Origin of the sequence: Paenibacillus sp. PastM-3, assembly GCF_029893965.1 — a bacterium.
Taxonomy (GTDB): Bacteria; Bacillota; Bacilli; order Paenibacillales; family Paenibacillaceae; genus Paenibacillus_AQ.
The window spans coordinates 115,344-173,014 of the sequence record NZ_JARXXP010000006.1 but is presented as its reverse complement, the minus strand read 5'-3'; the positions used below and the strand labels follow the sequence as shown (position 1 = coordinate 173,014).

The following is a 57,671-nucleotide window of genomic DNA, read 5'->3' as shown; positions in this document are numbered from 1 at the left end:
GTGCTGGGCCAATCCTTTATGCAGATCGCCTTATCAAACACCATTTCCCGCACGTTATCCAAGGAACAGACCGGGATCGGCATGGGACTGTTTTCCATGTTAAACTTTATTGCAGCGGCGGTATCTACGGCGACGATAGGTAAAATTCTGGATTTCGGCACCACAACGGTCCGGTTTAATCCGATTCCCCGGAATGGCGCCGCTTTTGTATATAGTAATATCTATTTAATACTGGCGTTGCTGGTGGCCGTCATGGCTATTTTGTATTTTGTACAATTCGGGCGCGGCTCTGACAAGGACTCAGCTGAACGGGCGGGAACTGCCAGACTATAATTATGAGGTGGAAAGAATGAGTGAAGGAAGCAACGCTGCTAAAAATACCGGAGACAAGCTGCTGCTGGCCGCGATTGATCTGATGGCTAGCAAGGGATATAAGGGAGTAACAACCCAGGAGATTGCCGCCGCCGCCGGGTTGAGCGAGAAGACACTGTTCCGCCATTTCGGAAGCAAGCAAAACCTGCTTGAGGCAGCCTTTGACCGGTTTCATTATGCGGAGGAAATGACCAGACTGTTTAATGAAAAGCTGGTGTGGGATCTGGAAACAGATCTGCTGCTAATCAGCCGGACCTACCATGAGATCATGAACCGCAACCGCAAAATGATTATGATCAGTGTAAAAGAGGCAGATCATCTGCCGGGCTTTCGTGAGCGTACCATTAAGCACCCCAAGCAATTCATTGAAATTCTGACCCGTTATTTTACGGAGATGACCGGTCAGGGCAAGCTGATTGAGTCCAACGCGGAGCTGCAGGCCTATTCCTTCATCTCTATGAATTACGGTGTATTCCTTAACAATTTGAATGCCGGTGAACATTTCCCTGGCCTGACACTGGAGGATTTCATCACGGAGAGTGTGGGGACGTTTACGAGGGGGCTGGCGCGGTAGGTTCATTGATTAAGCAGCACGAAGAGCAGGAAGACCGGTAACGGGGCTTCCTGCTCTTTTTGATGCCGCTGCCCAATCTCCATCATCCCTTAACCGAACCAAGCAGCACGCCTTTAACAAAAAACCTCTGCGCAAACGGGTACAGGATAATCATCGGCAGGGAAGCGATGACCATCGCAGCCAGCTCAATGGTGCGCGCGGTGACGGCCCCGACGCCGCCGGTATTGTTTAGCAGATTGGCTACTGCAAGATTTGTACCGTTGTTCATACTCATCATATTTTCAACTGCACGGTTAGACTGGATGAGCCGCAGAATTAAGTACTGCAGTGTCTGCAGATCGGTAGACTGCGTATAGTAGAGCGTCGCCCCGTAGTCATTCCAGATGTTAACGGCTGTGAACACAGACAATGCGGCCAGTACCGGTTTGGATAAGGGCAGGACAATCTGGAAAAAGATACGGTATTCGCTGGCCCCGTCCATTTTGGCGGATTCAAATAAGGCTTCCGGAATGCCCTTGTAATTAGCGTTGAAGATAATGACATTCCAGAATCCGCCGAACAGGACAGGAAGGATGTAGACCCAGTAGCTGTCATATAATCCAAGCCAGTTCATCAGCATATAGGAAGGAATCAGTCCGCCGCTGAAATACATGCTAATAAAGCCGATCGTAATGTAAAAGGCCTTGCGCCGCAGATAAGGGCGGGAAAAAGCATAAGCAAACATCGACGTGTAGAGAATGGATACAGCTGTGACAATCACGGTACGTGATGCTGTAATCCAGGCTGCATAGAGAATGCCCTGATCTGATAAGACTGCTTTCCAGCTGGCGAAGGTGAACTCCCGCGGCCATAAGAACACAGGGCCACGGAGTAAATCTCCCCCACTGTTAAAAGAACTTATGACCGAAAACCAGAACGGATACACGGTCATGATCATGAGCAGGATCATTATTGCAATGGTTAAACCGTTGAACAGCCGCTCTCCAGCATGGTTTCCGCCCACCATAACAGTATTCCTCCTTAGAACAATCCGGTTTTTGTTATTTTGTTGGATACCCAGTTTGAGCTCACCAGCAGGATCAGGGCAAAGACGGATTTCGTCAAGCCGATTGCGGTCGCTGATGAGAATTGGAAATTGAGCAGCCCCGTCTGGTAAACATACGTATCAATAACCTGGCTGGCAGGCAGATTTAGCGTATTTTGCAAAACATAAATCTGGGTGAAGTTGTTGTTCAGCATGCCGCTGACAGCGAAAATAATGAGCACCATCAGGGTCGGCAGAATGCCGGGAATGGTCACATGGAGCATCCGCTTAAACCGGCCCGCTCCGTCAATGGCGGCCGCCTCATGGAGGCTCTGGTCTACTCCGGCCATAGCCGCCAGGTATAGAATCGCACCCCAGCCGAGATCCTTCAGCAGCCCTGTGGCAATGGCCACACCCCAGAAATATTTCGGATCAGCCAGAAATTGCAGCGGCGAGTCAATGAAGCCCAGATACAGCAGCATATAGTTGACGATACCGTCGCTGTTCAGCAGCGTAATGAACAACCCGCCAAAAATAACCCAGGACAGAAAATGCGGTAAATAGGTAACGGTCTGGACAACTGCTTTGAAGCGGGAGCTGCGGATTTCATTCAGCAGCAGGGCAAAAAGCAGGGTACAAGGAATACTGACGGCGGCCCCAAGCAGGTTAATACCGAGTGTGTTGCGGATCATCGGCCAGAACTGGAAGTTGGTAAACAGTCTTTTGAAATGGGCCATGCCGTTCCAATCTGCGGTAAAGATCCCTTTGACGCCCATAACCGGCTCAAAGTCTTTAAAAGCCATTAGCAGCCCGAACAGCGGCGTGAAATCGAACAGGAAAATCAGGAACACAGCGGGGAGCAGCATCGTTTTCAGCTCCAGCTGAGTACGGAAATCGTAGCCAAGCCTGAAGGATTTTTGTTTGCGCACTGTTTTATCCTTTTTCTTGGCAGAAGTTAAGGGCTCAATCATTGCCATACCGGGTTCCTCCAATCCGGCTTGTGCCTGCAGCGGTCTGTCCAGCCGCAGGCTACAAGCCCCTTGTCATCGTGTAACTAACCTGATCAGGAATTTATGCCTTTGGCATGTACGCCGTATTCATCGCTTTTTTGCTGAATGTACTGGTTGCGCTCAGCATCGAGCTTTTCAATGCCCAGCTTCTTTAACTGCTCAATCAGTTCATTGTACAGCTGGTTAAACTCATCATCGGTTTTGGCCATCACGATCTTGGCAATCTGCGCTTCTTTGTAAGCCTTGATCTGCATTTCAAGATTGGCATTGTCGCTGCTCGCCGGGAAAAGATCGGCCGGCAGCTCCAGGGCGGAACTGTCATAAATATGAGTCTGTTCATCTTTACCGTAGGCTGCCTGCACCTTGTTGGCTGTCACAGCTTCTTTATCCGTTTCCTCTGTAGGAGGCTGCTGCACCGAATAGGAGAAGGTAGTGTGATGGAACGGCCAGATTGCGCTGACGGCTGTATTCATATAATCTGCGGCATCCTTCAGCCCTTTTTCGGTTTTGACCAGCAATCCTTTGTCGTCAAGAGTGTAATGCTCCCCTTCAAAGCCGTAGATATGCAGCATCATTCCTTCCTTGCTGGTCATATAGCTGAGCCATTTAGCGAGCTTCTCAGGGTATTTGGTATCTTTGGAGATCAGTGTTTTCATCCAGCCGCCGCCGGCGCGTTCGCTCTTGTCCAGTGTCGGGACTTTGCCGCTTGCAGCCAGGATAGGCCCTTGGGATTGCCAGTAATCGTTAAGCTGGAACGAGGTGTTGGCGGTATTTCCGATAAAGGTGAAGACCCGGCCGGAGGCGACATCGGCTTTGACTGCGGCATTGTCAACGGTCATCTGTCCCGGTTCAAAGTAACCGCTGCGCATCGACTGGTTCAGGAAAGACAAGGCGTCTTTCGTTTCGGGAGCAAGCAGCAGGTCTCTGTAGGTTCCGTCTTTATTGACAACCATCGCACCGAAGGTGTTCTGGAGGAACTTGAGTGTGCTGTCCTGGTACCCTTTGCCGTCAACCAGCAGCGTGATCACTGGTGCACCGTCTACTTTAAGGTTTTTGGCTTTATCGTAAGCGGCCAGCAGGCCCTCTTCGGTACGGATATCTTCAAGCGTCATACCGATCTGCTCCAGAATGTTTCCGTTGACCATAATGCCCAGATTGGAGGCGTAATCGATCAGGTCAACGTAGAATTCACCGGATGGGGGATAGACACTGCGGGCATCTGCCGAATTGATATGGCTCGGGTAGGAATAAAAGCCGCCGTCGCGCTCTTCGATGACTTCCTTAACGTCAGCAGGGAAATCTTTAAGAATGTGCGATTCCGGATCGTATTTGGTCAAGAACTCCTCCAGATCCCATACCTTTCCGGATTGAATCAGCTTCTTAACCATCACATCATTCGTAACCGTCAGAACGTCCGGGAAATCCTTGCCGGATACGAGCATCAGGTTCAGCTTCGTATCGCCGTCCTGGGCCGGAATGTTAAATTCAAAGCTCAAGCCTGTTGCTTCTGAAATCGCACCCTGCACCGACTTCGGGTCCGTATTCCAGGTGGCCGGCGGATTCCAGAAATCAATACTGGAGAACCAGACGGCCTGATCGAGCTTCCCGCTGTCCGCTCCGGCTGAATCAGGTGACGGTGAGGCGGCATTGCCTGCATTGCCTGCATTGCCGTTAGTAGAACCGGAGTTGCCGCATGCCGTCACCAGCAGTGATAGGGCTAATAAACCGCTTAGTGCCAATGGTTTCATTCTTTTCATTTCTCTTTAAACCTCCCCGTTTGTTGTAATGAGGCATAAGACAATTCTTATGCTAAACGTTCAGCCGTACAGGGCATAGGGCTGGAGTTTGCTGTTTTGGTGTTTTGTTCACAAATTGAATCCGCTTTCACAGCTTGCGGTATTTGCTTGGAGTTACACCGAAATGTTTTTTAAACAGCTTGTTGAAGTGAAAATAATCCTTGTAGCCCGTACGTTGTACGATCTCATGGACCGACAGCTCCGGGTCTGCAAGCAGCTGGCGGGCCAGCTGCAGACGCTTGGCTGCCACATATTCTGTATACGTTGAGCCGGTTTCCCTTTTGACAAGGGCGCTTGCATACCCGATGCTCAGGCGGAAGTTCCGGGCTACCTCGCTCAGCAGCAAATCCTCGGTAAAGCTCTCATTGATATAATCCAGCACCCGCTTCGCAAGCCCGCTCGGATTAACCGCCGGCTCTCCGGCTGCGTTTTCGAATCCGGATGCAAGGCGGGCGAACAGCTCTTCAAGGGTACAGTGCTGGCGGGCAATGTTCTCATAGGTTAACAGCTCAGGGCCTGAGTCCCAGGAAGAGCCGCAGTATTTGTAATACAGGCTGACAATCTGATTATAGACGAAGGCTGTCTGATCGGCCGGCAATAGACAGCTTCGGCAAACCGCGGCAATGGAGGCGGTATCTGCGGCAATGTCATCCATATTCCGTTCTTTAATGGACACCTCCAGCCGGAGCAGCGTTTTGCGCAGATCGGCGGGAGGCGAAGCGGGCTTGTAGCGCAGCACCTGTTCTGTCCGGTATAGGGCAGAACTGAACAGCGCAATATCAGCCTCCTGATGAAGGCGGGCCAGCGGGGTCTCCGGCAGGCCCTGGCTGCTGATACCTGTCCACTCGGCATATTGCAGATAATCTGAAATGTAGGTCAGGAGATCGAGAGGGTAGTTGTCCTCGTCGTACATGAGCAGAATGGACAGCTTATTGTGGCCAGTACGCATGCGGGCCTCCTGAATATGCCCGGCTGCTGCAGGGCTGGTCAAAGCCGGCCAGTCAGTGGAGGCTTCCGCAAACAGGCAGTTGATGAAGCGGAAGTGCGGGAAGCGGGTTGAAAGCTGCCTGTTCTCCATGAATCCGGCAATGGTGACCCTGTTATCCGGGTCGAGCAGCTCGAACAATTCATCAAGAAGCAAATCCAGCTCTCCTGCAGCAGGCTGCTTCCTGGCATCGATATACTCGCCTACCCGTTTGGCTGTGTCTTTAAGCTGGTCCTGCTCCACCTGCTTGAGCAGATAATCAAATGCACCGTAACGGATTGCCTGCTGGGCATAGCTGAAATCGGCATATCCGCTGATCAGCACAACCTGAGTGGAGAGACCGCTCTTCTGTATATGCTCCAGCAGCTCCAGGCCGTCCAGGCCGGGCATCCGGATATCTGAAATAACCAGTTCCGGCTGTTCCTGCAGGACACGCTGCCATGCGCTGACCCCGTCATAGGCTTCGCCGATGACCTGGAAGCCGAGACTCTCCCAATCTATCAGCTGTGAAATGCCGTAGGCAACCCAAGGCTCGTCATCAACGATCAATACTTTTCTCATCGTAATGCTCCTTTCGTCTCATTCAGGGAGATATGGACGGGAAAATCCAGCGTTACTACCGTCCCCTGCACCGGTCCGGCTTCAATCCGGAGTGCGGCCTGTTCACCATAAAACAGCTTGAGCCGCCGGAAGCTGTTAGCCAGGCCGATTCCGGAGTCCTGCGGTCCTGTACGGTAATCGCCGGTTAGCTCTGCCTGCCGCAGGAAGGACTGGAGCTGCTCCAGCTTGTCCTCCGGGAAACCGGCTCCGTCATCAGCGACAACGGCCCGGATGGCGTCCGGATGAATCAGGCTCAGCGTAACAGTAACCGTGCCGGGCTCGATTTTACGCTCAAGGCCATGGAAGACAGCGTTTTCAACCAAGGGCTGCAGCAGCAGCTTTAGTGTCCTCACCTCGTATAAGGCTTCCTCCACCTCAAAGGCGATCCTGATCTTTCCCCTGAACCGGAAGTCAATAATCCGGGCGTATTCGTGCAGGTGGGCGACCTCTTCCCGGATGGTCACGAAGTTGTCCCCCTTTACGGAGTATCTGAACAGTCTCGATAAGGATGCGGTGATCTCAGCAATATCGCCTGCCTTATGGTAAAGGGATAAGGCCCGGATACTTTCCAGCGTATTATACAGAAAATGAGGGTTGATCTGGTTACGGTAAGCGGTAATTTCCATCTGCTTGCGGTCCAGCTCGGATTCATACATTTTGCGCTGGACACTCTGTACGTCATTGCCCAGCTGTACAATGGAATCCAGCATGTGATTAATGCTTGTGCCGAGTACGCCGATTTCATTATGGTAGCTGTTGCTGAACCTGGCTTGCCCACCGCTGCGCGTATACGTATTTACGAAATCCAGCAGTGCGCGTATGGGCCGCAGCAGCTGGAAATAGAACAGCAGCAGAAACAGCAGGAACACCAGCGAAATAACAGCATAGGCAACGACGTTCAGCCGTTTGACCAGATCCAGCTCGGACAGCAGCTCTGCCCGGGGGATGTCACTGACAATCCTCCAGCCGTTGGCCAGTGTTTTATTGAGTACAATATACGATTTGCCGGAGGTGTGCTGATCTACATCTGCCAGCACGTGGGCATCGGGACCGTCAGAGCCGGTTATGATGCGGTCCCGGTCATCGGTCAGGAACAGGCGTGAATGTTCGGTCAGCTTGGATTTGCTCAAGACAGAGGTGAAGTTCTTGACGTCCATAAAAAATACGCACATGCCGCGGTAGTCTTTGAGCACTCTGTTATTCTGCAAATTATACACGGGTACCGAAATGGTATAGAAGGTCATGCCGGCCTGATCAGAAGCGCCCAGCTCATATTTGATTTCATCCACCGAACGCAGCTGGACGGGAGCGAACGGTTTACCGACACTGGTGGCGAGCTCCCCTTCCCGGTTATAGAGCTGAATCCCCATAACCTCCTCCTTCAGGGCAAGGGTGCTGGAGAATTCGGCAACGATTTCCGGATTCATCAGAATCTTTGTGAGCGGATCGTTGCTGCTTAAATAATTTTGCAGGATCGTGCTGTAAAGCAGGGAGTAAGAGATACCGTCCATGTCCTTAAAAAAATTGGCCAGTGTCTCCTCCACCTGCAGCACAATTTTGTCAGCCGAGTCCGCAACCTTCTTTTCCACCGTCCGCTCGGCAATTTTATTGGATACAGCGAAAGAAACAAGCACGATAATAAACGTCAGGCCGATTAAATAGATCAATTGCCTGAATAAGCCTGCATTGTGAAATGGATTGCGCATAGGTCCCCTCCCGGCGATTCTTGGACATATCATAACTTAAGCAGGAGATCGACGGAAGAGGGGAGAATCGGCAAGGCTTGCCGGAATTCTCCCGCTGCTAAAGTGACGGTTGAGGGGAACTCTCTACTTTTTTGACTTCCTGTTGCTCAGCAGTAAAGACAATGAATCCATATTTATGTGAATTCAGCCGCACTCTTGCTATAAGTCTGTTGCCAAAAACCCGGCTGTGGTTGTACATTACTACTGCGAGTATAGAAACCGAAAAGGAAGGTATCTACAGCTATGAAAGAATCCATTCAGGTATATAGAGCAACGGAGAACCACGTAAAAATCATTGGACGGACCCACTATTACAAGGATGTGCGGTGGCTGGCTCTCTCCGGCAGCGGTGTTGCATTCACCTTTTACGGCCGGAAAGCGGAAATTACATTGAAAGGGGATTCCATCGCCTCAACCGGCAATAATCTGGCCCGGATCGGCATCTATGTAAACGGCGTGAGGGTGATTGATGAGCAGATTAATCAGCCGCTTGTAACCTATACTGTGTTTGAAAGCGATACAGAGCAGGAGATTACGGTAACCGTCATCAAGCTGTCCGAAGCTGCAATGTCGACCGCAGGGATTCAGGCCATTAGAGTGGATGCTGCGGAAGGTATTAAGCCGGCCCCGGCTGGCATATATAAAATAGAATTCATCGGCGATTCCATTACCTGCGGCTATGGCGTGGATGATGAGGCCGGGACGCAAGCTTTTTCCACAGCTACTGAAGATGTTACCAAGGCTTATGCGTACCAGACCGCCCGGAAGCTTGAAGCAGACTACAGCATGGTATCTTATAGCGGATATGGCATCATCACAGGCTATACGGAAAATGATCAGAAGCTGACCACACATCTGCTTCCGGATTATTATGAACAGGTGGGTAAGTCCGAGGGCAGATTTGATAATACGCTGCTTCCCCAGGAGCTTACCTGGGATTTCAGCCGGTTTGTACCCGACCTGATTGTTATTAATCTGGGTACCAATGATGATTCCTATACCAAGGATGACACTGTGCGGCAAGCCGAGTATGCCCGGGAATATGCCGGATTTCTAGAAACAGTCCGGCGCTGTAATCCGCATGCGAAGATACTGTGTACGCTGGGAATCATGGGGGACAGGCTGTATCCTTATGTGGAGCAGGCGGTTAGCCGCTATACTGAGGAAACCGGCGACACCAATATTTCCTCTATGAAGTTTGATGTGCAGCAGGCGGCAGACGGTTATGCGTCAGACTTTCATCCGTCCCCGGTTACTCATCATAAAGCGGCCGGTAAACTGGCTGATCGTATTAAAGAGCTTATGCAGCGGGAATAACGGAAAAGAAGAGAGGCCTGCGGCAGCCGCAGGCCTCTTAAGGCAATAATCAGTTGAACATATCCTGGATAGTTGTTGAGGAACTGGCTAATGGTATGCTGCACCAGATTCACGTGGGCAATTTCCTCCAGGAATACGCCGCGCATGAGATCGCGGAACTGGAGGTCTTTGCCGCGGAAAGTGGCTGCTCCCTTTTAATTGAATGAAAAGTGTTGTAATAAAGCCTTACGCCTTCACGGCCTCCGGTCTTTTCACCTGAAGCGGCGGAGGGATCAGCCAGCCGTTTTTCTTGGTTAAATGCAGAACTTTTAGACCAAGGGCAGCTTTGGTGAGATGATACTTGGCAAACAATGCGCCGACATCCTCACGGATGGATATTCCCATTGCCTGGCTGCAGGCGACCAGTCCGGCCGCACTGTCTGCAGCCAGCATGGCTGCAATCTCCGGGTCTGTAAATCTTGCGCCGACCGGGATATCTTCAAGCTTGGCTTCAGGACGAAGCGGCATAACCGGCGCAGATGCCAGTCCCTGCTCGGCCAACAGCGAATCCAGTTCGCTGATTTCCAGCTCAGCCTGATCAATCATAGCCCCTAAGATTTTCTTCAATTCATGGTCGCCGGCATGATACATGCATGCCCGGTAAGCGGATAATGCGCCCTTGGCTACTGTCGAGGCTGTCCATACGCTAAATATCTCCCCGTAATGCATTGGCTCGTCTTTGGGGCTGCCGCCTAAAATTCCTGTCATGGATATGCTCCTTTGTCATTAAAGTGGAAGTGAAATGTGGAACAAAGATAGCATGCCCTGATTTTTACGGAATTTGCAGACTTCACTTTACGGAAACACTGGAAAAGAAAAGCTGCTTTACTCCTGAAGAGGAATAAAGCAGCCTGGTTGTGCAGTTTCTGCAGAGCTTAGTCTTTAAATAGTATTCTGAAGCTGAAGGGTTCAAGCTCCAGTGTGATCTCACCATTGTCTGCAGCGGCGGATTCTCCGGTGAAGGCATCCTTCCAGTTGCCCTCAAGTGCCTGTGCCAGGGTTGCCGGTTCCGGGGATGGATTCATCCAGACCGTGCAATGCTCTTCATTATTATAACGCTCGTAGACCAGCTGGCGTTCCTGCTGGTTGTTTTTCAGGAAGCCGAACTCTCCTGTACTCAGAACCGGATGGTCCTTGCGAAGCTGGATCAGCTGTTTGTAGGTTTGATACAGATCGCGGTCCTGCTCTTCTTCCTCCCAGATCATGCATTTACGGCAATCTGGATCTCCTTCGCCATCAAGGCCAATTTCATCCCCGTAATAAATACAAGGCGTTCCGATAAAAGTAAGCAGGAAGGCAACCGCCAGCTTGAGCCTATTTTTGTCACCGCCGAGCTGGGTAAGCAGCCGCGGAGTATCGTGGCTGGCCAAAAGATTGAACAGCACTTCATTGGCTTGCTGCGGATAACGCATCAGCAGGCCGCCGATATATTCCGAGAAGGTCTGTGCATCCATATCGTCGCTTTGCAGGAATTCAATCAGCCGGTCTGAGAGCGGATAATTCATGACGGAATCAAACTGGTCGCCATGCAGCCAGCGCAGGGAATCATTCCAGTTCTCGCCGATAATATAGGCGTCCGGGTTAATGGCCTTAATCCGGGTGCGGAATTCCTTCCAGAAATGATGGTCGATTTCATTGGCAACATCAAGCCGCCAGCCGTCCATGCCGAGTTCCTTGAGCCAATACTCGGCAATATTCAGCAGATATTCGCGCGTTTCCGGATTGGCTGTATTCAGCTTGGGCATCTCGGCGAAGAATCCGAAGGCATCGTAATTAGGTTTTCCTTCTTTGACCTGAACCGGGAATTCGTTGATATGGAACCAGTCCGCATATTTGGAATTCTCCCCGTGTTCGATAACATCCTTAAACTGGGGAGAATTGGAGCCGATATGGTTAAATACCGCATCAAGGACAATCCGGATTCCTTTGGCGTGGGCTTCATCAACCAGTTTTTTGAGCAGCTCCAAATCGCCGAAGTGAGGATCAACCTTCATATAATCGGTGGTGTCATACTTGTGATTGGTAGGTGCCTCAAAAATCGGAGTGAGGTAAATGGCCGTAATCCCCAAATCCTCCAGGTAGTCGAGATGATCGATAATCCCCTGCAGATCCCCGCCGAAAAAATTATCCGTAGCAGGCTTACCACCCCATGGCGAAAGTTCATCAGGATCATTGCTTGTATCCCCGTTAGCAAAACGCTCAGGCATAATCTGATAGAATACCGCTGATTTAGCCCATTCCGGTGCCTGGAAAATATCAATTTCATGGATATACGGCCAGTCATAGAAATCGTTTGGTGCTTCGGGCTCTCCGGTATGAATCGCGTTCTCTGTCATCCACACGGTTTCTTCACCGGTATGAAAGCGGAAGGCATAGGAGAAACGGCGGTGGTCCGGCTTTACCGTCGTCTGCCAGTAATCGAAGAGCCGGTCTGTCCCGATTTTACGCATTTCATATTCGTGATTATAGGTTTCCCAGTCATATTTATCCCCTGTCAGTGCATAAACACGTTCCACGTTCTGCTTTTTGGTCCGGACACGTAAATGAAAGGTCTCCTTGTCGTATGGGTAGGCCCAGTTACTGTGCGGCACATGATGCAGACTTTCCAAATGAATATTGGTTGTAAGATTAGCAGAGCCTATAGCATGTTCATTGGATATCATCCTAGTTCCTCCCGAATTTATAATGTTGGTGTATGCTTTTAATTGTTACCTTTATTAAGGATTATAAGCTGGAGTCCTGTTATTGCCGTCAAAAAAAGCCCGGAAGCCGGGCTGCCGGAAATGATACCAATGTTTCTTAGCGGTTATTTTTGCAGCTCAAGCGCTGTTTCAGCGTTTTTCAAATCATGCTCAACCTGTTCGGTATATCTTAGGGATGGAACATTTCATTTTCAATCATGTAGGCGGCAATAGCCAGATCATTCATAGGTGCTAAAGCGTTAACCAGCATTTCCTTCGTTTTGGTTGTGGTTGGCATCTTAACCCCTCCTTATTGTAAAAGTGAAGACAGTTTTTTGATATCTTTGGATGAATTCTTCTAATCTTCTTCAATTAAGGCTTTGAGTTTATCGTCTTTGGCCGGCTCCAGCAGGGTAGCCGCCTTGGTAGCGCATGAGGTTTTCAAGGTCAAGAGCTCATGGATTTCCAGAATTTCATGCAATGCTAGTTCCTTCGCTATAGATGTATGCCTCCTTGTGAATTCTAAATTGCTACATTATAAATAACCCGTGCCGGAGGAACTAAACAGGGAAGAATACAAGTTGGCAGAATTCTTTATATCATAGATAATTTTCTGCATTCATTGTGCGGGGAAAAGCTATGACTATAGGGAATGGAACCCTTGGCGGGATGGTGTTCGGCATGACCGGGATCGTGCGAATTCAGCTGAACGAAGACAGTCTGTGGTACGGCGGTCCCATGGACCGCAACAATCGGCAGGCACACGGAGCGGTGGATGAGATACGGAGGCTTTTATTCGCGGGACCAATCAACAAGGCGGAGGAGCTTGCGGCAGAATCACCGGTTGGCAAGGAATCCAGCACGGACCGGTTCACGCTAAATTATATATAGTACCTTATAATATGTTATAATGTACTTCTTACCGCAAATTATGAAGAATAGAGGTCGCCAGAGGATGAAATGTAAAATTAACCGTAATGCCGCTAAAGTCCTGAAAGACATGCTGAACACTCCGGAAGCGGAAGGCAAGAAAATCCGCGTAGTGATTACCCAGAATCACGGGGATCACGGTCACTATGATGTGACTCTGGATACACCGACTGAGCATGATGAAATTGTAGCAACCGACAAGGATATCGAGGTACTGCTGGATACACGTGAGCCCCTGCTGGACGGAGTATGGATTCAATACTTCTACGTGCCGCAGGAAGGTTTCTTCATCACAAATCCATCTACCGGATTCCTTGAAAAATAAGCAGTGCTGTTAGTGTATAAAAAGCGTTCAGCCTGTCTATGGGCTGAACGCTTTTTTATTGGAATCTAATCGGCTTCCTGTGAATCTGTCCCCGGCTCTCGCTAAATCAAGGAGCCTTGGCTGTCTTTCCTAATGGGCTCAACCGGGTGGAATGAGGTCAAATAAGGGGATTTTTCCCTTTAAGTAGGCCTAACCAGGTGGGGCGAGGGCGAATAAGGGGATTTTTCCCTTTAAGTAGGCCTAAACCAGGTGGGGCGAGGTCAAATAAAGGGATTTTTCCCTTTAAGTAGGCCTAAACCAGGTGGGGCGAGGGCGAATAAGGGGATTTTTCCCTTTAAGTAGGCCTAAACCAGGTGGGGCGAGGTCAAATAAAGGGATTTTTCCCGTTAAACTGGCGCCCAACGCACTACAGCCCCGGCACGCTGCGGCCCGGCCCCCCCGCGGCCCTGCGGCCCGGCCCCCCGCGGCCCTGCGGCTCGGCCCCCCGCGGCCCTGCGGCCCGGCCCCCCGCGGCCCTGCGGCTCGGCCCCCCCCCCCGCGGCCCGGCCCCCCGCGGCCCGCGGCCCTGGCCCGGCAGTCTGTGCCCTGGCACGCTGCGGTCCCGTACCCCGCGCCACGCTAACTCATGCGCCATCGCGCTATGCATCCCGCTACGGAACAAGTATCCTCATTTTACAAGTAGCACAAAATCGACTGCTCGATCCAATACATAAACCGGGAAGCCGGACTCAGGTTCTCGTATGTCTTCATCCGCAGGTACATGTCCAGGCCGTCTGAAACGTCATGCCACAGGTCGGTGAACACAAAGTCATATTGGTCCTGGGACATTTGCTGCTGCGCATATTCAAAAGCATCTGCATGAATAATCCTGACCTTGTGCGCGTTACCGAACTGGGGCAGAATATACTGGCTGAACAGCCTGATCACATCCTCGTTGCTGTCCACAATCGTTACACTTTGCACATCTTCTTTTTCCGACACCATGTAGGCATAATACCCCATCCCCAGCCCGTACGTAAGCACATTACCGGTCGCTCCTGCGACAGCTTCCTTCATCGTCTCGATCTCATTCGGAGTAATCGTCATCCAGATCCGGTTATTCTCCAGCACCGCCGGAAAGCGGAAGTCCGTCTCAAAGAACCCGATCTGCGGAATCAGCCGTCCTTCAGGCGTGGTAAGGATGTCATTGCAGACAAAAGCCTCATAAGGCTTGTACTGTTCATATTTCAATTCACTGCTGCCGATCGTGACCGCAGGTATCTTAATGTTCCTGAAGTAGGGATTATGGTAATACTCCCGGACATCCAGCCTGTGCAGCATTTTGCTGAAGTATTGGTTATACAATTCCGTATCCTCAGCGTTATCCACAATATCCAGCCCCAGCGCACCCGCAAAAAGAACACCGAATGCATACTCCGCAGACACGCCGAGTCCGGTTATCTCATCTATATCTTCTTTGCTAATGTAATCTGGCCTGTTATTTAAATACTGGCTTAACAAGGCTAAGACTTTGGAGTTGTCCTCTTGAATTCGTTCTGTTGTATTGGATTCCATGATATCCCCTTTGCCTTCTGATCGTTATGCAAAAATATGCGCTTATGCGTCCAATGCCTGCCCGCCGAGCCGGCGCTTGAAGCTTTCCTGCCAGTTCCGTTCAATGCCCGCTGCCGCAGCCGTGAAATCACCTGCCCGCAGGGCGCTGATAATCTGCCTATGTTCTTCAACCGACTGCCCGGCACCAGTGAAGCCTTTGAAGTAGGTTACTTCATAGCGGCGCAGCTTTTTTTTGAGCCCGTCCAGTACGCTGATCAGCTCCTCATTAGCCGACAGGCTGATCAGCACCTGATGAAATAACGTATCCAGACGCTGGGCTTCCAGTGCATCCTCAGTGTTCAGCGCTTGCTCCAGCTGCTCATTATATTGCTCCATTTCCCGGATATGCGCAGAGGTAACATGGTCCTTGGCAAAGGAGACAGCCAGCTTTTCCAGTGAGATAATCATCGGATACAGCCGGTAAGCCTGATTAACATCCACGGGTGTGACCTGGGTCCAGCTGTTGGCCTTGCTCTGAATCATCCCTTCTTCTTCGAGCCGGAGCAGTGCCTCGCGGATCGGAGTCCGGCTGGCCCCCAGGGCTTCCGCCAACTCCTGGTCCTTGAGCTTATCGCCCGGCTTCAGCACCCCGTTAATAATCCATTCCTGTATCTGAAGGTACACCTGCTCACGGATGGATGAGCGTTTGACCTTGGCTGTATCTTGCGGCAGCAATAAAAAAACCTCCTTCATGACAAATACACAAAACAAATATACATACGGTAATATATCACATACAATTTTGGATTGACAGCAAGCGGCTGATCTAATTAACATGTAATATATCACATATTAATTTGCGGGCGGGAAGCATCAACATAAATTGGAATCATCAACACGAGCCGGAATCATCAATCCAGGCTAAGCGCCATATTTTTCTAAGGAGGGACGTAGATGAATAAAGCTGGTGAACTAAAATATGTGGCTAATGAACAGGCCCGGGAGCTGGTAGTAGGGGAGAGTACAGTCCCTTTTTTGAACAGGGAGACGGTAAACAGGGTGAGGGCGTTCCACCAGAGCTTTCCGCAATATGAAGTAACCCCGCTGCACAGTCTGAATAAGCTGGCCGGAAAACTCGGGGTAAATACAATCTGGGTTAAAGACGAGTCCTTCCGGTTTGGCCTTAATGCATTTAAGGTGCTGGGAGGCTCCTACGCAGCCGGAAGGGTTCTGGCGGAAAAACTTGATAAGGAACCGGCGGAGCTGACTTTCGGTGAACTGAAGAAGGTTGCGGTTAGAGCGCAGCTTGGAGGGGTCACTTTTGTAACGGCGACAGACGGAAATCACGGCAGAGGCATTGCCTGGGCGGCACAGCAGCTGGGACAGAAATCGGTCGTGTTCATGCCCAGGGGCTCCTCGGAAACCAGGCTCGCTAATATCAGAAAAGAAGGCGCAGACGCATCGGTCACCAGTTTGAACTATGACGATGCGGTAAGATGGGCGGGCACCTATGCGGCTGAGAATAACGGCACATTGGTTCAGGACAGCGCCTGGGAAGGTTATGAACAAATTCCCGTCTGGATTATGCAGGGCTACTGCACACTGATCGACGAGGCGCTGGAACAGATCAGGGCGGAAGGGGAGGAGGCTCCGACGCATGTGTTCTTGCAGGCAGGGGTGGGATCTTTTGCAGCAAGCATGCTCGGTTATCTGCTGATGCAGTTTGGTGCGGACAGGCCGGTAACCGTCATTGTTGAGCCGGATGAGGCGGCCTGCATTTACAAGTCAGCGGCAGCAGGTGACGGTCAACCGCATGCGGTAGAAGGGGATATGCCTACAATCATGGCAGGACTGGCCTGCGGGGAACCGAGCACGGTGGCGTGGCCGCTTTTGCGTGACTATGCGGATCTGTACATTTCCTGTCCGGATTATACCGCCGCGAGTGGAATGAGGATCCTCGGCAATCCGCTGGAGGGTGATCCCAAAGTGGTCTCGGGCGAATCCGGGGCAGTCGGGCTGGGCGTATTGAGCTCTATTCTGGAGCACGGAGATCAGCATGAGCTGGCTGAAAGGCTACAGCTTGACCAGGATGCCAGAATACTTCTGATCAGCACTGAGGGTGATACCGATCCGGAGAGCTACAGGGAGATTGTCTGGAATGGCAGTTTTTCGGGCTGGCGGGAAGGGGGAAAACATGGACAAGGACATGGGCAGGGATATAAATGAGGCTGCGGCGATGAATACGGCTGTGCCAGACTTTGAGCAGCAGCTTACTGCCTGGAGACATGATCTGCACAGGCGCCCCGAAACCGCGTTTGAGGAGAAGGACACCTCCAGTTATATCGCCGCTGTGCTGACGGAAATGGGCCTGGAGGTACATAGAGGCATCGGCGGGACAGGGGTTGTAGCCAGCCTGACAGCGGGGAAGGGGACGGGGGTCATCGGCATCCGTGCAGATATGGATGCCCTTAATCTGACTGAAGAAGCACAGCACGCTTACTCCTCACTGAATCCCGGCAAGATGCACGCCTGCGGTCATGATGGCCATATGGCAATGGTATTGGGTGCAGCAAGGCTGTTAATTCAGCGGCAAAATTTTAACGGCACGGTCCGTTTTATCTTTCAGCCTGCCGAGGAGCCGGGAAAAGGGGCGCTGGCCATGCTCCGGGACGGGCTGCTCGAACGTTTTCCGGTGGATGAAATCTATGGCCTGCATAATATGCCCGGTATGCCGGCGGGTTCATTTGCTACCCGCAGCGGCGGTATAATGGCTAGTGAGGACAATTTTGTGATCAGGATCAAGGGGCAGGGTGCGCATGCGGCACGTCCGCATATGAGCAAGGACCCGCTGGTTATTGCCTCTGAAATCATTATTGCTCTGCAGACCATCATCTCGCGCAATCTCGAGCCGGGTGTGCCGGCCGTGATTTCCTGCACGGAGCTCCATACAGACGGAATCCGCAATGCTATTCCGACCCGCGTTGAAATCAAAGGAGATACCCGGAGCTATACGCCTGAGGTGCAACAGCTGCTGGAGGAACGGATGCGGACGATCAGCACAGCCATTTGTGGAATGAACGGGGCGGAATGCACGTTTGAATATACCCATGAGTTTGCACCTACTGTTAACTGGGCGGAGTGCACCAGATTTGCTGTAAAAGCAGCACGTAACGTCGCCGGTGATAACTGTGTCGACCGGAATGTGCGGCCGATGATGATCTCCGAGGACTTTGGCGTCTTTCTGCAGCATATTCCGGGCTGCTTTGTATTTATCGGCAACGGTAACGATGCTGAAGGTCCGGGCAATATTCCGCTGCATAGCTCCGGTTATGATTTTAATGACCGCATCTTGAAGCGGGGGGCGGAATATTTTGCCGAGCTGGTCCGGATCCGGCTGCCGGGATAACCTAAATCTGCAGTTAGACAGTATTTGTTCGTATTTTTCCGTTGGAGTCCTCTGGGAAGATAAACCTTGAATGGCGTTTGCCTTCAAGGTTTTTTGTTTTGGGGAAGAGATGTAGTCAGGTAGATTAACATCCGGTTGAGCAGAGAAAGCAGGCAGCTAGATGGCAGGTAAATAGGTACATACACAGTTGAACAGGCGGAGGATTGGTTGGCGAATAGCTGTGAAGTTGGCGGACGGACTGGTTGGAGTATAGTCGGGAAATGGAAAGCAGGCAGGCGGGGAGGCGGTAGATAGTCGGGCCAGACAATTAGTGGGCGCACAGACCAGCGTTTTATCGGGAACCGGAAAGCCTGTAGACGGCCAGGCAGGAGCAGGAGCAGGAGCAAGAGCAGGAGCAAGAGCAGGAGCAGGAGCAGGAGCAGGAGCAAGAGCAGGAGCAAGAGCAAGAGCAAGAGCAGGAGCAAGAGCAGGAGCAAGAGCAAGAGCAGGAGCAGGAGCAAGAGCAGGAGCAGGAGCAGGAGCAGGAGCAGGAGCAGGAGCAGGAGCAGGAGCAGGAGCAAGAGCAGGAGCAAGAGCAGGAGCAGGAGCAGGAGCAGGAGCAGGAGCAGGAGCAGGAGCAGGAGCAAGAGCAAGAGCAGGAGTTGGCGCTAACGGACCGAGGCGACCTTATTTTCATTATAGAGGGCATTCAGACGGGCTAACGGACCGGGATGCTCTTATTATCCCTAAAATGAAGTCGGGACAAGACATTTCCGCAAAATAAGAGCGCTGGAGTCCGTTAGCCAGGCCAAGAGCGGGATTTTGGATAAATAAGGTTATCTGAGTCCGTTACAGGCAGCTGCGTCTGGAGTTCCTGCTGTTTGCCGGACGGGTAATCGGTTAATGATTGAGTGAAACCAAGACAGGTGCAAGGGGGCTATGCGATGTGGAATAAGATCAAAGAGAAGCTGTATGACCGGAAGGAGCCGGCTTTTCCGCTGGCATTGTTCCGGATCGGGTATTCGCTTGTATTGATGCTTGAGCTGCTGCAGATGATGACGCTCAGGGATCTGATTTTTCAAAAGGACAGCCTGGCTGCGACCGTGCCGGCCTTCCTGACCGCCTTATTTGTACTGTGGATGCTAGCGCTGTTCCTGCTGCTGATTGGATACCTGACCCGTCCGGCTGCCATTGTCAATTATGTAATAAGCGTGTATCTGTTGGGCTTTGTTGTGGTAAATGAAGCGAACAACTGGCAGGTGGATTCTCTGTTTCTGACAGGAGCATTCCTGTTGATGTTCATGCCTGTGTCAGCGTGCGTGTCAATAGAAAGTCTAATGGAACGCCGCCGCCAGGCCAGAATCCGCGTCCGGAAGCTGCCGCGTCCGCAGGCACGGTTTGTCCATACCGCGTTCCTGATTATGCTGATCGGGCTGTTTTATCTGGATTCGATGTTCTACAAGCTCTCCTCGGACATGTATCTCTCAGGGCTGGGCTTATGGGCTCCTGCCTCCCTGCCCTTTACCACTTACTATGATGTCTCCTGGCTGATCGATCATGAATGGCTGGTGCGCATCCTTGGCTATTCTCTGCTTCTCTATGAAGGCTTGTATATCTTCCTGGTGTGGTTCAGGCCGCTTCGGGTATGGATGAGTCTTGCCGGAGTGCTCCTGCATGCCGGGGTGCTGGTTGTCTTCCCGATCCCAGCCATGAGCCTGCTGGTGACCGCCATTCATCTGGCTATTATTCCGGAGAGCGCCTACCGCAAGCTGTATGACCGGTGGATCGCGGCGAAGCACAAACGGCTGACGGTCTATTATGACCGGCTCTGCCCGCTGTGCCGCCAGACGGTAGGCATTCTCTCGGCACTGGATTTCCGCAAAGCAATGGAGTGGAAGGCGCTGCAGGATTTTGCGGCTGAGGAAAAGCTGCTGGCTGATATTCCGGAGGAAGAGCTGCTGCATGACATTTATGCTGTGGAAAAGGGAGAGAAGCTGCATAAAGGAGTAGATACCTACGCTGCGGTTCTGCGGTCGATGGGCTGGGCTTATCCGGCAGGGCTTCTGCTGGGATTGCCACCGTTTCACGGTATCGCGGCAGCCATTTATGGCAAGGTGGCAGCGAAACGCAAACGGGAGGGCGGCTGCACAGACAGCACCTGCGGCATCGGGATCGTGGCTCCACCGGAGAAGGCGGAGACTCCTTTTGCCGGGAAATTCTGGCCGGCCGGAACCTTTCTGTTACTATGGGCCGTTTCGTTCCTTATCCTTTCCTTCGGAACACCGGCCTACGGGAAGTATCTCACCGGCGAGAACAGCAGCCTGACGGCTGCGCTCAGGGATACAGCCGCAGTCTACAAGCGGATAACCTACCCCGTGCTGGGCTGGACTAACCATGGTGTGTATACGGAAACACATTATGAGGAGTATGCGTTCCAGACCCGGCTGGTCTATGTAGACGGGGATTCATCCGTACCGCTGCCAATTATGGACGACAACGGCTTTTCCCGGGGTTACAAGGTCGGCCGGCAGTGGGATAACTGGGCTTACGCAACAGTTAAGCCTGACATTCCATACGAGCAGGCCAAGAGCAGTATGCTGGATTACGCCGACTTCTGGGCGGAGGACAGCGGAACTGATCTGCACTCGGGCAACGGGCATATTGAAATCCAGCGGAAGCCGATTGACGTGTCGATGGATGACTTCCGTCCCGGACTTCTGCAGGACAATATGGACCAGCCATGGAGCCGGATCGGCGAAATTGCAGGCAGCGGCGGCAGCCTGCAGCTTGTAATGGACGGCTCCGAGGGCAGCGGAGATCAGGGGACCTGGGGTGAGGCAGTGGACGCTGCGGTCAATGCCACCGCAACTGCATCGGCTCAATAACTGTAGCTACTTCCGCATCTCAACGATACTCAGCCGTGCCGCATCAGTGTCCATAGACGAGCTCGCAGATGCGTTCGCACCCTATCTATGTCTGCGTCACATCCGCACCATAGACGTGACCGGAATGATTCTTTCATCTTTATGTGACCTGTCGGCAATAAGGTGTAGCACCAGTGACAGGCCTCCATGCTGAATATTCTATTTGTAAGGTAACGGTTGTGTCAAAAAAAGGGATATCCCGGGCCGCCGGCTGACGGCTTGCGGGATACCCCTCACTATTTAAGCAAAGCTATACAATCGCACGCCATGCGGCGGTACGGTTGTCTGCAGTGTACCTGCGGCCAGCTCAGCAGCTTCACCGCTCCACAGCTCTGTACCGGCTGCAGCACTCAGGCCGATCTCTTCAAGGGCCAGCTCCACCTGCAGCGGGCTTTCGCCGGTGTTGAACACTGCAGCATAACGGGTACCGTCGTTGTGCCCGGCAGTCCACACGATGAGCTCGCCCTTGCAGAGCGCTTCTCTTGCGCCGCGGCTCTCCTGCTGGATGCGCAGCACGTCGCGGTTGGTCAGCAATGACAGCGTCCACTCGTCATTGTCGCGCAGCTCGCCGCCGAAGATGAGCGGCGAGCGGAAAATGCTCCAGAGCGACATCATCGTCAGCTGCTCGTCACGCGTGAACCGGGTCCAGCGGTCTGCGCCGCCGCCGTCCACCGAACGGATGCCGATATGGCCGAGCGGCAGCATATCGCAGTCCGGCCAGCTGCCGTCCCCGGGTACGCCCTGCCACTTGCGGCAGCGGTCGAACATGTCCAGCAGCAGCGGCCACAGATCCCAGAAATCATCCGTGACCCGCCACATGTTGGCGTGCTCTACGAAGAATTCGGCGTATTCCACCGGAGCCGGGCCCGGCGACAGGCTCAGCACCATCGGCCGGCCGCTGTGCTCAATGGCCTTGGAGATCAGGGCGATCTCCGGCTGATGGGTATCGTACAGCCGGGAAGCCGCAATATCATCCACCTTGACCAGATCGACGCCCCACTGTGCGTAGAGCTCAAAGAGGGAATTATAATAGGCCTGAGCACCTTCTTTGGAGGCATCCACTCCATACATATCCGTATTCCATGGACAGATGGAATTGGTATGGGCGATGTCGCGTGCCGTCGCCGTTGTACCAAGCAATGCCGTGCCGGCATGGGCAGCCTGCCGCGGAATGCCGCGCATAATATGAATGCCGAATTTCAGCCCGAGGCTGTGCACGTAATCAGCCAGCGGCTTGAAGCCCTGGCCGCCCGCTGCCGAAGGGAAGCGGTTCTCGGCAGGCAGCAGCCTGGAGTATTCATCCATTACCAGCGGAACGAATGGCCGGTATTGGGAGGAGTTGGCGTAAGGCTCATACCACTGGATATCAACGGTGATGTAGTTCCAGCCGTAGTCTTTAAGATGCTCCGCCATATATTCTGCGTTACCGCGGATTTCTGCTTCTGTTACGGCTGCGCCGTAGCAGTCCCAGCTGTTCCAGCCGAGCGGCGGAGTAGGTGCTGCAAGCTTATGTGTCATTGTGAATCTCCTTTGCTGATGGATTATTGCTCTTATTAACCTCATCTTAGTGTAGGAGATTATTAATATCTATAGTAATCTTGCAAGCGTAATAGCACTATATTGCGGTTTGAGGTTAATCGAAGAACAACCTGCGGTAGGTCAGGCTCTCGCCTCCGCTGCGGAAATCACCCGGCGTAAGTCCGGTGAGGCTGCGGAAGGCCTTGATGAAATAGCTTCCGCTGGAATAACCGATCTGTCCCGCAATGGCTTCAATGCTGAGCCCGGTTCCCCGGAGCAGCTCCATGGCCTTCTCGGTGCGGACCCTGGTCAGATAAGCGCCGGGAGTCAGTCCCGTGCTGGCTGAGAAGCGGCGGATCAGATGGTACTTGGACAGCGCCACATGCTCGGACAGCTGATCAATACTGATCATCTGCGCAAAGTGCTGCTCTATATATTCCGCTGCCCGCCGCACACTGTCAGACCAGTTATCCCTGTCACGCAGCGTCGTCACCTGCATCCTGGCCAGCTCCGTCATGAACTGGTAGATGGAGGAGGAGGCGATCAGCGGGTCGGAGATCCGGCCTGCCGCCGCATCGGCGATTATCAGCTTCAGCAGCCGGATCGGTGCGCAGTCGGCTGGCAGATGAGGGACTTCTCCGGCTTCACGCAGAAATTTGCTCCAGTGGGGCAGAATCAGGTCGGGGCGAAACAGCAGGAACATGAACTCCCACGGCTCCGAAGCCTCCGGGTCATAATAATAACGGTGGGGTCCGGGAATCTCCGCCAGAAAAGCCTGTCCGGCAGTGACTCGGTGAGTCCGGCTCCCGGATTCAAATACACCCTCGCCGGAGAGGGTGTACTGGAACAGCAGGAGCGGTCCGTCTGTCCGCTCCAATCCGTCCCAGCGGTAGGCCGGCGCGGTAATGGAATCACAGCCGGCGGCATACAGCACGCACAGCTGGAGCTCTTTATCTTCGGCGAACCGGAAGCCGTAGGTGCCTGCGGACATATCCATAGCTGTAGGTGGCCTCCTTGCAGGAATATTATATGACTGTAACTTTATCATATCATTCTGCAAAAAACAGCGCTGCTCCCGCAAGCAGGAGCAGCGCTGTGCTGTATTGTAACGCTATGACATTTCCGGTTTGTTCTTACGCCCGGGCACTTTCCGCCGGTTTGGAGCTGAAGGCTCTGCGGATCAGCTTGGTCAGCTCCATCAGGATAACGGCGCCTACGGCCAGGCCTGTGGCCGTCAGCCAGTGAGACATCCCGAACGTATCGGGAATGGAGAAGATTTGTCTGATTCCCGGCAGTACTGCAACACCGTAGAAGGCGAAGCAGACCAGGACGGCTCCAATCACATATTTGTTGCTGAAGAAGCCGGCTTCAATTGAAGTCTGAGTATTGGAGCGCGCGGCAAAGGTCTGAAGTGTACGGGACAGAATGAGCGTAGTGAACGCCATCGCTACACCCATATCTTCGGAATGCTGAAGACCCAGGTACAGGGAGACGATAACCGCTGCTCCGATAAGCACACCGCGGGTAATGATTGCCTGCATCAGGCCGCCGGAGAAGATGCCTTCATTAAGCTCTCGCGGCTTTCTGCTCATGACATTCGGCTCAGCTTTTTCCATACCGAGCGCGATGGCAGGCAGAGAGTCATTAGCCAGGTTGATGAACAGCAGCTGAATCGCTGTGAACGGGTTGATCCAGTCGAAGATCAGGGCGAACAGGATAGCGATAATCGCACCCAGGTTGCCCGAGAAGAGATAGGCGATCGCTTTTTTAATATTATCGAACACTGTCCGTCCTACAGAGACTGCATTAACGATCGAGACAAAGTTATCATCGGTCAGAATCATTGCGGCTGCATCCTTGGCAACATCGGTCCCGCTGCCCATCGCTACGCCGATATCCGCCTGTTTCAGGGCAGGGGCGTCATTTACGCCGTCGCCGGTCATGGCTGTAATTTTACCTTTACGCTGCCATGCGCGGACAATCCGGATCTTGTTCTCCGGGGAGACGCGGGCGTATACCCCGATCTGCTCCAGCTTGTTGTCGAGCTCTGCATCAGACATTGCATCCAGTTCCTGGCCGGTGATGGCAATATCCGTTTTGCTCATCAGTCCAATGTCGCGGCCGATTGCCTGGGCAGTGGTTTTGTGGTCGCCGGTGATCATGATCGTGCGGATACCGGCGTTTTTGGATTCGGCAATGGCGCTGTAGACCGCTTCACGCGGAGGGTCAATCATCGCAGTTAATCCTACGAGCACCAGATTCTTTTCATCCTCAAGCGTAATTTGCGTAGTGGAATTCGGTACAGTTTTGTAGGCATATGCCAGAACACGCAGCGCCCTGCTGGAGAAATCCTCATTGACTTTAATGAACCGTTCACGCAGCTCCTCTGTAAAAGGCACTTCCTCTTCATCGATCAGCACATGCGAACATACGCTAAAGAGCACATCCGGTCCGCCTTTGGTAATCATTTTCTTTTGTCCGCCAAACGTATGCAATGTACTCATCAGCTTACGTTCAGAGTCAAACGGAAGCTCTGCTTCCCGGGGGAAGTTATCGCGGATTTCCTGGTAATTCTTATCAAGGCTATTACTGAAGGCGATCAGCGCAACCTCTGTCGGGTCGCCCAGCTCCTTGCCTTCTTCATTAATATTGGAATCATTACAAAGTACGGCAATATGCAGCAGCCTGCGGGCTTCCGGTGACCATTCATGATGTTCAAGCTTGAACTGGTCCTTCTGTCCCTCGGGCAGATAATAATCGACGACCGTCATTTTATTCTGGGTGAGGGTACCGGTTTTGTCCGTGCAGATGACGCCGGCCGAGCCGAGCGCCTCAACAGCCGGCAGCTTGCGGATAATCGCATTCTGCTTGGCCATCTTGTTCGTGCCTACAGACAAGACAATCGTTACGATGGAGGAGAGCGCTTCAGGAATAGCGGCTACCGCAACAGCGACAGCAAACATCAGAGCATTGAAGATGGCTTCCGTAGTATCAACGTTAGTATCAGACAGCCATACACGGCCGGCCTGGATACCGAAGATAATGACCGACAGGATCAGAATACCAATACCGAGCTGTTTGCTAAAGGCTTCGAGCTTGCGCTGCAGCGGCGTCTGCTTGGCTTCGGCGCTTTCCAGCAGCTCGGCGATTTTACCGATTTCCGTAGTCAGGGCAGTTCCGGTTACAAGAAACACTCCGCGTCCGTAGACCACCAGGGAACCGCTGAAGGCCATATTTCGGCGGTCACCGAGCGGGGCGTCCTGGTCGATGGTGTCGGTATGCTTTTCAACAGCCTCAGATTCCCCGGTCAGCATGCCTTCATTAATCTTAAGGCTTCCGGATTCGATAATCCGGCCGTCTGCAGGGACGAAATCTCCGGCTTCCAGAATAACGATATCACCGCGGACAAGCTCGCGGGCCGGAACAGTCCTTGGGGCACCATCGCGCAGCACCTTGGCCTCCGGGGCAGACATCTGCTGCAGGGCAGCCAGAGAGCTTTCTGCTTTACGGGTCTGAATGACACTGATAACGGCATTGAGGATCAGGACGAGGAAAATAATAAGCGATTCCATGACATGTCCCATAAAAATCTGTACGGCAGCTGCGATCAGCAGCACGACCACCATCGGGTCTTTGAAATTTTCCAGGAAAAGCTTCCACAGCGGGTCCCTGTCCCGTCCCTTTATTTCATTATAACCATCCTTCTCTAGCCGCTTCTGGACCTCAGCTGAGGTGAGCCCTTTTGCCGAGCTTTGCTGCTCCTGCAAGCTGTCTGATACACTTTTGCGGTAATACTCCACTAATGATTTCTCCTCTCTGCTGTGCGGTGTCTTTTATCTGCAGCACATAACCTTCGATTTATTGGACTAATACCCGTTAAACCCATCTTCTACTCAGGTATGATACCTCAGTTTGCCCAATAATCCCGATTTGGAACCTGTTTGTAAAAGTTACGGTTAATACGGGACGGAGGTTTCAAAAGATATGTAGTCCTGGGTTGAGGGCAGGCTGCTGTTGAGCATAAGCATGAGCAATCTTGCTGCCGAAGCGGAGCTATTCCTGTTAAAATGAGAAAATTGGAATAATTATGAATGAAAGGATGGATAAAAAATGAAATTTAGCTGTACTTATGTACCGGATGCCGGTATTACATACGATATGGGCTGCGGAAGCGGTTATGCTGCTGCGCCGGGGCTGTCCGGAAATGAAGATTTGCGGGACTCCTGGCCTGGGGATTATTACTCGCCGCCTGCGCCGACGTTCCTGATGGATGTGCCGAATGGCAATTACCATGTTGATGTGAAGATGAGCATAGCTGTCAAGGAGAGTATAACTGCCCTGCGGGAAGGAGTGGGACATCTTAGACTGTTGCAGCAGAACGCTGATGCTCCCCGGCAGGTTACGGCTTCCTTTGCTGTTCATGTTGATAACGGCGGGCTGATGCTAGCCTCTGGAGCCGGCTCTGTAATGGAGCAGGTTGAGATCAGACGGGATACAGATATTTCGACCCTTTTCCTCGCCGGAGACTCCACTGTGACAGATCAGGCCTCGTCGAAGTACCCGTATTCCGGCTGGGGGCAGATGCTTGGACTGTTTCTGAAGGACGGACTTGCCATCGCCAATCATGCCTGTTCCGGGAGAAGTGCCAGGAGCTTTATTCAAGAGGACCGCTTGACCCGAATTGCCAAGAAGCTGCGCAAAGGTGATTTTCTGCTGATTCAGTTTGCCCATAATGATGAAAAGGAAACAGAGGACGGAGCAGGGCCCTTTACTACATATCCGGATTATCTGCAGCAGTATATCCATCTTGCGAGGGAAAAAGAGGCCTATCCTGTGCTGGTATCCCCGATGCACCGCCGGTTCTTCGAGGCAGACGGGAGTATCCGGAATACACACGGGGATTACATTGAGGCTATGCGGCAGCTTGCCTTGCAGGAGGAGGTGCCATTCGTGGACCTTGCGGGCTTGAGCAAAGCTTATTTCGAAGCATTGGGGGATGAGCGCACCAAGCAGGTTTTTCTGTGGGCAGTGCCGGGTCAATATGCTAACCTGCCTGAGGGCGCCGAGGACAACACCCATTTCACGGAAGCAGGAGCTGTTGAGATCGCGAGGCTGGTAGCCCGGGGAATCCGTGAAGCGGGATTCGAGCCGCTTAGCCGTCATCTTATCACGGAAGAGGAAGCTGCGGCGGTAATGAACCGGATCGGGTGAGTGCAATAATCGTGTAAGAATAATAAATAAGGGAATTTGGCATTTGGAGGGCCCTGCAGGTACGGTTGGCTGATAGTGCTGAAAACGAGCAGTTGTTATTACATTGGCTGGCCTTGCTGCAGAAGTGGCGGTAGAGTAAGGACTGGCGTGGGGGGGGACTGTGATAGCGGGGGATAGCACTGGTGCATCTTTATCTTACTAATACCTGCTGCCTTGGCCTTGGCATCATCAACCCAAACGTGTGCTGCCATAGAACTGTGGTTAGGCCAATACAGCTGACGTTGTTCGGTAGACGGAGACGATACAGAGTTAGCCAGCAGTGTTTCGGAAGAGTAAAGGACGCGCTGATTGTTAAAACTAACATTATATTCTACTCAAAGCGATGCGCCTGAGCACAGCAACTTGTCTGCGGGCAGGCTGCTGTTTGTGTCGGCTATAAAATGCGCTAAAACCCCGCTCCAAACCCTGCCCCAAACCCCGCCGCATGAGCCGAAACCACGGTCGGAGTTCGCCATTAAGGGGAGAAATCCCACTAAATGAACCATAACCCCGTCTAGGACCCGCCATTAAGGGGAAAAATCCCACTAAATGAGCCATAACCCCGTCTAGGACCCGCCCTTAAAGTGAAAAATCCCTTTAAATGCGCCAGAGCCCCGGTCGGGGCCTGCTATCAAAGGGAAAAATCCCACTAAATGAACCGAAACCCATCCCGAGCCCGCCAATAAGGGGGAAAATCCCTTTAAATGCGCCAGAGCCCCGGTCGGGGCCACTATTAGAGGTAAAAATGCCCTTGATTTGAGCTCACGCGAGCAAAATGGCGAAATGAAGGGCAAAAATGCCTCTCATTTCAGCGCCCAGTTCCCGCGCCACGAGACAACCCCCGCGCCCTCAAATCAGCCCACCCGCGCCACTAAACAGCCCGCCCCTGGTCCTAATCACTCCCCCGCCCGCACGCTAAGGCGGTACTGCCGGGGGGCCATGCCGATCTTCCGCCTGAACAGCTGATGGAAAAATTTCAGATCGGCATAGCCGACGGCTGCAGCGATCTCGGCAACGCTTTGGCTGGTGTCCGCAAGCAGCCGGCAGGCGGCATCCATGCGGATACTGTGCAGGTAGCCGGTGAAGCTCATGCCGGTCTGCTGCCGGAAGAGCCGGCTGAACTGCCGCTCACTGAGGTTGGCTGCGGCGGCAAGCCCGCTGAGCGTCAGACCGCCGGCATAATGGATTTTCATGCTGGCGACGGCTTCTTCGACCGCCATCCATTGCGGTCTCGCCCCTATAGATGTGCCGGTCTGCAGCTGCTGTCTGTACAGACCGGTCAGCAGCCGCACAATGAGCGCGGCTATAACGGCCAAATACCCCGGCGGTCTGGCCGAGAACTCGCTGTACAGCTCCTGGAACTGCGAATGGTAGGCTCCGGTAGTGTCTTTTATAGAGAACCAGGGCATATGCTCATCTGTGAAATAATCACAAATCTCTTCAGCCTGCGGAAAAGCCTCCCGGAGCCCAGTCAAATAGTCCACCGGAAACAGGCAGTTATATACGATCAGCGGCCGGTCCTTCTTAGTTGTTCTGGGCCGGAACACGTGGCTGTGCCCGACTGGAATAAAGAACAGGGTTCCATGCTCCACCGGCAGTGCCTCATCGTCAATGTAATGAACCCCTGAGCCTTCACTGACATGCGTAATTTCGACGAACTCATGAGAGTGCTCATGCAGCTCGAAATTTTCGTGGACACGGTTTACATAGACGGGAATATCCGGTCCAAAAAACGCCTGGCCCGACATCACGAAGCTGCTGCGTCTAACAGTCATACGGATTGCTCCTCTGCAACGTTAAATTAACTGCCTTTCATCCTACGCAATCACTCTGCGAATGTCCAGATCCGCCTATTACAATGTCCGGAATAGCCCCCATATACAAACAATCTGCCCCATACAATAGACGTAGAAATGTCGGCAATGGAAGGAAGCAGGGGACCGTGACCGGCCTGAGGACTACATCTTATTTAAAGGAGCGGCTTAAATGACCCAGTGTAAAGTGTTAAACCTGATGGTGAACTACAGAACCAATCCATTGGGAGTCGATGATCTTAACCCGCGGCTCAGCTGGCAGATCCAGGCGGAGACAAGAGGCTTCATCCAATTCGCCTATCAGATTCAGGCGGGCTGTGATCCGTCTTTTGAAGCAGAAGCAGAGCTCGTGTGGGATACCGGAAAGGTCGTATCCGATTCCAGTGTGCACATAGAATACCAGGGCCGGGCTATGCACCCGCGCACCCGCTACTTTTTCAGGGTACGCATATGGGCCTCCGAAGATGACGTTTCAGCATGGAGCGCACCGGCATACTGGGAAACCGCATTGCTCTCAACGCAAAACTGGCAGGCGGGCTGGATAACGGCACCCGTTCCCGGGCAGCTCACTGAGAACAGCGAAGACCCGTGCGATTATTTCCGCACAGAATTCGAGCTTCCCGCAGAGGCCGTCTCAGCACGGATCTATGCAACCTCTCTCGGCCTGTACCGCTTGTATGTAAACGGCATTCCGGCGGATGATACGCTGTTCAGCCCCGGCTGGACGAGCTACAATAAACGGCTGCAGTATCAGACTTATGATGTGAGCCGTATGCTCACGGCGGGCGGGAATACACTTGGCTGCATCGTAGGTAACGGCTGGTACAAAGGCTATTTGGCCTGGGACGGAAGCAAGGACCATTACGGCAAACAGCGTGCGTTACTCGTTCAGCTGCATGTTACATTGGCCGACGGCACGGAACAAATCATTGTTACAGACGGCAGCTGGCGCACTTCAACCGGACCGCTGCTGATGTCTGAGCTGTATCACGGTGAAACCTATGATGCGCGGCTTGAGCCGGACGGATGGGCTTCTCCCGGCTTCGCGGACCACCATTGGAAGCAAGCGGCACTGACGGATGCCCCGCCTCCGCTGCTGGTAGCCCAGGAGAACGAGCCGGCCCGCATTGTTGAAACCATTAAGCCTATCGAGGTCATAACTACACCGGCAGGCGCAACTGTGCTGGATATGGGCCAGAATATGGTCGGCTGGGTCAGATTTACAGTGAAGGCTGAAGCCGGTACAGAGGTAACGCTGCAGCATGCCGAGGTGCTGGACCGGGACGGTAATTTTTATACCGGTAACCTGCGTTCCGCCAGGCAGACCGTGACTTATATCTGCCGGGGCGGAGAGCCGGAGACATTTGAGCCGCATTTTACATTCCAGGGCTTCCGCTATGTCCAAGTGACGGATGTGCCGCGCGATCAATTAGTAGAACAGTTCACCGGCTGTGTGATTCACTCTGATCTGGAGCAGACCGGCAGCTTCAGCTGCTCGGATGAGCTGGTGAACCGGCTGCAGCATAACATTCTATGGGGCCAAAAAGGGAATTTCCTCGATGTGCCGACCGACTGCCCGCAGCGTGACGAAAGACTGGGCTGGACGGGGGATGCGCAGGTGTTCATCCGTACGGCGGCCTTTAATATGAATGTGGTGCCTTTTTTTGAAAAATGGTTAAAGGATCTCGCTGCGGACCAGGAGGCGGACGGTAGAGTGCCGCATGTCATTCCTGACATCCGGGCAGCAGGTTATGGATCTTCGGCCTGGGGGGATGCCGCCGTCATTTGTCCGTGGACACTTTACCAGTGCTACGGGGACGTCCGCATACTGAAGCAGCAGTATCCAAGCATGAAGGCTTGGGTGGAATACATCCGTGCCCAGGGCGAGCATGAATTCCTGTGGAACACAGGCCACCACTTTGGCGACTGGCTGGGGCTGGATGCGAAGGAGAACAGCTACATCGGGGCAACGCCGAAGGATCTGATCGCCACCGCCTTTTTTGCCTATTCAACAGAGCTTTTGGCCAAAACTGCGGAGATCATTGGACAGCAGGAGGAAGCCGAAAAATACCGCGAGCTGCACAGCAATATCATCCGCGCTTTCCGTGAGGAGTTCGTGACGCCTAGCGGACGGGTAGCTTCTCCGACTCAGACAGCCTATGCCGTAGCGCTGATGTTCGATCTTTTGGAGGAAAAAGACCGTCCGCGTACGGCCGCGATGCTTGCAGATCATGTAAAAGAAAACGGAACCCATCTGACGACCGGTTTTGTGGGGACGCCGTATCTGTGCCTGGTCCTGTCCCGCTTCGGGTACACCGATCTGGCCTATGAGCTGGTGCTGCAGAAGGAATACCCTTCCTGGCTGTATTCCGTCCTTCAGGGGGCGACGACGATCTGGGAGCACTGGGATGGAATCAAGCAGGACGGCTCCTTCTGGAGTGACGATATGAACTCCTACAACCATTACGCTTACGGCGCTGTCGGGGACTGGCTCTACCGTATTGCCGGAGGGATTGAGCTAATCGAACCGGGCTACAAAAAAATCCGCATCCAGCCTCAGCCGGGCAGACAGCTCACTTGGGCGGAAGCCTCCTACAGCTCCGTATACGGTCCGATCCAGTCAGCATGGAGCAAACAGTCGGATGGTTCACTTGAGCTGAAGATAACGATCCCGGCCAATACTACGGCTGAGCTCATCCTGCCGCTTGGGCAGCGGGGAAAAATGCTGGAGAGCGGGAAAGCGCTGAATCACGTAAGCGGGGTTCTATCCGCAGAAGAGAACGCCGGCGTCCGGAAGCTGACCATAGGATCAGGGAATTACCGGTTCACGATAGCTTAACCCTATAATTGCAAAAAAAAAGCGGCAGCTAAAGACGGGAATACAGTGTCTTTAGACTGCCGCTTTTTGATTGGGTTAACGGGGAAGATTAATTTGCCCTGGCAAGCCTTGTGCCGCGAACCGAGGATGCGGCGTATACGACAAGCGCTGTCCAGATAAGTGCGAAGCCGAGGAGCAGAACAGGCGAGACCGATTCCTTAAACACAAATATGCTTAATAATAGCATAATGGTCGGCCCGATGTATTGTACAAAGCCGAGCGCGGACAGTGACATGCGGGCAGCAGCCCGGGCAAAAAAGAGCAGCGGCAGGGCCGTTACCGCGCCGGAGAGAAGCAACCCGGCAAACATCGACGGGGACAGCGACCAGGCTGTAGACTCTCCTGTGACCGCCAAATAGATCCAGTAGCCGAGCGCGATGGGCAAAACTACGGCTGTCTCAGACAGCAAGCCCACAGAAGCATCCTGCATGGTCTTCTTCTTGGCGAGGCCGTACAGGCCGAACGACACGGCCAGCGAGATCGCAATCCACGGGAAACGTCCGTAATTGATGGCGATAATAAGCACCGCGGCGCTGGCGATGGCAATCGCGAGCCATTGGCCGCGGTTTGGCTTCTCATGAAGGAAGACGACTGCAAGCAGCACATTTAACAGCGGGTTCAGATAATAGCCGAGACTGGTCTCGACGACATGCCCGTTATTCACCGCCCAGATAAAGATGAGCCAATTCACAGCGATCAGCAGTCCGCTGGCTGTGAGCGGTAACAGCTGCGAGCGGCTGGCCGCAATCCGCCTGATGTCACCCCAGCGGCGCTGGACGGCGACGAGAACAGACATGAAGACGAACGACCAGACTACCCGGTGCGACAGAATCTCGCCTGCCGGCACATCATTAAATAACTTCCAATACAGCGGGAGAATTCCCCACATGATATAAGCGATTATAGCGTTGACCAATCCGTTATTCATTTCCAATTCTCCTCTTCATGTTTACACACTACAGCTGAAAGCTCTCCTTAATTCTCTGTGCGACCTCAGCGGCAGACAGGCTTGTATTGTTGATTCTTAAATAACGCTCCCTGGTGATTTCCCCCTCATGAGAGTTCAGCCGGTGTTGCTCCATCGTCTGCAGCAGGTTCTGCTCAGAGCGGGCGACATCCCGTTTGGTGGGCTTATGCTCAAGCCGGTGCGGTGTTTTGTTCCGCTCCAGCCGCTCCTCAAGTGCGGTCTCAAGCTCAACCAGGTATACCTCGCCGCCCCGGTCTTCGATAATCCTGCAGACGGATTCGATGTAATCCCAGTCGTTCTGCAGATCGAAGGCCCATACGTAGGTGAAAATCATTCCATACAGCCCGCTGCCGGCAGCCGTTTCGAATATGTCCTGGCGGAATTTGTCGACGAGCCTCCACATTTCCGGACTGAAGCCGAAAAAAGGCACCAGCAGCTCAATCGTCATATGGTTGTGGAACAGCTTCAGCTCGGTGATCTTTTCCAGCTCATGCCCGATAGTCATTTTGCCGGAGGCCTGCGGTCCGAATACAATGATCAGCTTCATCATCTAAGTCCCCTTTTGAGCATTTTGATTCATAATAACACAGGAAAAAGTAACGGGCGTATCATTAAATGCACAGCTTAGAGGGTAATGAACAGTATGCGGCAGTGATGATAATGAACGAGGGGGTTACACAATGCTGATCCTTAGGGTGCTGGCAGGCTTGGCGCTGTTTATTCTTGGGCTTTTGTATCTTGTGCAGAGCAAAGTGACCGTGAACATAACCACGCCTAATAAAGTGGAAACAAAGAAGTATACCAAAGGCGTTCCGCTGATTTTATCCAGAATCGCCGGTATAGCCATGATGATTCTCGGTGTGCTGATCTGGATTTTCGGATTCCCGCATTTTTCGGATTGAATGATAATTTTCTCCAAAAGAAAGATAGGATCGGACATTCATCCGGCTGCCCGGGATTGCTAGGATTAGAAGGAACGAGCAGCACATCAACCGGATCAATGGAGGTCACTAAATCGTGAATATACAATTTTCTACGCCTGCCGTCTATTGGACAGAGGCGCTGCCTACAGGAAACGGTAATCTTGGCGCTATGGTATTTGGCGGTATTGAGCGTGAACGGATTGCTTTGAATGAAGATACCCTCTGGTCAGGTTATCCCCGTGAATGGAACAATCCGGGAGCCAGGGAAGTATTGCCGGAGGTAAGATCCCTGATTGCGCAGGGTCGTTATGGGGAGGCGGATCAGCTCTGCCGGCAAATGATGGGCCCTTATACGCAGTCCTACCTGCCGCTGGGGGACCTGAATATTACGATGGAGCACGGGCAATCCGTAGAGCGGGGAAGCTATAGCCGGAAGCTGGATCTTTCCGCCGGTGTAGTCGGCATTCAATACAAGATCGGAGGCGTGCAGTACACGCGCGAAGTATTTGTCTCGCATCCGGATCAGGTCATAGCCGTCAGGCTGACAGCCAGCCGGGAAGGCGCGCTGAGCTTCCTTGCCAGGCTGGACAGCCCGCTCCGCCACAGCATCCGGCTGGAGCAGGAGCAGTTTACAATCTTCGGCCATGCTCCCGAGCATGTGGACCCGAATTATTATGCGTCTAGCGAACCGGTCCGTTACGGGGATTCCGGAGCCTCCCGGGGGCTGCAATTCCAGGGAAGGCTTGCAGTAATACATGAGGGCGGAAGCCTGCATGCGGGAGCGGAAGGGCTGCATATCAGCGGGGCGACCTCGGCCACGCTGTACTTCAGCGCAGCGACAAGCTTCGATCCGCTGCTCAGGGCAAGCAGCCCGGAACGTATTCCCGGGGAGGTGACGGCCCGGATTATTCAGGCGGCCTGCAGCAGGGAATACGCTGCGGTTCTGCAGGATCACCTGCAGGATCACCGCTCGCTTTTTGACAGAGTGAAGCTGCATCTGGGGCCAGGCAAGGCTCCTGCCGATCTGCCGACCGACCAGCGGATCGCCGAATACGGAAGCAGTGATCCTGGGCTGGTGGAGCTGCTGTTTCATTACGGCAGATATCTGCTTATCGCCAGCTCCCGGCCGGGAACCCAGCCTGCGAACCTGCAGGGGATCTGGAACCAGGAGACCCGTGCGCCGTGGAGCTCCAACTATACGCTGAACATCAATGCCGAAATGAATTACTGGCCGGCGGAGATCTGCAATCTGGCCGAGCTGCATGAGCCGTTCATTGATTATATTGGCAGTCTGGCGCTCAACGGCCGGAAGACTGCCGAGGTAAACTATGGCGCCAGAGGCTGGGTTGCCCATCACAATTCCGACCTGTGGGCCCAGACGGGCCCGGCAGGCGCTTACGGTGACGGTGATCCGGTGTGGGCGTTCTGGCCTATGGGCGCAGTGTGGCTGACCCAGCATTTGTGGGAACATTATCTTTTCAGCGGAGATTTGGACTTTCTGCGTGAGACCGCGTATCCGGTGATGAAGGATGCGGCGCTGTTCTGCCTGGACTGGCTGATTGAGAATGAGGCTGGAGAGCTGATTACCTCACCTTCCACCTCCCCGGAGCATAAGTTTGCTGCCGGAGGCGGGCTGCATGCAGTCAGTGCGGCCACAGCGATGGATCTGTCGCTGATTGCCGAATTGTTCGGCAACTGTATGGAGTCGGCGGAACTTCTGCAGACGGATGAGGAGTTCGCCGGTACCCTCGGGCGCGCGAAGGACCGCATGCTGCCTCTGCGCATTGACCGGCAGGGCAGGCTGCAGGAATGGTCTAAGGATTATCCGGAGGAGGACGTCCATCACCGCCACGTCTCCCATCTGGTTGGTGTATATCCGGGCAGGCTGATCTCGGAGCAGTCAGCGCCTGAGCTGTTCCGGGCAGCCAGAACCTCGCTTGAGATCCGGGGAGACGGCGGAACAGGCTGGAGCCTGGGCTGGAAAATCAGCCTGTGGGCCCGCTTCAAGGACGGCAACCGGGCGGAGCGGCTCATTTCCAATCTGCTCACCCTTGTCAGGGAAAATGAAACGGTGCGCGAGCGGGCCGCAGAGGGCGGCGTATACGCCAATCTGTTCGACGCTCATCCGCCGTTTCAGATTGACGGCAACTTTGCCGCCACTTCAGGCATTGCCGAGATGCTGCTGCAGTCCCATCAGGGATTCCTTACGCTGCTGCCGGCGCTGCCGGACTCCTGGCCGGAAGGATATGTGAAAGGACTGCGGGCCAGAGGGGGTTATGAAGTGGATATAGACTGGAGCAGCGGAAGCTTGTCAGGGGCGGTTATTACAGCTTCCCGCACACAAACCTGCCGGGTACTGGCCGGTCAGCAGATTCAGATTAGCGAAGCCGGAGCCAGAGTAGAGAATGTTACGGTAACGGATGGGATTGCCGAATTTCCGGTTGAAGCCGGCAAGCGGTATACCCTCACCGTAAAGGAATAGCCTGTTCAGCCCAAAAAACCTCATTGCTGAGGTTTTTTGGCGTTTACCGGCAGCTGTTCCGGGCTGAAGGTTAGCCGGTAGGCTGAGGGTGAGAAGCCGGTGAATGCTTTGAAGGTTCTGGATAAATAGGAAATGTCCGGTATCCCTACCCTGTCGCCGATTTCCGACAGCAGCAGATTCGTGGTTGCAAGCAGCAGCTTGGCTTCCTCAAGTCTTTTTTTATTGATATATTGAATCGGGGAGGTCCCGAACTGCCGTTTAAACACACGGATAAAATAATTGGGCTGCAGGTGCGCCAGCTCAGCCAGCTCTTCAATGGTCAGATTCCGGTGATAGCAGCGCTGAATATGCGAGATGACCTGCTGAAGCGGCTCGGATACCGCTGCCGGCCTGAGGCCTTGCTGGGTTACGGCACTCTGTTCCAGATAGTGGGCTATAAGCTTTAGCATGGCCGATTTGACGAGCAGCGGACCGGTAAGGGCAGAATCGTTATGGTGCTTCAGCAGCTCACGGAAAAGCTCAATGGGTCCGCTGTCCTGCTCCGTGTCGATCCAAAGCGGCGTCTGCAGCAGATCAAACAGATTGCGTTCCCCGATCCGCGCGGTAAAATGGCACCAGTACTTCGTGTACCTGGGGCCGGAGGTATAAGAAAAGGACTGCTTGATGCCCTGCGGCATCAGGAACCATTCCCCGGGCTGCGGACTGAACTCGGCATCGCCGATTTTCAGCCAGCCCTCCCCTTCACATATCAGGTAAAACTTGTTGTAGTCTGGCGTATAATCCAGCTCCCGCCAGTCGGTCCACACCTGATTGTATCCTGCAGCCGTTACGCGTACCTCAAGATTCTCCATATACATCCGGGTTAATTGCTGATTGTTCACATTCATACTCTCCGATCCGTAAGCAGTGGACATCAAGAATTCTCTCAGATGATTTTAGCATGTATTGCCGGAATCAAGCCATTATTTGATAGGCATCCCGGTATCCTGAAACTTTATGCAATCCAATATTTACAAATTGGACGGGTCAGCGTACAGTGCAGATAGGGAATATTTAGTTGGGTTAAACGCTTAGGTACTCTTTTAATATATAGCTGATAATGTAAAGGGAGGACAGTAATGGCATACAGTGAAGTTGAATTGCGCGCATCATTAACGTTATCGGTTCCGGTTATTCTGGACAGTCATTATCGTTCCTTAATGAGAAAGGATAGCGATCTTGACTGGTTTATAGAATCACATAAGGAACTGCTGGATTCCAGCTTCACTACGATTCTATTACATATGATAGAGGCCCTGTACATGAACGCTGCCGATTATGGACAGTTTCTGGATAATTCGCACAGTGAGGGTATCCAGCAAGGGATATTCCTCGCGGACATCTTCGGTGAGCACTTTGATATTATGATGGAAATGAGCAAGGATCTGAATCTGACAGCCCAGAACATCATGTTCGGAATTATTGAGGAGAAGGTGGATGACTCCGTGAACCGGCTGTTTTTTAACGGCCGTCTGATGGAATGCAACTGGGTACGGTTTACCGGCTTCGCCCAGGGCTATCTGTCTAATAAAAATGAGGAAATTGACAGCCTGCATGAGCAAAAAATAGCAGTAATGGGACAGATGGCTGCAGGAATGGCACATGAAATCCGCAATCCGCTGGCTTCTATTAAGGGCTTCGCCCAGCTTATCCATAACCGGCTGAATGAACCCGAGATCAAGGCGGCAGAATTGCGAACCTATCTGGATATCACGATTAAGGAGATTGATAACCTGAACAGACTGGTCACGGATTTCCTGGTGCTCTCCCGTAAGGGGGATAGTCTGCAAAGAGACGGTGAAATTTTTAATGTAATTGAAGTTATACACCGGGTTGTAAATATCGTGAATCAGCTCATCCTCAGCGATAATATTGTTCTTAATGTGGATTGTTCTGCAGAACAGGTGTGGACGCTGGGAAGCGCCTCGCAGCTGGAACAGGTCTTCCTGAATATTTTGAAAAACAGCATCGACGCCTTCACAGCCTTAAGCGGCAGAATTGATGTTACCATTACGACGCAGGATGAGACGGACGAAATTATCCTGATTTTTACCGATAACGGGGCGGGCATACCGAAGGATAAGCTAAACCGGATTTTCGACCCGTTTTTTACCACGAAGCAAAAAGGAACCGGTATCGGGCTGTCCATCTGCAAACAATTAATCGAAATGTACGGCGGACAGATCCAGGTGAATTCGGAAATAAAGGTGGGAACGAGTGTGAAGGTCAGCCTGCCGTGGGTCAGCGATTATGCTGCCTGTATGGAGGGTAGTGTATCATAAGCCATATGAGTATAAGATTGCAGAAGGGGACCTGCCGGGAGAGGCGGGTCTTTTTGTTATATGTGAAGCAGATCTGAAGCGGCCGGGTGGAACTATTTTGTATTGAGATTGCGATCATAGTTAATATATATATTAATTAAAAACCGGAATCTGATTCACTAAAAGGATATTTAGTCAGCTGATACCATAATAATGGATTGACTCCTTTCAGTTCATCTGTCTATAATACTTTTATAATTATAAATATATTAATAAAAATGTTAACTAAATAAGTTTATGCAGAGAGGACCCAAACCAATGGATAAACAGACCAAGCTGAAGGTGTATGCGCAACAAACGGGAGCCCCGCTGGGCGATTTGTTCGGCATTTTCTTTGAAGACCTCAATCATGCAGCCGACGGGGGCTTGTATGCGGAGCTGGTCCAGAACCGCTCATTTGAATTCGATCCAATTGATCATCCCTCCTACCATGCTTTGACAGCCTGGGAAAAGGCAGAGCGTGGAGACGGGCGTGCGGAGCTGAGCATTGCGAGCGAATCCCCGTTCCATCCCAAAAACCCGCACTATGCGGTGATTGAGATAACCGAGCCTGGAGACGGTGTGGGCCTGTCTAATGCCGGCTTCAATACAGGTATTCCGGTAAAGGAAGGCGAGCATTACCTGTTCTCGCTCTATGCACGGCGCAGTGACAGCTTCAGCACACCGGTGCGTGTCCTCATTGAAGACAGCAACGGGGCGGCATGTGCTTCAGCTGAGCTGACCGTAGAGTCTGATCAGTGGCAGAAATATGAAGCGGTTCTTACGGCTGGATGCACCGACAATGCCTGCAGGCTGGTTATCCTGACCGGCGGGCAGGGCAGACTCGAGGTTGATCTGGTATCGCTGTTCCCGCAGAAGACCTATCTCGGCCGCCGTAACGGGCTGCGCGAGGATATTGCCGTCCTGCTGGCAGACATGAAGCCGAAATTTATGCGCTTTCCCGGCGGCTGTCTTGTTCATGACGGGTCACTGAACCCGCATGACCGGAATTCGATGTACCGCTGGAAGAATACAATCGGAGAGCTAGCGGAACGTCCGGCGAGGCGGAATAACTGGCAGTACAATCAGACGCTGGGTCTGGGCTATTATGAATACTTCCAGTTCTGCGAAGACATCGGGGCCAAAGCCATTCCTGTATTGCCGGGCGGCTATGATCCCCACCATAAGCGGATCGTTCCCCTTGGCGAGCTCGGACCGTGGATTCAGGATGCCCTCGATCTGATTGAATTCGCCACAGGCGACGCAACGACGGAGTGGGGCGGAATCCGCAGCTCACTCGGCCATCCCGAGCCCTTCGGGCTGGAATACATCGCGATCGGCAACGAGGAGGTCGGCGAGCCGTTCTTTGAGCGGTATCCGTATTTCCATAAGGCGATCAAGGAGCGGTATCCTCATATCCAGGTAATCAACAGCAGCGGCCCGTTTGCTGCCGGCGGTGAATATGAGCGGGGCTGGGCCTCGGCCAGAGAGCATGGTTCGGATCTGGTTGACGAGCATTACTACCAGTCCCCGGAGTGGTTCCTCGCCAACATGGACCGGTACGACAGCTTCAAGGCTGATGAGCCCAAGGTGTTCCTGGGTGAATATGCATCCTGGGGTAATACCTACTATAACGCTCTAGTAGAAGCTGCGTTCATGACCCGGCTGGAGCGGGGTGCCCATGCCGTCGGCCTGGCCTGCTACGCGCCGATGCTGTGCAATGTCGACTATGTCAACTGGAAGCCGGATATGATCTGGTTCAATAACCATGAGGTGTTCGGTACGCCGAACTATTATGTACAGAAGCTGTTTATGAACCATCAGGGGGACCGGCTGCTGGGAATCGCTGCCGAGAATCTTCCGGAGAAGCCGGAGCCTGTTCAGGAGCCGGTGAAGGGCAGTATTGTCCTGGCTGCCGAGAAATCTGCTGTTACGTACAGCAACATTACGCTGACTAACAATCATACAGGTGAGCAAAAGGTGATTGAAGCGCCTGTTGAGCTTAATGATACAGAAGGCACTGTGAGCAAGGAGGAAGAACAGCGTTCCTTCCTGCTGGGGGAAACGGACTGGAGTGATTATACGCTCAGATTGACTGCCCGCAAAACAGGCGGCGTCTGCGCTTTCCTGATCTTCTTCGGCATGCAGGATAGCAAGAACCGGCTGAACTGGGAGCTTGGCGGCTGGCAGAACCAGGACAGCACGCTGAGTGCGGTCGTTAACGGACGGGGCTCCTGCCTGACCCAGAGCCTGTTCACCGTAGAGAAGGATACCGATTATGAGCTGGAGCTGCATGTCAGCGGCCGCGTGATTACGGCTTCGATAAACGGGGCTGTGATCAATTCGGCGGAAGACCGTGTGCCGGACATTCAGCCGCTGTATTATACGGCAAGTGTAGAGGAGGCAACCGGTGATGTGATCGTCAAGGCGGTCAACGTGCTGGGCACCCCGCTTCCCGTTACAGTCGAACTGCAGGAATTAGCCGCAGCTTCTTACCAGGCTGAGGTCCATGAGCTGTCGGGAGTGGAACTGGATGCGGAGAACAGCTTTGCCGAGCCGCTGAAGGTCAGCCCGTCCAGCCGGACGATCGCCTTTGAAGGAAGCAGCTTTGATTATGAGTTCCCGGCACATTCGGTTACTGTGTTCAGAGTACAGAAGGCTTAAGCAAAACGAAAGGCCCGCTTTTAGCTATTACACTATCTATTATCCCGCAGGGAGGGTTCATCTTGTCCGAATCGCAACCAACTTATTCCGGTTATCTGTTAGTTCATTTTATCGGGGAGCAGCCTGATGGTGAACAGGTCTATTTCTCTTACAGCGAGAACGGCCTGCACTGGAAGGATCTGAATGGAGGCCTGCCGGTTCTGCGTTCAGAGCGGGGGGAAAAGGGGGCCAGAGATCCTTTTATCGTCCGTTCGCCCAAGGAAGGGAAATTCTATCTGATCGCCACCGATCTGCGTATTGCCAGCGGCAAGGGCTGGGGTGCGGCAGTTGAGGAGGGAAGCCGCGATATTATCGTCTGGGAATCCGCCGACCTGGTGAACTGGTCAGAGCCTTGGCCGGTTACTGTCGGGGTGGAAGGAGCCGGCTGTGTGTGGGCTCCGGAAGCGATATATGACGAGGCTGCGGACGAATTTCTGGTATTCTGGGCTTCCGCTACACAGGAGCCGCAGGAAAACGCCCGGAAGCACAAAATCTACAGCGCGCGTACGAAGGACTTCCGTACCTTCACGCCGGCTGAGAAATATATCGAGCGTGACAACCATATTATAGATACTACAATTATTGAGGCAGGCGGCAAGTATTACCGCTATTCCAAGGATGAGACAACGAAGAATATCCGGGTAGAGGAAGGCGTGTCGCTGGATAAGGATGCCTTCAGCTATGTAGATGCTCCTGTTCTGGAAGCCATTATGGGTGTGGAAGGCCCGGAAATCTTCAAGCTGAACGGGCATGAGGAGTGGTGCCTGATCGTGGACCGCTATGCGGAAGGTAAGGGCTATCTGCCGCTTCTAACCTCTGACCCCGGCAGCGGCGAGTTCCGGGTGCTGGAAGACAGCGAGTTTGACCTCGGCAGAAACAAAAAGCGCCATGGCGGCGTGCTGCCAATCACCTTTGAGGAGTCCAGCCTGCTGCTGCAGGCCTTCGGGGATGGCCACCAGGTGCTGCCGGGGCAATTCGCCGACCCGGATCTGGCCAAGTTCGGTGACCGTTACTATCTGTACCCGACAACAGACGGCTTTACCGGCTGGTCGGGAACACAGTTCCATGTCTTCTCTTCGGAGGATCTGAAGCTGTGGAAGGACGAAGGTGTCATTCTGGATCTGGCAACCGATGATGTGCCGTGGGCAGTCAGCAGCGCCTGGGCTCCGTGCATCGCCAGCAAGGACGGCCGCTACTTCTATTATTTCTGCGGCAAAAAACCGGACGGTGAGAGTGCGATCGGTGTAGCGGTTGCCGATGCTCCTGCCGGACCGTTCATTGCACAGCCTGAGCCGCTGATTACCATGGGGCAGCTGCAGCGGCTGGGAATCGTCATGGGGCAGACCATTGACCCGTCCATTTATGCCGAGGATGACGGCAAGGTATATCTGCTGTTCGGAAACAGTCATGCTGCGATTGTTGAGCTGGGCGCAGATATGATCTCGGTGGTTGAAGACACCATGCGGAATCTGGAAGGGCTGCATGACTTCCGTGAATCAGTCACCGTGCTCAAACGGGACGGTCTGTATCATTTCACCTGGTCCTGTGACGATACAGGCAGCGAAGATTATCATGTGAACTATGGAACGGCGGAGCAGCTGTACGGGCCGGTAACTTATCAGTATACGGTTCTCAGCAAAAACAAGGACAAGGATATGCTCGGCACCGCCCACCACTCTATCCTGCATGACCCGGATACCGGAAAGTACTGGATTGCCTATCACCGGTTCGTTACACCGCTGACCCGGTTCAACGATTATAAGGGAATCCACCGCGAAACCTGTATTGATCCGTTAAGCTTCGGCGGGAACGGGCTGATGCAGCCGGTGAACCTGTAGAAGCTTCAGATAATCAGGAGGTTGAATAGAGATGAAAGAAACCATTACCAATCCATTAGTCCTGCAGCGGGCGGATCCTTGCATCTACCGGCACAGTGACGGCTACTATTATTTCACCGCTTCAGTACCCGAGTACGACCGAATTGAGCTGCGCAGAGCGCAGACCCTCGGGGAGCTTGCCGGCAGCAAGCCGGTAGTCATTTGGACCAAGCATGTCACCGGCATTATGAGCGGTTATGTGTGGGCGCCTGAGATACATTTTATCGGCGGCAAATGGTATGTGTATTTCTCCGCAGGCAGCGATGATGCGCCTTTTGCACAGCGGCTGTATGTACTGGAGAACGGATCGGACAATCCGCTTACGGGAAGCTGGGAAGAGAAGGGCCGGATTTATACCGCCTGGGATACCTTCTCGCTGGATGCAACGACCTTTGAGCATGGGGGAACGCGGTATCTGGTGTGGGCCCAGGAGGACCCGTCGGTCCAGGGCAACTCCAGCCTGTTCATCTCGAAGATGGCCAACCCGTGGACGCTGGAAGGCGGACAGACGGTGATTACCCGGCCGGAGTATGACTGGGAAGTAATCGGCTACCGGGTAAATGAAGGGGCGGCAATCCTTAAAAAGAATGGAAAAATATTCCTTACGTATTCTGCCAGCGCCACTAACCATAATTACTGCATGGGAATGCTCACGGCAGCAGATGACAGTGATCTGCTGGAGGCCGGCTCATGGACCAAATCCCCGGTTCCTGTCTTCACATCAAGCGAGGAGACCAGCCAGTATGGTCCCGGGCATAACAGCTTTACGGTATCGGCTGACGGGTCGCAGGAGCTGATTGTCTATCATGCCAGAAACTATAAGGAGATTACAGGGGATCCCCTGTTTGATCCAAACCGTCATGCCCGTGTCCAGCCGGTAGAGTGGGATGAGCAGGGTCTGCCTCTATTCGGCCTGCCGGTACCGGACGGCAAAGAGCTGCAGCTCTGAATAAACGGATAAACCGTATCATACCGGGGGGAACTTACCGGTGTGATACGGTTTATTTCTTTTTTCAGTTCCGTTTATCTGTCAAATTTGGGGGCGCAGATTGTCGGGAAAGGGTTAATCCAAACTAAGTGGAAATTCGGCATCTAATTTTACGCTAAACCTGGTTAACGGGAATCTAGTTGGAAAAACGCCACCTAAAATCGCCCTAAATGCCCCTATTGATATAAGTAGCCCGAAATAGATGTCCTTATTCCACCTAATGGCCGTAAACTCCGAGAAATACAAGAATTAACTAGCAAAAATCCAACTAACCAGATTGAACGAGTAAGTATGTATATGCAGTCTGCAGAATTCTACAGCCAACGGCAGGATGCCCCAAGAGGAAGCTGCAATGAAAACAGGGATGCCCCTAAGCCGTAACGGCCGAGGGGCATCCCTGTGTAAGCTATTAAAAGCGGATTATTGCAGATTGAGGATATTGCTGATGATGACAGCAGCCTGAGCGCGGTTGGCAATGCCTTTTGGCGCAAAGGTGTCGGCGGTCATGCCTTTCACAATGCCTTCCTGGGTAAGCAGCGCTACAGCGTCTTTACCATAAGAAGCAATGCTTGCCTTGTCCTTAAAGCCTGCAAGGGCGGCATCGGCATTGGTAACCGATTTGCCTTTGAACTTCGTCAGGGCATTGGCAGCAATGATTGCCATTTCTTCACGGGTGATGGAACGGTTAGGCTCGAATTTGCCGTTGCCCACACCATTCACCAGACCATTGCTGACACCGGCGGCAACGTAGCTGTAAGCCCAGTTGGTTGCTGCCACATCAGTGAAGTCAGCCGATGCATTCTCCAGCGGGAGAGCGAAAGCACGGACGATCATAGTGATGAATTCGGCACGGGTAACTTCCTTGAGCGGTGCGAAGCTGCCGTTGCCTACGCCGTTAATAATGCCTTTAGCACTTAATTCTTCAATTGCAGAGGCAGCCCAGGTTACCTTGCCCAGATCTGTGAAGCTGCCAGCCGGAGCAGGTGTTGCTGTCGGCTGTGGTGTTGCCGTTGGAGCTGGTGTTGCAGTAGGTGCCGGAGTTGCAGTTGCAGCCGGTGCACCTGTACCCGGACTAACCGGTTCAGATTCCAATACGCCAGGGTCCATGCCGTCAGCTTCTGTAGCTGCCGGAGACGAAGCGTAGATTGCATTAGCCAGTAGTCTGAACTGGTTCTGCGGGTGATATTTATTCAGCAGATCGTTGGCGAACAGGGTTACATGGATGCTGTCTGTCTGGTAATCCAGAGCCAGTACCTGATCTTTGGCAGCATCATTGTTCGGCCACCAGCCGGCTTTGAAGAAGTCATCGCCGGTTCCGTATTTCGCCAGGATTTCAGCGCCTTCCGGAACAGCTGTGATATAAGCAGCAGATACAGTGTACAGGTATTCACTTTCTTCATAAGGAGCAGTAATCAGGCTATCCTGTGAAATGGTTGCTTTGAACAAGCCTTCATGCGCGGCAGCTCTGTTCGCCTTGTTCACCGGATTGGCAAAATCCAGACCAGGCAGAACATTCAGAGCTTTAACGCTGCTAAGGATCGTACGGCCATACCCGATGAACGGCTTGCCGCTGGCGATCAGGTTAGTACCGGAGTTAACCAGTACGTCCGCTGTAGCTGTGTTGGAAGTTACCTTGAATCCAAGATCCGCCAGGATGAAGGAAGGTGCTCCCGCAATCGCTACATTTGCCGGCTTCAGCAATTTACCTGTTTTGTCACCTGTTGCATAGAACGGTACAATGTCCAGCAGGTATTTGGAAGCCACGGTCCGCAGATTGGATCTGGATACCAGGAAGCTGCCTTTTTCATAGCCGGCACCGCCGTTTTCGAGCAGTGTTACTGCTTTTTTGTTCGCGAGCAGCTCGTTAACCGCTTTGATTGCATCATTGTTGCTGTTGCGGATAACGTAATTTTGCGAGAACGGATATTGATCCAGGTTCGTTGTCGGAATTACGATGCTGCTGACTTGCGCAGTTTTGCCGGTGAAGGCACCAACGCTGCGGCTGATATAACGGTCAAATCCGCGCATATCGGCAAAGTTCTGGACGGTATCGGAATACATGGCATCGAAGTCGGATACATCCAGTCCATCATACAGGACAAGGTTGGCATAACCCCGTTTAGCCTGATGCATGTTCACGACATAAGTTCCGGCAGGATAAGTGTTGCCGTCTACCGTTACAGGTGTAGTGGTCTGTTCCACTTTTACACCGTTACGGAGCAGGTATTGCACCATTTTGTACGTTTCCAGCGCGTTCTTCTGCAGATTCTTAGCTACAGGAAGCACATAGTATTCAGGGAAAAAGTTTGTTGTTTCGGTTTCACGCTCACGGCCGATTGATTCATACTGGGCGTTTACCAGAAATTCATCAACGTTTTTGTTATCTTCATTGTTGAGGCCGCGCTTGAAGATTTCGAGCTGGTTCAGGAACAGCTCTTGTTTGTTATCCTGTACATAATTGGTAGCCGCCAGTGTTGCATAGTAGAAGGCATCCAGGGAATCTTCGTTCAGCTCAGGCACTTCAATCGTATGTCCAAGCGCACCCTGGTGCATGGCATATACAGCAGTGTATGCCGGGGAGGCATCGTCCCAGCCGGTTGCATTGCCGTAAGGATCAGGATAGTTTGGATCATTTTTCAGCTTCTCGGCTTCTTTATAAGGAATGTGGTACTCGTCGTATTTGGTATTGGCGATACCGGCATTACCCATTGCCTCAGCCTGTTTAACCATGTTATCCATAACAAGATCATATTCAATGTTCGGATCATGCGGCGGCGTACAAGGCTCAATCAGGAAGCCACTCACGAAGCCGTGCATATCCAGGAAGCTCAGCGGAGTCCATTTGGCAATCTGCGCCGTAACAGCCTGAGTTTCAGGTTGTGTCTGGTAAGAGTTGTCACGGTTCGGGTCAAGCAGGGTGGAAGTCGCACGTGTATTAAGCGCACGGCCGTCCGGATTCTCTACATAATCGAGCAGGAAAATCACATTGTCCAGCGCCTTGTCGATATCGAGGGCTACCGGAACTACATTGCCATTGGCATCGGTTGTATCATAGTTGACGATCTTTTCAGTCATCAGGGTTTCCAGGAACTTGATAATAACGTCAACACCGTTGGCTTCATCCGCGTGGATGTTGTTCAGCCAGATCGGCACTTTATAATCCTGAAGCTGGCCGCTCTTGATCATTTCCTGCAGCTTGGCAGGGTCGTTGTTCATCAGCGGCAGCGTTTCATTCAAATATTGGTCTACGGACGCTTTGTCCTTGGCGACGATGGAGAAGTGGATCGCCCGTCCCTGAGTGGATGTTCCAATCTGCTGGTACTCCACATAACGGCCGTATTTGTTGTTGCTGTCAGCGGTGATTCTATCAATCGCCGGCTTGATCTCATCATATGTATGATAGGTATCATACGGGTTCAGATCCACCTGCTGCTCTACCAGTACATCACCGGCAGGCGTTTTTGCAGTCAGGTTATATACTCCTGCAAGCTTCACATATTCAGCCCGGATGCCGCTGACGGCCAGGTTCACACCGTATGGCATATCGAAGTATACCAGAGCGGTTACCGTAGAAGCTGCAGCAGGCTCATAGGATACTTTTACAAAAGGATCTCCCGTATAAGCTCTAACGTTCGAAGCGTTATTCCATTTCTTCCATTCGGACAGCGGCTTCATTTCTTCCGCAGTTCTGCCGAATGTCCAGGTAAGCTGGTCTGCTGTAACGCCTTCAGGAAGGGTCAGCGTAACCGGCATGGTTCTGGCTTCGGTCATCGAGGCCTGGTAGACTTCTTCGGATACAGTAGCTTGCGCGGTGGCCTGGGCTGTCTGATAGACTTGTTCAGATACCGTTGCGGATTGAACCTGAGGCTGGACCTCGGTAACGGCTGCTCCGGCATAGGCTGACGGAATAATTCCGGATAGGGTCAGGGTTAACGCGATTAATAAGGATAAAAATTTCTTAGTCATCATATACCTCCCAGTGTCTTGTTGGATAGATCGCTGCCCGGACGGCAGTAGATTCTGCTGATGCAGATTTATGCATCCCTCCTGTGGATTCGTACGGCAAATCTCCCATGAATATGTAATATTCACATTGCGTGTGACGAATTAATATACATAAAAAACATTTATTATGCATATAGAAAACTATAATATAGTATTTTAATTAAAATCGGAAGCTTTTTCATAGATTTAAGCCAAAAAATTATATTTTTAAAATGATAACGCTTAAAAATTATATTGTTGAAAATGAAAATAATATAAAAGCTGGCAGCTGTTGCGGCTCGTGTTTCCGAAGATTTTTGTGTGCAGAAGCGTGCAAATGAGCGCATCCGTTCCCCTGCAGGAATCCTTCCAATGACCCAAGAAAAAAAGCGTGTATCGTAGTCCTAAATGCACTTCCGGGGGCTCGACTGTTCAACAGCTCATACTTAGGATTCATTTTCCGGAAACAACGCTAATAAATGCTTTGAACCTGCCCAAACAGGGCTTAGAATACTATCTATCAGATAGATGATCATCGCGATCCGGCACGTCTGTGCAATTAAGGGAAGGAAGGCGGGGGCGAGTCCATAAATGTCGCTTGAGGCATATGATATTTTTATCGGAAAAAAGCTGGGCAGCAATATCTACAGTACGGACGGAATCCTGTTAATCTCGAAGGATACCGTTCTGCATCAGAATCACATCGACAAGCTGGCGAATTTCAAAATCAAGCTCAGGATTGTGGAGGAGGCTGTCGAAGAGACCGGGGAGGAGGAGCAGAAGCGCCCTGAAGCAGCAGATGCTGCAGCAGAAGCCAGGCTTCGCCCTTCAAGCATTGAATCACGCAGACTGGCCAAGCGCACGGAGAAGCATCTGCAGGAAATAGACCGGCTTGTGCGGGCCAACGGGATCGTTCCGATTGACGATGTAGAGGAGAAGATCCTTCCCTTCATTAAAGATACTGCGAAGCGGTTCAATCTGTTCCAGGTGTTCTCGGAGCTTAAGGAGCAAGAGGATTACCGCTACAAGCAGAGCATAGGTGTTGCGGTCATCGCTACTTCACTTGGCCGGCGGCTTGGGCTGGATGATGAAGAAATGGAGCTGCTGGCAACCGCCGCCTGTGTCTATGACATCGGTTTGGTCAGGCTGCCGTCTTCACTGATCACCAAACCGGGCAGGCTGGACAAGCATGAGTTCGAGATCATGAAGCAGCATACGGTTCTCGGGTATGAGCTGCTGTCCAATTCGGGTGTTGATCCCCGTATTGCCCTGGTCGCCCTGCAGCATCATGAGAGAGAAGACGGCAGCGGCTACCCCCACGGGATCAAAGGGGACCAGATCGACCGGCTGAGCAAAATCGTTACCCTGGCAGACATCTACATGGCGATGATTTCCGACCGGCCGCACAGGCCTGCAGTTTCATTTTTTGAAGTCATCAACAATATTCATGAAGGTATCATACATAACCGCTTTGACTCTTATATAGGCATGACGTTCCTCGATTCGCTGCTAGCCAGCCAGGTTGGCTGCGAGGTCCATTTATCGGATGGGCGAACGGGCACCATTGTGCTGACTAATTCGAACTATCCGACCCGGCCGCTCGTCGCCCTGGCGCAAAATGAGTTCCTTGATTTAAGTAAAACGAGTCTTGTGCATATCAGGGATGTTATCGGGTAACGGAGCAATTGAATATGAGCAAAAGAGAGCAGCTTTTCTAAGGAGAAGCTGCTCTCTTTTGCATTTGTACTCCGGCGGCGTCAGGAGCTGTGCAGCTTCCGGTTAGACACACCGGCTGATTATGAGGGCGTCATGGGCATGTTGGTGGTTGTTGCTGTACGTTGTTCTATTACGCTGGATTGTTGTGAGCGCAGACGCAGATTTTTGGAGCAAATAGGGCACCCCTTATCTGTTAGAGACTACATTCGGATCATTTCTCAGACCCTCGATCTAACGGACTGCACAGCCCTTATTTCACCCGAAAACGCATTTTTAGGGTGCTAACGGACCGTAGTGTGCTTATTGCCGGCTGAACGGGCATTCACTGGACTGATTTTGGCAAAAAAGAGCACTGGAGTCCGTTAGAATACACAGAGTGGATATATGAAGCAAATAAGGTCGTCTCGGTCCGTTAGAGCTGGAATAACCTACCTGGCAAGTCAAGAGGAGTGGCGGCGTTGGGGGAGACGCAGTAGTATGTATGATCACTGGAAATTCCGGTTATACACAAGAAGCCCCGCCAGTCAGCGTGAGCTGCAGGCAGGGCTTTCCTTTATCCAATACATTACATCGTTCTACTTATATTCGCACACGAAGTTTGTGAATTCAGCGGTTGCACCCTCGCCGCAGGCATACAGTCCGATCAGCACGCCGGTAAAGCCGCCGGCCACCTCGGAGGAGAGGTATTTGGTATGCGCTGTGCCAAGCGGCAGATCTGCGCCGTCAGCCTGCTGAAGGAAGAAGCTGTAGCGTTCAGATGCGGATTTGATAAGCAGCGTCGCTTCCTGCTGATCATTCAGCTTGGCGGTATGCTCAACCGATTTCACATCCCCGATGTTCAGCCGCTCAATCACCCGGCAGCCGTCCTCATCCTGGACTATTGCCAGATCATAATGATGCAGCTCATCCATATACAATGTGAGGCCTGCCTCGCCGCTTCCCGTAAGCTTCACTTTGCAGGAAATGACTGCATCGAAGTCTTTCTGCCGAATGCCGATAAAGGTCGGTGAGGCCGGTATATCCAAGGTAACCCCGGTTCCTGTTAAAGTTGCCTTTTCAGGCTCCAGCACATAATTGTCCGCTGCCGGATGACGCAGATAACACCAGTCGAGGCTCCAGTCTGTGTTGCTGAAGGTATAGCGCTTCTTGTCCTCCTGGACTGTGCTTTCCGGTAAACGGTCTGTCTCGAAGCTGCTCAGTGTAGTGCCGTTATGCCCTGCGGTGAACCAGCCATCCTCATCAAATGTTACCGGGGTGAGGAACACCTCGCGTCCCAGATGGTGGAAGGTCAGCCAGCGCCCGGTCTGGCGGAAGCCCAGATGCAGCATCCACCAGTTGCCCTCAGGGTCCTGGATAAGGTCACCGTGTCCGACGCCCTGCAGCTCGTAGCCGCCCAGATTGCGGTTGGTCAGCACCGGATTATGCGGATAGGACTCGAATGGGCCGGACAGCTGCTCACCGCGTGCATAAACAACCATGTGGCCATATTCTGTGCCGCCTTCAGCCGCCATCAGATAATAACGTCCGTTGATAAGGTACATATGCGGACTTTCCAGATACCGACCGCCGGTACCCTGCCAGATCGTCCGGCTCGGGGACAGCTTGCGGCCTGTGGCAATGTCAATCTCGCATTGGACAACTCCGCCAACACCGTTGTCGTCCTGGCCGTTACTCATAAAGTAAGCCCGGCCGTCTTCAAAATACAGATCCGGATCAATCCCGCCCTGATCTACAAAGATCGGCTCCGACCATTCCCCGTAAATATCGTCAGTCCATACATAGAAGTTCTGACGCAGCGAATCATTGGTTGTCGTCATATAGAACCGTCCGTCGTTGTAGCGGATCGTAGGAGCAAATACCCCGCCGGAGCTGCCTACTTCGCCAAGCTGAACCTGGCTGTTCCGGGTCAGGCAGTGGCTGATTTGCGTCCAGTTGATCAGATCCTTGCTCTCAAACAGCGGAACGCCGGGGAAAAATTGAAAGGAGCTACAGACGAGATAATACGTATCTCCTGCCCGGCAGACGCTGGGGTCGGGATAAAAGCCCTTGATGACCGGATTGTTGTAGATCATAATATCCACCTCGTTTATGAATTCGTATATATATGAATCTATGATGAGCGCTGACTAATGAAATTAAACAATATCAACAGTAATCTTGCAATGGCTTGGGGTTGCCCAGAAAAATTAAATCAATTAAATTAATATATATATGAATTCAGTTGCAGAGGATGGATGACACCGATGATCAGGGCAAACGGGGAACCAAAATATCTGCCGCTGTATGAAGCGCTGGCAAGCGAGGTGAGATGGCGGATTATGAGCCTGCTTGCCGGGCAGGAGATGAATATGAAGGAGATTGCCTCCAGGCTGGAGCTCAGCCCGTCAATTGTTACGATGCATATCCGCAAGCTGGAGCAGGCAGGGCTGCTGGGGAGCCGCAGAGTACGGCTGAACGGGGGGACGCACAAGATGTGTTTTCTCAAGGAAAGACATATTGAGGTCGAACTGCCGTCGGCATACCGCAATGCGAGAATCAGGGAGCAGAGCATTTCCGTCGGCCACTATACCTCCTTTGAGGTGCATCCGACCTGCGGGCTGGGCACCCGTGAGATGGAGATCGGAGTGTGGGATGATCCGCGTTACTTCTATGACCCCGAGCGGGTGAATGCGGCCATCCTGTGGTTCGGTAAAGGGTATGTGGAGTATAAAACGCCGAATTATCTGCTCCCCGTCCAGAAGGTCGAAGCGCTTGAAATTTCGATGGAGCTGGCCTCGGAGGCACCGGGCCTGAAGGATGACTGGCCGTCGGATATCAGCTTCACCTTCAACGGCATCCCGCTCGGTACCTGGACCAGCCCGGCTGACTTCGGCCGGGCCGCCCGCGGCAAATACACCCCGTCCTGGTGGCACCGCAATGTGAACCAGTACGGGCTGCTCAAGACGATCCGCATCGATGCTTCAGGCACCTGGATCGACGGGGAGCGGATGTCGGAGGTGACCGTTCATGACGTCCGGCTGCAAGAGCCGTTCTGGACACTGCGCTTTGCGGTCGAGGAGCAGGCCGCCCATGTCGGCGGACTGACACTGTATGGAGCCGGGTTCGGCAATCACGACCAGGATATTATAATCCGGGTGCAGCTGGAGGGCTGAGAGAGCTGAGAGAGCTGAGGGTAATGAGAGTGTTGAGTGTGTTGAGTGTGTTGAGAGTGTTGAGAGTGTTGAGAGTAATGAGAGTGTTGAGAGTGTTGAGAGTAATGAGAGTGTTGAGAGTGCTGGATGCGTCTCTTGTGTAACTAAAAGAAGGATGAACTAAGTGGAAAATCGCCATCTATTTCCGGACAATTTACCGGGAAAAGACAATTAGGTGGAAAAAGGTAACTTAATCTTGCCGTATTTGCTCTCAAGGGGCTTTCTGGTTGAATTTAAGTGGCGATTTTCCAACTAAATATCATAAATCCTGGAGAATGACGGAATTAGGTGGCGAAAATCCAACTAATCGTAGGAGGGCCCCCCCTGCAAATTCACCCGACAAGCGCAACCAACACCCGACACCCGACACCCGACCACCGACCACCGACCACCCGACCACCGACCACCGACCACTCCGCTAACAGCCTAACTTGCGGCCAGGACGGCTGTGAAGTACACTTTCAGTATCTAAAGCTAAGGACGTGTTATGGATGAATGCAGAAACGGTAATGCACGAGCTCGAAGCCCTCGGCAAGGAGCGCACGAAGAAAATGTACTGCTCAAACGGTGCGCAGGAGCCGCTGTTCGGCGTGGCGACCGGAGCGATGAAGCCGATTTTTAAGCAGACTGGGATTAATCAGGAGCTGGCTGAACAGCTGTATGCTACAGGCAACTATGACGCGATGTATTTTGCCGGGATTATTGCCGATCCGAATGGCATGACCGAAGCTGATTATGACCGGTGGATGGATGATGCCTACTTTTATATGCTCTCCGATTTTGTGGTGGCTGTCACCCTGGCGGAGGCGGATATTGCCCAGCAGGTGGCCGATAAGTGGATTGCCAGCGGCGAGGACCTGCGGATGTCGGCGGGCTGGAGCTGTTACTGCTGGCTGCTCGGCAACCGGAAGGACGCGGAATTTGATGCAGACAAGCTGGCCGGTATGCTGGAGCTGGTGAAAGATACCATTCACGATGCGCCCGAACGGACCCGATATTCCATGAATAACTTCCTCTATACAGTGAGCATCTCTTATGTGCCGCTTCATGAGCAGGCTGTTGCAACAGCCAAAGAGGTAGGACCGGTAGAAGTCGGGGACGGCAAGGGAAAGAGCAAGCACATTTATGCCTATGCGAATATTGAGAAGGCGATGGATAAAGGGCAGAAGCTCGGATTCAAGCGCCGCCATGTGAGATGCTGAGGATTCAATAAAGGGAGGCTCGCAGAGATGCGGGTTTTTTTCGAGTGAAAAAATATATACGGCGCAGCTTATTGAATCCGCTTTTCTTCCAAATGGAAGCATTTCCCCGAACCTGTAACCGACCGGGGTCGACCGAATAAGAAATATTGTCTGATGCAACCAAAAAACTCCCCGTGTGGGGAGTTTTTTGGTGCGACGGATGAATTAGATCAGGCCGGATTTCTCAAGGAAGCGATGGAGCAGTGCGGCTACCTCAGCACGGGTGACGTTGGCTTTTGGAGCCAGCGTGCTCTCATTGCGGCCGGAAACTATTCCTGATTTCAGTGCTTCGCTGACACCTGCAGCTGCCCAGGCGGATACCTGTCCGGCATCTTTAAAGGAGCTGAGTGCAGCGGCCTGGCTTCCGTCTGCCTGTACAGCAGGGCTGTAGGCAAGAGCCTTGGCAATGATGGTCATTGCCTGCTCACGGGTGATCTGCTCCAGCGGACGGAAGGTCTGATCTTCAAAGCCTTGAATCAGGTTGTGGCTTACTGCAGTCTGGACAGCCTGGCTGTACCACGCGGAAGACTGGACATCCGTGAAGGAAGAGGTGCCGTTCTCCAGCCTGAGTCCCAGCGCTCTTACGAGCGATGCGGTGAATTCGGCACGGGTCATATCCAGGCCGGGATGGAATCCACCATCTTCGGTCCCGTTCAAGACCATACGCGAGGCAAGGTCATTGACTACAGACTGGGACCAGTGGCCCGTCACATCTGCAAAGGCAACCGGGTGGTACACTACAGCATAGGTGCTGTTGGTCAAGCTGTTGATCCGGGCAACCTGTCCGCCTTCCTCAGTAATAACCTTAGTCGGGACATGACGGACGGAACCGTCAGGTTCAATAACAAGCGCGGTTGTGATTCTGCTTGCATCTATGCCGCTTGGCAGCTTGATGCTTCTTTCAACGTAGGTGTTGAAGGTATTTACATCGATTGTTTTACCGCCGCTTGTTGCTGTAATCGTGAAATCCAGCGGTGCGGCTGCCAGGGTGAAGTTGCCTGAAGTCGCAACACTATTAATGATTTGCAGCTGGGTTGCGGCTGGTGCTGCAATCCGGATTTGCAGTGCGATCTGCTGCAGCGCCGAAGTCTGCTCCAGCTGCTGCGAGAGACTGCTTATCCGCAGAAGGCCGGCAGGCAGTGTGTAGCTGGCCTGAGGGGTCTGGATTTTGATCACACCCTGCTTCTGTTCCAGGCTGCTCACCATCTGCCCGTCCAGCTCACCTACGAATACATCGGAAGCTTCTGTGAAAGGCAGTGTAATGACGGCACCGTTGCCTGCGGCATTAAGCTGTTCCTGAAGCTTGGTTCCATCAAGGGTCAGAGTGGTAACCGTCTGTCCACCGGACTGTGTCAGCGTGGACTGTCCGATCGTCTGCAACTGTCCGTTGATAAGCACTGCTGTGCTTGTAGCAGCTGGCGCCGGGTTTGCAATCGGAGCCGGGGTTGCAGTCGGAGCTGGGGTTGCAGTCGGATCCGGAACTGTAATCACAGCAGGGGCAGGAGTTACGGCATTTGTAGTAGCTGCAGCACCTGTACCTGCGGCATTAATCGCTTTTACAGTGAACGTATAGGTGGTTCCATTCTGCAGTCCTGTGATGATTACCGGGCTTGAAGCGGCGCTTACCTTGATGTCGCCCTCAGCCGAGCTGATCTCATAGCCAGTAACCGGACTGCCTCCGTTGTCTGCCGGCGCGGTGAACGAAATGACAGCTGTTTTGTCACCTGCTGCTGCACTGACTGCCAGCGGTGCGCCCGGTACTGTAATTGGCGTTGCGCTTGCCTGGTTGGATACCGGACTGTCTCCGGCAGTGTTGACGGCCTGGACTACATAATAATAAGCTGTGCCGTTAGTCAGGCCGGAAGCAGTGTAGGTGTATACGGAAGAAGAGACTGTAGCCAGTTCCTCGCCGTAGGTTGCCGAGCTTACACTCTGATAGATCTTGTAGGCGGCAGACCCTTCAACAGGAGCCCAGGTCAACTGGACCTGTCCATTGCCGGGAACAGCCGATTGCAGAACCGGAGCGCCCGGAATCTGTGTGGTGTCAGAAACCGCAACTGTCAGAGCCTGCGGAGCTCCTGCACTGAAGATAAAGGTGAGCTGCACTGTTCCAAGCGGCTGTTTCGCCAGATAAGCAGCAGACAGGGTGACGGTATCACCGGAAACGGTGTAGTCTGTTCCCTCTGCAAGCGGTGTACCTGCATATTCAATGCTTGTCAGGGTGTTGCCCTTCAGAGTCATGTTTACAGCTATATCAGCCTGCGCACCGGTGCGCTTGTCAAAGACAGCTGTGTCCGGCTCGATGATGCTGTTCTCCGGAGCAGTCAGTGTATAGTCCTGACTCAAAATTCCACTGTCCTTCATGTCTGCCTTAACGGCAATTGCCTTCAGCGTCAACGCCTGCGTTATGGCGACCGGTCCGGTATAGAGCTGGCTGCCGGAAGTAGGATCGCTGCCATCCGTTGTATAGTAGATCGACGCATCTTCCGTTGCTGTTGTTAAAGTTACTTCTGTACCGGAAGGAACAGCACCTGCTGCAGGGCTGGCTGAAGGAGCAGCC

At 52.7% G+C, this 57,671-nt stretch carries 39 protein-coding genes and 1 pseudogene (2 of these 40 cut by a window edge); 19 read left to right on the top strand and 21 right to left on the bottom strand.

Annotated features, from left to right (window positions below):
* Positions 1 to 333: the 3' end of an MFS transporter gene (locus M2108_RS12380; protein ID WP_277469642.1), read on the top strand. Its footprint begins 1,068 nt before the window's first position; the window shows 333 of its 1,401 coding nt (coding positions 1,069-1,401); its start codon lies beyond the left edge, outside the window; the stop codon is at positions 331 to 333.
* Between the two features lie 16 nt (positions 334 to 349).
* Positions 350 to 946, top strand: coding sequence for a TetR/AcrR family transcriptional regulator (locus M2108_RS12375; protein ID WP_277469641.1), 597 nt, complete (start codon positions 350 to 352; stop codon positions 944 to 946).
* 82 nt (positions 947 to 1,028) lie between these two features.
* Here the strand turns inward: M2108_RS12375 and M2108_RS12370 are convergent, their stop codons facing one another.
* The 5 genes from M2108_RS12370 to M2108_RS12350 form a co-directional block, all read right to left on the bottom strand.
* Complete coding sequence (locus tag M2108_RS12370; protein ID WP_277469640.1) at positions 1,029 to 1,952, bottom strand: carbohydrate ABC transporter permease; 924 nt, start codon at positions 1,950 to 1,952, stop codon at positions 1,029 to 1,031.
* A 14-nt stretch (positions 1,953 to 1,966) separates the two neighbouring features.
* Entirely contained in the window at positions 1,967 to 2,947 is a 981-nt protein-coding gene (locus M2108_RS12365; RefSeq protein ID WP_277469639.1) for an ABC transporter permease, read from the bottom strand.
* Between the two features lie 86 nt (positions 2,948 to 3,033).
* Positions 3,034 to 4,737: an extracellular solute-binding protein gene (locus M2108_RS12360; protein ID WP_277469638.1), complete on the bottom strand. Its 1,704-nt coding sequence runs from the start codon at positions 4,735 to 4,737 to the stop codon at positions 3,034 to 3,036.
* 127 nt (positions 4,738 to 4,864) lie between these two features.
* Entirely contained in the window at positions 4,865 to 6,322 is a 1,458-nt protein-coding gene (locus tag M2108_RS12355; RefSeq protein WP_277469637.1) for a response regulator transcription factor, read from the bottom strand.
* A complete protein-coding gene (locus M2108_RS12350; RefSeq protein WP_277469636.1) occupies positions 6,319 to 8,067 on the bottom strand; it encodes a sensor histidine kinase in 1,749 nt (582 codons plus the stop codon). The genes M2108_RS12355 and M2108_RS12350 overlap by 4 nt, the downstream gene beginning before the upstream one ends.
* 282 nt (positions 8,068 to 8,349) lie before the next feature.
* Here M2108_RS12350 and M2108_RS12345 point away from each other — a divergent pair, with 282 nt between their 5' ends.
* The gene (locus tag M2108_RS12345; protein WP_277469635.1) at positions 8,350 to 9,423 is read left to right on the top strand and encodes an SGNH/GDSL hydrolase family protein; all 1,074 of its coding nucleotides are present in this window, start codon (positions 8,350 to 8,352) and stop codon (positions 9,421 to 9,423) included.
* A gap of 77 nt (positions 9,424 to 9,500) precedes the next feature.
* Here M2108_RS12345 and M2108_RS12340 read toward each other — a convergent pair.
* From M2108_RS12340 to M2108_RS12325, 4 genes and pseudogenes are all read right to left on the bottom strand, one after another.
* Positions 9,501 to 9,611, bottom strand: a pseudogene (locus M2108_RS12340) (manganese catalase family protein); the annotation flags it as partial.
* A gap of 37 nt (positions 9,612 to 9,648) precedes the next feature.
* The gene (locus tag M2108_RS12335; RefSeq protein WP_277469634.1) at positions 9,649 to 10,170 is read right to left on the bottom strand and encodes a DUF3231 family protein; all 522 of its coding nucleotides are present in this window, start codon (positions 10,168 to 10,170) and stop codon (positions 9,649 to 9,651) included.
* 167 nt (positions 10,171 to 10,337) lie between these two features.
* On the bottom strand, positions 10,338 to 12,125 hold the full coding sequence (locus M2108_RS12330) for an alpha-glycosidase (protein ID WP_277469633.1): 1,788 nt from the start codon (positions 12,123 to 12,125) through the stop codon (positions 10,338 to 10,340).
* A 376-nt stretch (positions 12,126 to 12,501) separates the two neighbouring features.
* Positions 12,502 to 12,624, bottom strand: coding sequence for a hypothetical protein (locus M2108_RS12325; RefSeq protein WP_277469632.1), 123 nt, complete (start codon positions 12,622 to 12,624; stop codon positions 12,502 to 12,504).
* A gap of 158 nt (positions 12,625 to 12,782) precedes the next feature.
* Here M2108_RS12325 and M2108_RS12320 point away from each other — a divergent pair, with 158 nt between their 5' ends.
* On the top strand, positions 12,783 to 13,034 hold the full coding sequence (locus M2108_RS12320) for a glycoside hydrolase N-terminal domain-containing protein (protein ID WP_277469630.1): 252 nt from the start codon (positions 12,783 to 12,785) through the stop codon (positions 13,032 to 13,034).
* Between the two features lie 64 nt (positions 13,035 to 13,098).
* Positions 13,099 to 13,398 carry a heme biosynthesis protein HemY gene (locus M2108_RS12315; RefSeq protein WP_068722354.1) on the top strand — a complete coding sequence of 100 codons (300 nt, stop codon included), beginning with the start codon at positions 13,099 to 13,101 and terminating at the stop codon, positions 13,396 to 13,398.
* 672 nt (positions 13,399 to 14,070) lie between these two features.
* Here M2108_RS12315 and M2108_RS12310 read toward each other — a convergent pair.
* Positions 14,071 to 14,952, bottom strand: a complete 882-nt coding sequence (locus M2108_RS12310; protein ID WP_277469629.1) for a hypothetical protein — start codon at positions 14,950 to 14,952, stop codon at positions 14,071 to 14,073.
* A gap of 42 nt (positions 14,953 to 14,994) precedes the next feature.
* Positions 14,995 to 15,666 (bottom strand): GntR family transcriptional regulator, encoded by a 672-nt coding sequence (locus M2108_RS12305; protein ID WP_277469628.1) that lies wholly within the window; start codon positions 15,664 to 15,666, stop codon positions 14,995 to 14,997.
* Between the two features lie 219 nt (positions 15,667 to 15,885).
* Here M2108_RS12305 and dpaL point away from each other — a divergent pair, with 219 nt between their 5' ends.
* From dpaL to M2108_RS12290, 3 genes are all read left to right on the top strand, one after another.
* Positions 15,886 to 17,157: a diaminopropionate ammonia-lyase gene (gene dpaL, locus M2108_RS12300; RefSeq protein ID WP_277469627.1), complete on the top strand. Its 1,272-nt coding sequence runs from the start codon at positions 15,886 to 15,888 to the stop codon at positions 17,155 to 17,157.
* Positions 17,126 to 18,337, top strand: a complete 1,212-nt coding sequence (locus M2108_RS12295) for a M20 aminoacylase family protein (RefSeq protein ID WP_277469626.1) — start codon at positions 17,126 to 17,128, stop codon at positions 18,335 to 18,337. The genes dpaL and M2108_RS12295 overlap by 32 nt, the downstream gene beginning before the upstream one ends.
* Before the next feature lie 923 nt (positions 18,338 to 19,260).
* Entirely contained in the window at positions 19,261 to 21,201 is a 1,941-nt protein-coding gene (locus M2108_RS12290) for a DCC1-like thiol-disulfide oxidoreductase family protein (RefSeq protein WP_277469624.1), read from the top strand.
* Between the two features lie 279 nt (positions 21,202 to 21,480).
* Here the strand turns inward: M2108_RS12290 and M2108_RS12285 are convergent, their stop codons facing one another.
* The 3 genes from M2108_RS12285 to M2108_RS12275 form a co-directional block, all read right to left on the bottom strand.
* The gene (locus M2108_RS12285; protein ID WP_277469623.1) at positions 21,481 to 22,758 is read right to left on the bottom strand and encodes a glycoside hydrolase family 27 protein; all 1,278 of its coding nucleotides are present in this window, start codon (positions 22,756 to 22,758) and stop codon (positions 21,481 to 21,483) included.
* A gap of 115 nt (positions 22,759 to 22,873) precedes the next feature.
* Positions 22,874 to 23,755, bottom strand: coding sequence for a helix-turn-helix domain-containing protein (locus M2108_RS12280; RefSeq protein ID WP_277469622.1), 882 nt, complete (start codon positions 23,753 to 23,755; stop codon positions 22,874 to 22,876).
* A gap of 136 nt (positions 23,756 to 23,891) precedes the next feature.
* Positions 23,892 to 26,558, bottom strand: coding sequence for a cation-translocating P-type ATPase (locus M2108_RS12275; protein ID WP_277469621.1), 2,667 nt, complete (start codon positions 26,556 to 26,558; stop codon positions 23,892 to 23,894).
* Positions 26,559 to 26,868: 310 nt separating this feature from the next.
* Between M2108_RS12275 and M2108_RS12270 the strand changes: the two genes are divergently transcribed.
* Positions 26,869 to 27,969, top strand: a complete 1,101-nt coding sequence (locus M2108_RS12270; RefSeq protein WP_277469620.1) for a rhamnogalacturonan acetylesterase — start codon at positions 26,869 to 26,871, stop codon at positions 27,967 to 27,969.
* Positions 27,970 to 28,904: 935 nt separating this feature from the next.
* Here M2108_RS12270 and M2108_RS12265 read toward each other — a convergent pair.
* Positions 28,905 to 29,783 carry an AraC family transcriptional regulator gene (locus M2108_RS12265; RefSeq protein ID WP_277469619.1) on the bottom strand — a complete coding sequence of 293 codons (879 nt, stop codon included), beginning with the start codon at positions 29,781 to 29,783 and terminating at the stop codon, positions 28,905 to 28,907.
* Between the two features lie 211 nt (positions 29,784 to 29,994).
* On the opposite strand from M2108_RS12265, the gene M2108_RS12260 reads away from it, so the two are divergent.
* On the top strand, positions 29,995 to 32,661 hold the full coding sequence (locus M2108_RS12260) for a glycoside hydrolase family 78 protein (protein ID WP_277469618.1): 2,667 nt from the start codon (positions 29,995 to 29,997) through the stop codon (positions 32,659 to 32,661).
* Positions 32,662 to 32,749: 88 nt separating this feature from the next.
* On the opposite strand, the gene rarD is transcribed toward M2108_RS12260, so the two are convergent.
* A complete protein-coding gene (gene rarD / locus M2108_RS12255; protein ID WP_277469617.1) occupies positions 32,750 to 33,628 on the bottom strand; it encodes an EamA family transporter RarD in 879 nt (292 codons plus the stop codon).
* 28 nt (positions 33,629 to 33,656) lie between these two features.
* A complete protein-coding gene (locus M2108_RS12250) occupies positions 33,657 to 34,214 on the bottom strand; it encodes an AAA family ATPase (protein WP_277469616.1) in 558 nt (185 codons plus the stop codon).
* Positions 34,215 to 34,347: 133 nt separating this feature from the next.
* On the opposite strand from M2108_RS12250, the gene M2108_RS12245 reads away from it, so the two are divergent.
* Both M2108_RS12245 and M2108_RS12240 read left to right on the top strand, forming a co-directional pair.
* On the top strand, positions 34,348 to 34,569 hold the full coding sequence (locus tag M2108_RS12245) for a hypothetical protein (protein ID WP_221803176.1): 222 nt from the start codon (positions 34,348 to 34,350) through the stop codon (positions 34,567 to 34,569).
* Between the two features lie 115 nt (positions 34,570 to 34,684).
* A complete protein-coding gene (locus M2108_RS12240) occupies positions 34,685 to 37,072 on the top strand; it encodes a glycoside hydrolase family 95 protein (RefSeq protein ID WP_277469615.1) in 2,388 nt (795 codons plus the stop codon).
* 20 nt (positions 37,073 to 37,092) lie between these two features.
* Here the strand turns inward: M2108_RS12240 and M2108_RS12235 are convergent, their stop codons facing one another.
* Positions 37,093 to 37,953, bottom strand: a complete 861-nt coding sequence (locus M2108_RS12235) for a helix-turn-helix domain-containing protein (protein ID WP_277469614.1) — start codon at positions 37,951 to 37,953, stop codon at positions 37,093 to 37,095.
* Positions 37,954 to 38,190: 237 nt separating this feature from the next.
* Between M2108_RS12235 and M2108_RS12230 the strand changes: the two genes are divergently transcribed.
* From M2108_RS12230 to M2108_RS12215, 4 genes are all read left to right on the top strand, one after another.
* Entirely contained in the window at positions 38,191 to 39,393 is a 1,203-nt protein-coding gene (locus tag M2108_RS12230; RefSeq protein ID WP_277469613.1) for a sensor histidine kinase, read from the top strand.
* Positions 39,394 to 39,690: 297 nt separating this feature from the next.
* Entirely contained in the window at positions 39,691 to 42,075 is a 2,385-nt protein-coding gene (locus M2108_RS12225) for an alpha-L-arabinofuranosidase C-terminal domain-containing protein (RefSeq protein WP_277469612.1), read from the top strand.
* 62 nt (positions 42,076 to 42,137) lie between these two features.
* Positions 42,138 to 43,952 (top strand): glycoside hydrolase family 43 protein, encoded by a 1,815-nt coding sequence (locus tag M2108_RS12220; protein ID WP_277469611.1) that lies wholly within the window; start codon positions 42,138 to 42,140, stop codon positions 43,950 to 43,952.
* 31 nt (positions 43,953 to 43,983) lie between these two features.
* On the top strand, positions 43,984 to 44,940 hold the full coding sequence (locus tag M2108_RS12215) for a glycoside hydrolase family 43 protein (protein ID WP_277469610.1): 957 nt from the start codon (positions 43,984 to 43,986) through the stop codon (positions 44,938 to 44,940).
* A 459-nt stretch (positions 44,941 to 45,399) separates the two neighbouring features.
* Here M2108_RS12215 and M2108_RS12210 read toward each other — a convergent pair whose 3' ends face one another.
* A complete protein-coding gene (locus tag M2108_RS12210) occupies positions 45,400 to 48,945 on the bottom strand; it encodes a M14 family metallopeptidase (protein WP_277469609.1) in 3,546 nt (1,181 codons plus the stop codon).
* 609 nt (positions 48,946 to 49,554) lie between these two features.
* On the opposite strand from M2108_RS12210, the gene M2108_RS12205 reads away from it, so the two are divergent.
* Positions 49,555 to 50,640 carry an HD-GYP domain-containing protein gene (locus tag M2108_RS12205; protein ID WP_277469608.1) on the top strand — a complete coding sequence of 362 codons (1,086 nt, stop codon included), beginning with the start codon at positions 49,555 to 49,557 and terminating at the stop codon, positions 50,638 to 50,640.
* A gap of 614 nt (positions 50,641 to 51,254) precedes the next feature.
* On the opposite strand, the gene M2108_RS12200 is transcribed toward M2108_RS12205, so the two are convergent.
* Entirely contained in the window at positions 51,255 to 52,751 is a 1,497-nt protein-coding gene (locus M2108_RS12200; protein WP_277469607.1) for a glycoside hydrolase family 43 protein, read from the bottom strand.
* Positions 52,752 to 52,922: 171 nt separating this feature from the next.
* Between M2108_RS12200 and M2108_RS12195 the strand changes: the two genes are divergently transcribed.
* Together M2108_RS12195 and M2108_RS12190 are read left to right on the top strand one after the other, a co-directional pair.
* The gene (locus M2108_RS12195; RefSeq protein WP_277469606.1) at positions 52,923 to 53,831 is read left to right on the top strand and encodes an ArsR/SmtB family transcription factor; all 909 of its coding nucleotides are present in this window, start codon (positions 52,923 to 52,925) and stop codon (positions 53,829 to 53,831) included.
* Positions 53,832 to 54,361: 530 nt separating this feature from the next.
* A complete protein-coding gene (locus tag M2108_RS12190; protein WP_277469605.1) occupies positions 54,362 to 55,072 on the top strand; it encodes a DNA alkylation repair protein in 711 nt (236 codons plus the stop codon).
* A gap of 204 nt (positions 55,073 to 55,276) precedes the next feature.
* Here the strand turns inward: M2108_RS12190 and M2108_RS12185 are convergent, their stop codons facing one another.
* Positions 55,277 to 57,671, bottom strand: the 3' portion of a protein-coding gene (locus M2108_RS12185; RefSeq protein ID WP_277469604.1) for an S-layer homology domain-containing protein. 1,043 nt of this gene lie beyond the right edge of the window; 2,395 of the gene's 3,438 nt are visible here — the last part of the coding sequence; its start codon lies beyond the right edge, outside the window; its stop codon occupies positions 55,277 to 55,279.

Excerpts from the sequence above, each read along its gene's own strand:
- M2108_RS12355 (WP_277469637.1), bottom strand. The coding sequence starts at position 6,322 with ATGAGAAAAGTATTGATCGTTGATGACGAGCCTTGGGTTGCCTACGGC.
- M2108_RS12285 (WP_277469623.1), bottom strand. The coding sequence starts at position 22,758 with ATGACACATAAGCTTGCAGCACCTACTCCGCCGCTCGGCTGGAACAGC.
- M2108_RS12365 (WP_277469639.1), bottom strand. The coding sequence starts at position 2,947 with ATGGCAATGATTGAGCCCTTAACTTCTGCCAAGAAAAAGGATAAAACA.
- M2108_RS12265 (WP_277469619.1), bottom strand. The coding sequence starts at position 29,783 with ATGACTGTTAGACGCAGCAGCTTCGTGATGTCGGGCCAGGCGTTTTTT.
- M2108_RS12310 (WP_277469629.1), bottom strand. The coding sequence starts at position 14,952 with ATGGAATCCAATACAACAGAACGAATTCAAGAGGACAACTCCAAAGTC.
- M2108_RS12270 (WP_277469620.1), top strand. The coding sequence starts at position 26,869 with ATGAAATTTAGCTGTACTTATGTACCGGATGCCGGTATTACATACGAT.
- rarD (WP_277469617.1), bottom strand. The coding sequence starts at position 33,628 with ATGAATAACGGATTGGTCAACGCTATAATCGCTTATATCATGTGGGGA.
- M2108_RS12190 (WP_277469605.1), top strand. The coding sequence starts at position 54,362 with ATGAATGCAGAAACGGTAATGCACGAGCTCGAAGCCCTCGGCAAGGAG.
- M2108_RS12200 (WP_277469607.1), bottom strand. The coding sequence starts at position 52,751 with ATGATCTACAACAATCCGGTCATCAAGGGCTTTTATCCCGACCCCAGC.
- M2108_RS12345 (WP_277469635.1), top strand. The coding sequence starts at position 8,350 with ATGAAAGAATCCATTCAGGTATATAGAGCAACGGAGAACCACGTAAAA.
- M2108_RS12205 (WP_277469608.1), top strand. The coding sequence starts at position 49,555 with ATGTCGCTTGAGGCATATGATATTTTTATCGGAAAAAAGCTGGGCAGC.
- M2108_RS12375 (WP_277469641.1), top strand. The coding sequence starts at position 350 with ATGAGTGAAGGAAGCAACGCTGCTAAAAATACCGGAGACAAGCTGCTG.
- M2108_RS12360 (WP_277469638.1), bottom strand. The coding sequence starts at position 4,737 with ATGAAAAGAATGAAACCATTGGCACTAAGCGGTTTATTAGCCCTATCA.
- M2108_RS12230 (WP_277469613.1), top strand. The coding sequence starts at position 38,191 with ATGGCATACAGTGAAGTTGAATTGCGCGCATCATTAACGTTATCGGTT.
- M2108_RS12350 (WP_277469636.1), bottom strand. The coding sequence starts at position 8,067 with ATGCGCAATCCATTTCACAATGCAGGCTTATTCAGGCAATTGATCTAT.
- M2108_RS12315 (WP_068722354.1), top strand. The coding sequence starts at position 13,099 with ATGAAATGTAAAATTAACCGTAATGCCGCTAAAGTCCTGAAAGACATG.
- M2108_RS12290 (WP_277469624.1), top strand. The coding sequence starts at position 19,261 with ATGTGGAATAAGATCAAAGAGAAGCTGTATGACCGGAAGGAGCCGGCT.
- M2108_RS12225 (WP_277469612.1), top strand. The coding sequence starts at position 39,691 with ATGGATAAACAGACCAAGCTGAAGGTGTATGCGCAACAAACGGGAGCC.
- M2108_RS12280 (WP_277469622.1), bottom strand. The coding sequence starts at position 23,755 with ATGGATATGTCCGCAGGCACCTACGGCTTCCGGTTCGCCGAAGATAAA.
- M2108_RS12260 (WP_277469618.1), top strand. The coding sequence starts at position 29,995 with ATGACCCAGTGTAAAGTGTTAAACCTGATGGTGAACTACAGAACCAAT.
- M2108_RS12250 (WP_277469616.1), bottom strand. The coding sequence starts at position 34,214 with ATGAAGCTGATCATTGTATTCGGACCGCAGGCCTCCGGCAAAATGACT.
- M2108_RS12335 (WP_277469634.1), bottom strand. The coding sequence starts at position 10,170 with ATGACAGGAATTTTAGGCGGCAGCCCCAAAGACGAGCCAATGCATTAC.
- M2108_RS12210 (WP_277469609.1), bottom strand. The coding sequence starts at position 48,945 with ATGACTAAGAAATTTTTATCCTTATTAATCGCGTTAACCCTGACCCTA.
- M2108_RS12245 (WP_221803176.1), top strand. The coding sequence starts at position 34,348 with ATGCTGATCCTTAGGGTGCTGGCAGGCTTGGCGCTGTTTATTCTTGGG.
- M2108_RS12215 (WP_277469610.1), top strand. The coding sequence starts at position 43,984 with ATGAAAGAAACCATTACCAATCCATTAGTCCTGCAGCGGGCGGATCCT.
- M2108_RS12370 (WP_277469640.1), bottom strand. The coding sequence starts at position 1,952 with ATGGTGGGCGGAAACCATGCTGGAGAGCGGCTGTTCAACGGTTTAACC.
- M2108_RS12195 (WP_277469606.1), top strand. The coding sequence starts at position 52,923 with ATGATCAGGGCAAACGGGGAACCAAAATATCTGCCGCTGTATGAAGCG.
- M2108_RS12320 (WP_277469630.1), top strand. The coding sequence starts at position 12,783 with ATGACTATAGGGAATGGAACCCTTGGCGGGATGGTGTTCGGCATGACC.
- M2108_RS12295 (WP_277469626.1), top strand. The coding sequence starts at position 17,126 with ATGGACAAGGACATGGGCAGGGATATAAATGAGGCTGCGGCGATGAAT.
- M2108_RS12330 (WP_277469633.1), bottom strand. The coding sequence starts at position 12,125 with ATGATATCCAATGAACATGCTATAGGCTCTGCTAATCTTACAACCAAT.
- dpaL (WP_277469627.1), top strand. The coding sequence starts at position 15,886 with ATGAATAAAGCTGGTGAACTAAAATATGTGGCTAATGAACAGGCCCGG.